Origin of the sequence: Symbiopectobacterium purcellii (assembly GCF_052050035.1) — a bacterium.
GTDB lineage: Bacteria > Pseudomonadota > Gammaproteobacteria > Enterobacterales > Enterobacteriaceae > Symbiopectobacterium > Symbiopectobacterium purcellii_A.
In genome coordinates this window covers 112,458-168,017 of record NZ_CP189882.1, presented here as the reverse complement: position 1 = coordinate 168,017, position 55,560 = coordinate 112,458, and the positions used below count along the sequence as shown (strand labels likewise).

General features: G+C 51.7%; 55 protein-coding genes and 17 pseudogenes (1 of these 72 cut by a window edge). 45 read left to right on the top strand and 27 right to left on the bottom strand.

Annotation, left to right across the window (positions count from 1 at the left end):
* A protein-coding gene (locus ACQGXV_RS02350; protein WP_440864745.1) for an IS30 family transposase crosses the window boundary here: on the top strand, positions 1–334 show its 3' portion. The gene continues 641 nt to the left of window position 1, outside the view; 334 of the gene's 975 nt are visible here — the last part of the coding sequence; its start codon lies beyond the left edge, outside the window; the stop codon is at positions 332–334.
* Between the two features lie 321 nt (positions 335–655).
* Here ACQGXV_RS02350 and ACQGXV_RS02345 read toward each other — a convergent pair whose 3' ends face one another.
* Together ACQGXV_RS02345 and ACQGXV_RS02340 are read right to left on the bottom strand one after the other, a co-directional pair.
* Positions 656–829 carry a hypothetical protein gene (locus ACQGXV_RS02345; protein ID WP_440864773.1) on the bottom strand — a complete coding sequence of 58 codons (174 nt, stop codon included), beginning with the start codon at positions 827–829 and terminating at the stop codon, positions 656–658.
* A gap of 53 nt (positions 830–882) precedes the next feature.
* Complete coding sequence (locus ACQGXV_RS02340; RefSeq protein WP_440862939.1) at positions 883–1,782, bottom strand: transposase family protein; 900 nt, start codon at positions 1,780–1,782, stop codon at positions 883–885.
* A 121-nt stretch (positions 1,783–1,903) separates the two neighbouring features.
* Between ACQGXV_RS02340 and ACQGXV_RS02335 the strand changes: the two genes are divergently transcribed.
* The 5 genes and pseudogenes from ACQGXV_RS02335 to ACQGXV_RS02315 all read left to right on the top strand — a co-directional run.
* Complete coding sequence (locus ACQGXV_RS02335) at positions 1,904–3,052, top strand: 3-phenylpropionate MFS transporter (protein ID WP_440867171.1); 1,149 nt, start codon at positions 1,904–1,906, stop codon at positions 3,050–3,052.
* Positions 3,053–3,133: 81 nt separating this feature from the next.
* On the top strand, positions 3,134–3,808 hold the full coding sequence (locus tag ACQGXV_RS02330; protein WP_440864772.1) for a DUF1007 family protein: 675 nt from the start codon (positions 3,134–3,136) through the stop codon (positions 3,806–3,808).
* On the top strand, positions 3,799–4,902 hold the full coding sequence (locus ACQGXV_RS02325) for a nickel/cobalt transporter (RefSeq protein WP_440864771.1): 1,104 nt from the start codon (positions 3,799–3,801) through the stop codon (positions 4,900–4,902). Before ACQGXV_RS02330 ends, ACQGXV_RS02325 begins: the two co-directional genes overlap by 10 nt.
* Before the next feature lie 35 nt (positions 4,903–4,937).
* Positions 4,938–5,912, top strand: a complete 975-nt coding sequence (locus ACQGXV_RS02320; protein ID WP_440863132.1) for an IS30 family transposase — start codon at positions 4,938–4,940, stop codon at positions 5,910–5,912.
* 36 nt (positions 5,913–5,948) lie between these two features.
* A pseudogene (locus ACQGXV_RS02315) lies at positions 5,949–6,362 on the top strand (ABC transporter substrate-binding protein); the annotation flags it as partial.
* A 39-nt stretch (positions 6,363–6,401) separates the two neighbouring features.
* Here ACQGXV_RS02315 and ACQGXV_RS02310 read toward each other — a convergent pair.
* The 4 genes and pseudogenes from ACQGXV_RS02310 to suhB form a co-directional block, all read right to left on the bottom strand.
* Positions 6,402–7,376: an IS30 family transposase gene (locus tag ACQGXV_RS02310; protein WP_440864745.1), complete on the bottom strand. Its 975-nt coding sequence runs from the start codon at positions 7,374–7,376 to the stop codon at positions 6,402–6,404.
* An 86-nt stretch (positions 7,377–7,462) separates the two neighbouring features.
* Positions 7,463–7,636 (bottom strand): annotated as a pseudogene (locus ACQGXV_RS02305) (iron ABC transporter permease); the annotation flags it as partial.
* Between the two features lie 3 nt (positions 7,637–7,639).
* A complete protein-coding gene (locus ACQGXV_RS02300) occupies positions 7,640–8,764 on the bottom strand; it encodes an ABC transporter substrate-binding protein (RefSeq protein ID WP_440864770.1) in 1,125 nt (374 codons plus the stop codon).
* Between the two features lie 183 nt (positions 8,765–8,947).
* On the bottom strand, positions 8,948–9,751 hold the full coding sequence (suhB, locus tag ACQGXV_RS02295; protein WP_440864769.1) for an inositol-1-monophosphatase: 804 nt from the start codon (positions 9,749–9,751) through the stop codon (positions 8,948–8,950).
* Positions 9,752–9,883: 132 nt separating this feature from the next.
* Here suhB and trmJ point away from each other — a divergent pair, with 132 nt between their 5' ends.
* The 11 genes from trmJ to sseB all read left to right on the top strand — a co-directional run bounded on the left by trmJ (position 9,884) and on the right by sseB (position 18,727).
* Positions 9,884–10,618, top strand: coding sequence for a tRNA (cytosine(32)/uridine(32)-2'-O)-methyltransferase TrmJ (gene trmJ / locus ACQGXV_RS02290; protein WP_440864768.1), 735 nt, complete (start codon positions 9,884–9,886; stop codon positions 10,616–10,618).
* Positions 10,619–10,783: 165 nt separating this feature from the next.
* Positions 10,784–11,278, top strand: a complete 495-nt coding sequence (iscR, locus tag ACQGXV_RS02285) for a Fe-S cluster assembly transcriptional regulator IscR (RefSeq protein ID WP_222157767.1) — start codon at positions 10,784–10,786, stop codon at positions 11,276–11,278.
* A gap of 74 nt (positions 11,279–11,352) precedes the next feature.
* Entirely contained in the window at positions 11,353–12,567 is a 1,215-nt protein-coding gene (locus ACQGXV_RS02280) for an IscS subfamily cysteine desulfurase (RefSeq protein WP_440864767.1), read from the top strand.
* A gap of 24 nt (positions 12,568–12,591) precedes the next feature.
* Positions 12,592–12,978 carry a Fe-S cluster assembly scaffold IscU gene (gene iscU, locus ACQGXV_RS02275; protein WP_440864766.1) on the top strand — a complete coding sequence of 129 codons (387 nt, stop codon included), beginning with the start codon at positions 12,592–12,594 and terminating at the stop codon, positions 12,976–12,978.
* A gap of 73 nt (positions 12,979–13,051) precedes the next feature.
* Complete coding sequence (iscA, locus tag ACQGXV_RS02270) at positions 13,052–13,375, top strand: iron-sulfur cluster assembly protein IscA (RefSeq protein WP_222157764.1); 324 nt, start codon at positions 13,052–13,054, stop codon at positions 13,373–13,375.
* Positions 13,376–13,462: 87 nt separating this feature from the next.
* A complete protein-coding gene (gene hscB / locus ACQGXV_RS02265) occupies positions 13,463–13,981 on the top strand; it encodes a co-chaperone HscB (RefSeq protein ID WP_440867170.1) in 519 nt (172 codons plus the stop codon).
* An 88-nt stretch (positions 13,982–14,069) separates the two neighbouring features.
* Positions 14,070–15,920, top strand: coding sequence for a Fe-S protein assembly chaperone HscA (gene hscA, locus ACQGXV_RS02260; protein ID WP_440864765.1), 1,851 nt, complete (start codon positions 14,070–14,072; stop codon positions 15,918–15,920).
* Positions 15,921–15,922: 2 nt separating this feature from the next.
* Complete coding sequence (fdx, locus tag ACQGXV_RS02255) at positions 15,923–16,258, top strand: ISC system 2Fe-2S type ferredoxin (protein WP_440864764.1); 336 nt, start codon at positions 15,923–15,925, stop codon at positions 16,256–16,258.
* A gap of 12 nt (positions 16,259–16,270) precedes the next feature.
* Complete coding sequence (iscX, locus tag ACQGXV_RS02250) at positions 16,271–16,471, top strand: Fe-S cluster assembly protein IscX (RefSeq protein ID WP_196905568.1); 201 nt, start codon at positions 16,271–16,273, stop codon at positions 16,469–16,471.
* 126 nt (positions 16,472–16,597) lie between these two features.
* The gene (pepB, locus tag ACQGXV_RS02245) at positions 16,598–17,896 is read left to right on the top strand and encodes an aminopeptidase PepB (protein ID WP_440864763.1); all 1,299 of its coding nucleotides are present in this window, start codon (positions 16,598–16,600) and stop codon (positions 17,894–17,896) included.
* A 30-nt stretch (positions 17,897–17,926) separates the two neighbouring features.
* Positions 17,927–18,727, top strand: a complete 801-nt coding sequence (gene sseB / locus ACQGXV_RS02240) for an enhanced serine sensitivity protein SseB (RefSeq protein ID WP_440867169.1) — start codon at positions 17,927–17,929, stop codon at positions 18,725–18,727.
* 35 nt (positions 18,728–18,762) lie between these two features.
* Here the strand turns inward: sseB and ACQGXV_RS02235 are convergent, their stop codons facing one another.
* From ACQGXV_RS02235 to ACQGXV_RS02225, 3 genes are all read right to left on the bottom strand, one after another.
* Entirely contained in the window at positions 18,763–19,554 is a 792-nt protein-coding gene (locus tag ACQGXV_RS02235; protein WP_440864762.1) for a MurR/RpiR family transcriptional regulator, read from the bottom strand.
* Positions 19,555–19,575: 21 nt separating this feature from the next.
* Positions 19,576–20,427, bottom strand: coding sequence for a 3-mercaptopyruvate sulfurtransferase (sseA, locus tag ACQGXV_RS02230; RefSeq protein WP_440867168.1), 852 nt, complete (start codon positions 20,425–20,427; stop codon positions 19,576–19,578).
* A 140-nt stretch (positions 20,428–20,567) separates the two neighbouring features.
* Positions 20,568–20,987: a hypothetical protein gene (locus ACQGXV_RS02225; RefSeq protein WP_440867167.1), complete on the bottom strand. Its 420-nt coding sequence runs from the start codon at positions 20,985–20,987 to the stop codon at positions 20,568–20,570.
* Between the two features lie 150 nt (positions 20,988–21,137).
* Here ACQGXV_RS02225 and ACQGXV_RS02220 point away from each other — a divergent pair, with 150 nt between their 5' ends.
* The gene (locus tag ACQGXV_RS02220) at positions 21,138–21,518 is read left to right on the top strand and encodes an IS630 transposase-related protein (RefSeq protein ID WP_440867166.1); all 381 of its coding nucleotides are present in this window, start codon (positions 21,138–21,140) and stop codon (positions 21,516–21,518) included.
* Positions 21,442–21,975 carry an IS630 family transposase gene (locus tag ACQGXV_RS02215; protein ID WP_440862665.1) on the top strand — a complete coding sequence of 178 codons (534 nt, stop codon included), beginning with the start codon at positions 21,442–21,444 and terminating at the stop codon, positions 21,973–21,975. Before ACQGXV_RS02220 ends, ACQGXV_RS02215 begins: the two co-directional genes overlap by 77 nt.
* Positions 21,976–21,999: 24 nt before the next feature.
* On the opposite strand, the pseudogene ACQGXV_RS02210 reads toward ACQGXV_RS02215, so the two are convergent.
* From ACQGXV_RS02210 to ACQGXV_RS02195, 4 genes and pseudogenes are all read right to left on the bottom strand, one after another.
* A pseudogene (locus ACQGXV_RS02210) lies at positions 22,000–22,527 on the bottom strand (PTS transporter subunit EIIC); the annotation flags it as partial.
* Positions 22,528–22,541: 14 nt separating this feature from the next.
* On the bottom strand, positions 22,542–23,075 hold the full coding sequence (locus ACQGXV_RS02205; protein ID WP_440862665.1) for an IS630 family transposase: 534 nt from the start codon (positions 23,073–23,075) through the stop codon (positions 22,542–22,544).
* A complete protein-coding gene (locus ACQGXV_RS02200) occupies positions 22,999–23,364 on the bottom strand; it encodes an IS630 transposase-related protein (RefSeq protein ID WP_440862584.1) in 366 nt (121 codons plus the stop codon). Before ACQGXV_RS02200 ends, ACQGXV_RS02205 begins: the two co-directional genes overlap by 77 nt.
* Positions 23,365–23,400: 36 nt before the next feature.
* Positions 23,401–23,865, bottom strand: a pseudogene (locus tag ACQGXV_RS02195) (PTS transporter subunit EIIC); the annotation flags it as partial.
* 195 nt (positions 23,866–24,060) lie between these two features.
* Here ACQGXV_RS02195 and ACQGXV_RS02190 point away from each other — a divergent pair.
* The 3 genes and pseudogenes from ACQGXV_RS02190 to ACQGXV_RS02180 all read left to right on the top strand — a co-directional run.
* Positions 24,061–24,324: pseudogene (locus tag ACQGXV_RS02190) on the top strand (transposase); the annotation flags it as partial.
* Between the two features lie 94 nt (positions 24,325–24,418).
* The gene (locus ACQGXV_RS02185) at positions 24,419–25,630 is read left to right on the top strand and encodes an IS256 family transposase (RefSeq protein WP_440862551.1); all 1,212 of its coding nucleotides are present in this window, start codon (positions 24,419–24,421) and stop codon (positions 25,628–25,630) included.
* Positions 25,631–25,738: 108 nt separating this feature from the next.
* Positions 25,739–26,777: pseudogene (locus ACQGXV_RS02180) on the top strand (IS256 family transposase); the annotation flags it as partial.
* A 27-nt stretch (positions 26,778–26,804) separates the two neighbouring features.
* On the opposite strand, the gene ACQGXV_RS02175 reads toward ACQGXV_RS02180, so the two are convergent.
* Positions 26,805–27,587, bottom strand: coding sequence for a transposase family protein (locus ACQGXV_RS02175; protein WP_440864761.1), 783 nt, complete (start codon positions 27,585–27,587; stop codon positions 26,805–26,807).
* A gap of 85 nt (positions 27,588–27,672) precedes the next feature.
* Positions 27,673–27,966: pseudogene (locus tag ACQGXV_RS02170) on the bottom strand (PTS transporter subunit EIIC); the annotation flags it as partial.
* Positions 27,967–28,346: 380 nt separating this feature from the next.
* Here ACQGXV_RS02170 and ndk point away from each other — a divergent pair.
* From ndk to ACQGXV_RS02115, 11 genes and pseudogenes are all read left to right on the top strand, one after another.
* Positions 28,347–28,778 (top strand): nucleoside-diphosphate kinase, encoded by a 432-nt coding sequence (ndk, locus tag ACQGXV_RS02165; protein ID WP_222157754.1) that lies wholly within the window; start codon positions 28,347–28,349, stop codon positions 28,776–28,778.
* Between the two features lie 316 nt (positions 28,779–29,094).
* Positions 29,095–30,300, top strand: coding sequence for a bifunctional tRNA (adenosine(37)-C2)-methyltransferase TrmG/ribosomal RNA large subunit methyltransferase RlmN (locus ACQGXV_RS02160; RefSeq protein ID WP_440864760.1), 1,206 nt, complete (start codon positions 29,095–29,097; stop codon positions 30,298–30,300).
* A gap of 293 nt (positions 30,301–30,593) precedes the next feature.
* Positions 30,594–31,253 (top strand): annotated as a pseudogene (pilW, locus tag ACQGXV_RS02155) (type IV pilus biogenesis/stability protein PilW); the annotation flags it as partial.
* Complete coding sequence (rodZ, locus tag ACQGXV_RS02150; RefSeq protein WP_440864759.1) at positions 31,243–32,217, top strand: cytoskeleton protein RodZ; 975 nt, start codon at positions 31,243–31,245, stop codon at positions 32,215–32,217. The pseudogene pilW and the gene rodZ, both read left to right, overlap by 11 nt.
* A 40-nt stretch (positions 32,218–32,257) precedes the next feature.
* Positions 32,258–33,379, top strand: a complete 1,122-nt coding sequence (gene ispG, locus ACQGXV_RS02145) for a flavodoxin-dependent (E)-4-hydroxy-3-methylbut-2-enyl-diphosphate synthase (RefSeq protein ID WP_440864758.1) — start codon at positions 32,258–32,260, stop codon at positions 33,377–33,379.
* A 124-nt stretch (positions 33,380–33,503) separates the two neighbouring features.
* Positions 33,504–34,778 (top strand): histidine--tRNA ligase, encoded by a 1,275-nt coding sequence (hisS, locus tag ACQGXV_RS02140; RefSeq protein ID WP_440864757.1) that lies wholly within the window; start codon positions 33,504–33,506, stop codon positions 34,776–34,778.
* A 13-nt stretch (positions 34,779–34,791) separates the two neighbouring features.
* Entirely contained in the window at positions 34,792–35,412 is a 621-nt protein-coding gene (locus ACQGXV_RS02135; protein WP_440867165.1) for a YfgM family protein, read from the top strand.
* A gap of 10 nt (positions 35,413–35,422) precedes the next feature.
* Positions 35,423–36,604, top strand: a complete 1,182-nt coding sequence (gene bamB, locus ACQGXV_RS02130; protein ID WP_440864756.1) for an outer membrane protein assembly factor BamB — start codon at positions 35,423–35,425, stop codon at positions 36,602–36,604.
* A 144-nt stretch (positions 36,605–36,748) separates the two neighbouring features.
* Positions 36,749–38,233 carry a ribosome biogenesis GTPase Der gene (gene der, locus ACQGXV_RS02125; protein WP_440864755.1) on the top strand — a complete coding sequence of 495 codons (1,485 nt, stop codon included), beginning with the start codon at positions 36,749–36,751 and terminating at the stop codon, positions 38,231–38,233.
* A 90-nt stretch (positions 38,234–38,323) separates the two neighbouring features.
* Positions 38,324–38,503 (top strand): annotated as a pseudogene (locus ACQGXV_RS02120) (AEC family transporter); the annotation flags it as partial.
* A gap of 91 nt (positions 38,504–38,594) precedes the next feature.
* Positions 38,595–38,927 (top strand): helix-turn-helix domain-containing protein, encoded by a 333-nt coding sequence (locus ACQGXV_RS02115; protein ID WP_440864754.1) that lies wholly within the window; start codon positions 38,595–38,597, stop codon positions 38,925–38,927.
* Between the two features lie 9 nt (positions 38,928–38,936).
* On the opposite strand, the gene ACQGXV_RS02110 is transcribed toward ACQGXV_RS02115, so the two are convergent.
* Positions 38,937–39,071: a hypothetical protein gene (locus ACQGXV_RS02110; RefSeq protein ID WP_440864753.1), complete on the bottom strand. Its 135-nt coding sequence runs from the start codon at positions 39,069–39,071 to the stop codon at positions 38,937–38,939.
* Between ACQGXV_RS02110 and ACQGXV_RS02105 the strand changes: the two genes are divergently transcribed.
* Both ACQGXV_RS02105 and ACQGXV_RS02100 read left to right on the top strand, forming a co-directional pair.
* Complete coding sequence (locus tag ACQGXV_RS02105; protein ID WP_440864752.1) at positions 39,052–39,705, top strand: IS30 family transposase; 654 nt, start codon at positions 39,052–39,054, stop codon at positions 39,703–39,705. The genes ACQGXV_RS02110 and ACQGXV_RS02105 overlap by 20 nt on opposite strands.
* A 43-nt stretch (positions 39,706–39,748) precedes the next feature.
* Positions 39,749–40,168 (top strand): annotated as a pseudogene (locus ACQGXV_RS02100) (AEC family transporter); the annotation flags it as partial.
* Positions 40,169–40,189: 21 nt separating this feature from the next.
* Here ACQGXV_RS02100 and ACQGXV_RS02095 read toward each other — a convergent pair.
* On the bottom strand, positions 40,190–40,723 hold the full coding sequence (locus ACQGXV_RS02095) for an IS630 family transposase (RefSeq protein ID WP_440867164.1): 534 nt from the start codon (positions 40,721–40,723) through the stop codon (positions 40,190–40,192).
* Positions 40,647–41,012 (bottom strand): IS630 transposase-related protein, encoded by a 366-nt coding sequence (locus ACQGXV_RS02090; RefSeq protein ID WP_440862584.1) that lies wholly within the window; start codon positions 41,010–41,012, stop codon positions 40,647–40,649. The genes ACQGXV_RS02095 and ACQGXV_RS02090 overlap by 77 nt, the downstream gene beginning before the upstream one ends.
* Before the next feature lie 35 nt (positions 41,013–41,047).
* Between ACQGXV_RS02090 and ACQGXV_RS02085 the strand changes: the two are divergent.
* Both ACQGXV_RS02085 and ACQGXV_RS02080 read left to right on the top strand, forming a co-directional pair.
* Positions 41,048–41,176: pseudogene (locus ACQGXV_RS02085) on the top strand (AEC family transporter); the annotation flags it as partial.
* Positions 41,177–41,195: 19 nt separating this feature from the next.
* Positions 41,196–41,426 carry a zinc ribbon domain-containing protein gene (locus ACQGXV_RS02080; RefSeq protein WP_440864751.1) on the top strand — a complete coding sequence of 77 codons (231 nt, stop codon included), beginning with the start codon at positions 41,196–41,198 and terminating at the stop codon, positions 41,424–41,426.
* On the opposite strand, the gene xseA is transcribed toward ACQGXV_RS02080, so the two are convergent.
* Positions 41,427–42,803, bottom strand: coding sequence for an exodeoxyribonuclease VII large subunit (gene xseA, locus ACQGXV_RS02075; RefSeq protein WP_440864750.1), 1,377 nt, complete (start codon positions 42,801–42,803; stop codon positions 41,427–41,429).
* Between the two features lie 179 nt (positions 42,804–42,982).
* On the opposite strand from xseA, the gene guaB reads away from it, so the two are divergent.
* Positions 42,983–44,446, top strand: a complete 1,464-nt coding sequence (gene guaB / locus ACQGXV_RS02070) for an IMP dehydrogenase (RefSeq protein ID WP_440864749.1) — start codon at positions 42,983–42,985, stop codon at positions 44,444–44,446.
* Positions 44,447–44,557: 111 nt separating this feature from the next.
* Entirely contained in the window at positions 44,558–46,135 is a 1,578-nt protein-coding gene (gene guaA / locus ACQGXV_RS02065; RefSeq protein WP_440864748.1) for a glutamine-hydrolyzing GMP synthase, read from the top strand.
* A gap of 305 nt (positions 46,136–46,440) precedes the next feature.
* Here guaA and ACQGXV_RS02060 read toward each other — a convergent pair whose 3' ends face one another.
* The gene (locus ACQGXV_RS02060) at positions 46,441–46,899 is read right to left on the bottom strand and encodes a hypothetical protein (RefSeq protein ID WP_440864747.1); all 459 of its coding nucleotides are present in this window, start codon (positions 46,897–46,899) and stop codon (positions 46,441–46,443) included.
* 138 nt (positions 46,900–47,037) lie between these two features.
* Between ACQGXV_RS02060 and ACQGXV_RS02055 the strand changes: the two are divergent.
* Positions 47,038–47,685 (top strand): annotated as a pseudogene (locus tag ACQGXV_RS02055) (IS3 family transposase); the annotation flags it as partial.
* A gap of 17 nt (positions 47,686–47,702) precedes the next feature.
* On the opposite strand, the pseudogene ACQGXV_RS02050 reads toward ACQGXV_RS02055, so the two are convergent.
* From ACQGXV_RS02050 to ACQGXV_RS02035, 4 genes and pseudogenes are all read right to left on the bottom strand, one after another.
* Positions 47,703–48,237: pseudogene (locus tag ACQGXV_RS02050) on the bottom strand (ATP-binding protein); the annotation flags it as partial.
* A pseudogene (istA, locus tag ACQGXV_RS02045) lies at positions 48,237–49,058 on the bottom strand (IS21 family transposase); the annotation flags it as partial. The pseudogenes ACQGXV_RS02050 and istA, both read right to left, overlap by 1 nt.
* Positions 49,059–49,068: 10 nt before the next feature.
* A pseudogene (locus ACQGXV_RS02040) lies at positions 49,069–49,924 on the bottom strand (IS3 family transposase); the annotation flags it as partial.
* Between the two features lie 787 nt (positions 49,925–50,711).
* Positions 50,712–51,488 carry an IS30 family transposase gene (locus tag ACQGXV_RS02035; RefSeq protein WP_440864746.1) on the bottom strand — a complete coding sequence of 259 codons (777 nt, stop codon included), beginning with the start codon at positions 51,486–51,488 and terminating at the stop codon, positions 50,712–50,714.
* Positions 51,489–51,550: 62 nt separating this feature from the next.
* Here ACQGXV_RS02035 and ACQGXV_RS02030 point away from each other — a divergent pair, with 62 nt between their 5' ends.
* A complete protein-coding gene (locus ACQGXV_RS02030; protein WP_440864745.1) occupies positions 51,551–52,525 on the top strand; it encodes an IS30 family transposase in 975 nt (324 codons plus the stop codon).
* Between the two features lie 4 nt (positions 52,526–52,529).
* On the opposite strand, the gene ACQGXV_RS02025 is transcribed toward ACQGXV_RS02030, so the two are convergent.
* The gene (locus tag ACQGXV_RS02025; RefSeq protein WP_440867849.1) at positions 52,530–52,712 is read right to left on the bottom strand and encodes a hypothetical protein; all 183 of its coding nucleotides are present in this window, start codon (positions 52,710–52,712) and stop codon (positions 52,530–52,532) included.
* Between ACQGXV_RS02025 and ACQGXV_RS02020 the strand changes: the two are divergent.
* Positions 52,680–52,808 (top strand): annotated as a pseudogene (locus ACQGXV_RS02020) (EamA/RhaT family transporter); the annotation flags it as partial. The gene ACQGXV_RS02025 and the pseudogene ACQGXV_RS02020 sit on opposite strands and share 33 nt — an antisense overlap.
* Here the strand turns inward: ACQGXV_RS02020 and ACQGXV_RS02015 are convergent.
* Positions 52,804–52,926: a hypothetical protein gene (locus tag ACQGXV_RS02015; protein ID WP_440867848.1), complete on the bottom strand. Its 123-nt coding sequence runs from the start codon at positions 52,924–52,926 to the stop codon at positions 52,804–52,806. The pseudogene ACQGXV_RS02020 and the gene ACQGXV_RS02015 overlap by 5 nt on opposite strands.
* A 44-nt stretch (positions 52,927–52,970) precedes the next feature.
* Here ACQGXV_RS02015 and ACQGXV_RS02010 point away from each other — a divergent pair, with 44 nt between their 5' ends.
* From ACQGXV_RS02010 to ACQGXV_RS02000, 3 genes and pseudogenes are all read left to right on the top strand, one after another.
* On the top strand, positions 52,971–53,336 hold the full coding sequence (locus ACQGXV_RS02010) for an IS630 transposase-related protein (protein ID WP_440862584.1): 366 nt from the start codon (positions 52,971–52,973) through the stop codon (positions 53,334–53,336).
* Positions 53,260–53,793 (top strand): IS630 family transposase, encoded by a 534-nt coding sequence (locus ACQGXV_RS02005; protein WP_440862665.1) that lies wholly within the window; start codon positions 53,260–53,262, stop codon positions 53,791–53,793. Before ACQGXV_RS02010 ends, ACQGXV_RS02005 begins: the two co-directional genes overlap by 77 nt.
* Before the next feature lie 447 nt (positions 53,794–54,240).
* Positions 54,241–54,639 (top strand): annotated as a pseudogene (locus ACQGXV_RS02000) (VOC family protein).
* A gap of 257 nt (positions 54,640–54,896) precedes the next feature.
* On the opposite strand, the gene ACQGXV_RS01995 reads toward ACQGXV_RS02000, so the two are convergent.
* A complete protein-coding gene (locus ACQGXV_RS01995; RefSeq protein ID WP_440864744.1) occupies positions 54,897–55,295 on the bottom strand; it encodes an H-NS family histone-like protein in 399 nt (132 codons plus the stop codon).
* Positions 55,296–55,560: the final 265 nt, after the last annotated feature.

The following is a 55,560-nucleotide window of genomic DNA, read 5'->3' as shown; positions in this document are numbered from 1 at the left end:
GGTAGCGGCCTTCAGGGACATCGTTGCCAATACCTTCTGCGAGTTTAAAACCCTGACTGCTGACAACGGTTCTGAATTTTCCCAGCACGGGGAAATTACAAAAGTCACGGGGGCACCGGTCTACTTTGCCCGGCCATATCATTCCTGGGAACGCGGGTTGAATGAGCATACCAACGGGCTGATACGGCGTTTTTACCCGAAGGGAACGGACTTCAATTATGTCACCCATCGCAAGGTTGCAGCACTCGAACACCTGCTCAATACGCGAGGCAGAAAATCGCTGGGTTATCGTTCTCCAAATGAGGTATTTTTAACGCACTTACAGGCGGCATAATGCCCTACCGTTTTGTTGCGTTTCGACTGGGAATGGGGCAAACATGTTGTTTTCAGGAAGGTTTCTTCTAATTAATAACGGTAAATCATTTTTATTCATCGTTATTAATTAAAAGGCTATCGATATCAGATGATTTATTAAATATCAATTAGTTATATTATTTTGGGGGAAGTACCGGATGAGGTCTTCGTCATTCAAAGTCAAACCGTTGGTGGTGGCAGTAAGTGCCGTACTAGGTGTCCTTTTTACTTACCCATCATCCGCTGCATAGATCGATGTTTCCACGAATATCAGCGGCCTGAGCATCACAACTGCGCAGGATTATCTGAGCATAACCAATACCGGTACGATCACCGGAACCGATTTCGGCGTCACCAACTCCTCGACCATTGGCTCAATCAGCAATGCCGGTATCATTACGGGCAATGATGGGCTGTATAACACCGGTTCGATCGGTTCGATAACCAACTCCGGTTTAATTTCTGCCAGCGACAATAAGCGTGTTGCTTAATAGTGAAATAAGGGTGTTTCGGTGATTGAAGTAAATTTTACGCTGTTCTGAGATGGAAATTCCAAAGACCGGCGCTAAGGAGTAAGAAGGTATCATCAATAAAGGGTCTACGATTCCGTAAAATTTGGGTCATGCAACCGAGGCGCTTGATACCCGCGATGGCGTGTTCAACTGTAATACGGATGCCCGAGATTATTTTATTTTCTTGTTTTTGTTCAGGCGATAAAGGTCTTTTTCGAGTTCCTTTTTTTGGGATTTGTGTATTAGGATGCTGTTTATCTATACCTTGAAAACCGGTATCTGCCCAGATGGTTACCTCAGGAGGAATATGGCGAATTATATCGACTTTATCGAGTAAGCGTTTATCGTGACGGCGCCCATTTTTGCTCATGGGGATAAATCCAATTTGCCTTGTTTCGTCAGTCATAATAAGCCCTTTTCGAGTGGTCTGTCTTTTCTTTCCCGAATACATTTTTTTTCGCCGACGCAGATTCTTAGGCTTTTGGACAGGTCGCTCTGTCCCATCAATAAAGACGTCTTTAACTCCAGGAAAGGCGCGAAAAAATTCCTCAGCAGAGCGAATTTGACGAGCGGGCAAAACACATTCTCGCCCCAAGGTCATCTCTAAAACCGGCAATAATATTTTTACCCAGCGACATACCCGTGTTCTATCTAAACCAAAAAGAAGTCCTTGCAAATCATAGGTCGGATAACATTTTAAATACAATAAAATAAAAAGCAGTTTATCTAATGGGGTTGGGATAAATCCTTTCTGCCCTGCACCCATCTGCCGCTCGTGATCTTTTCGATTCTTTTTCCGATAAATCAAATAACAAGCTGAAAATTCAGCGGCTAAATTTTTCAATTCTTCGACTGATAATCCAATGATTGCTTTACATAAACGATTATCTCGTAACAACCGCTCTTTGTTGATCATTTCAAACCTTTATTCTCTAAGTTAAACCTCTTTTTATTCTCAATAGCCTGACAAAAAATGCAAGTCTCTATTCAGCAACTAGTTTATAGTGCTGCGCCAGTTACAGGAAGAAGGAGAGACGATGTTTTTGCAATCCACCTACTGGCTGGCGCTCAGTTATTTTACCTACTTTTTTTGCTACGGCATTTTCCTGCCGTTCTGGAGCGGCTGGCTAAAAGAGGAAGGTCTTAGCGCGGAAGAGATCGGTTTGCTGCTCGGTGCCGGGCTAGTCGCACGTTGTATCGGAAGTCTCTTCATTACGCCTTGTGTAAAAAATCCCGCTCACCTGATTAATGCGATACGTCTTTTGGCGTTGCTGTCGCTGCTCCTCGCGCTGGGTTTCTGGATGGGCAATGCCTGGGTGTGGCTGCTGCTGGTGATTGTGGGCTTTAATTTGTTCTTTTCACCGCTGGTGCCGCTCAACGATGGGCTGGCCGCCACCTGGCAACGCCAGATCGCTATGGACTATGGCAAAGTGCGCGTCTGGGGATCGATAGCCTTTGTGATTGGCTCTGCCGTCACCGGTGAATTGGTGGCTGCTTGGGGGCACACGGCAATCCTGGCAACGCTGACCGTCGGGTTGGTGTGTATGCTGTTGGGCATGCAGCTGCAACCTTCTGTTATGCCACTGGCCAGCGCAGGCGGCGAGCATGCCGCACCGGTCACTCACTGGCCGACATTACTGCGTGAAACGGGCGTGTGGCGCTTTTTGCTCTGCGTGGCGTTGTTGCAAGGGGCGCACGCAGCCTATTATGGGTTTAGCGTTATCTACTGGCAGGATGCGGGGTTTTCGCCAGCGGTGATTGGCTATTTGTGGTCGCTGGGGGTGGTGGCCGAGGTCGTGGTATTTATGTTCAGCAAACGCTGGTTTGCGCGTTTTAGCGCCCGCGACTTGTTGCTGCTGTCAGCGGTGGCAGGCATTGTGCGCTGGGGGCTGATGGGGGCCACCGTAGCATTGCCCTGGTTGATTGTGATACAGATATTGCACTGCGGTACCTTTACCCTGTGCCATCTGGCCGCGATGCGCTTTATTTCTGCGCGTAGCGGTGGCGACGTTCTGCGCTTGCAGGCCGTCTACTCGGCACTGGCGATGGGCGGCAGCATTGCGGTGATGACGGTGGTATCGGGCTTTTTGTTTGAGCATCTGCAACACGCCACCTTTTGGGTAATGGCGGCGCTGGTGGTTCCCGCGCTGTTTTTGCGACCTGCCACGCCTGTTCAACACACATAAACCGGGCATCACGTTCATTTCGGAATAGGATGACACTTGGAACGTTCGGGTGTCATCGTCTGCGTCAAGAGACGATACATTATGTTACTTTATAACACTTTCGGTCGCTGTTGTGCTCGGTTAGGGTGGCGGTGGGGCGTGTTGTTCTCGCTGCTACCGCTTGCCTCGCCTTCGGTGTGGGCGCATCCCCACAGTTTCATCGATATCCAAACCACGGTTGAAGGTGAGAATGACACCATCACCGGGTTGCGTATGCACTGGACGATGGATCCCATCACCTCAGCCGATCTGCTCTACGATGCGGGCAAGGCGAAGAGTGACTCTGAAATCTGGAAAAAACTGGCGGCGGAAGTGATGGCGAACGTGTTGGGTCAGCACTATTTTACTGAGATCTACCGGGATAACGTGGCGGTGAAATTTCAACCGATGCCGACAGAATATCATTTGTCGCGGCAGGGCAATAAAGCCGTGCTGGAGTTTGTGCTGCCGCTGGCGCACCCGCAGCCTTTGAAAGGCGCGCCGCTACAGATTTCTACCTTTGACCAGACCTATTTTGTCGATATGTCCTATCAGGATAAAAACGCTGTGCGCCTTGCCCCTGTGCTGGCAGAACACTGTAAAACAGCGCTGTTTACCCCAAAACCCAGTGCTGATTTACGCTCTTATGCGCTGTCGCTGGATAAAGCCGATGCCCCCGATGAGGATCTGGCGTTGGGCAAACAGTTTGCACAACAGATTACGTTGGAATGCCACTGACCGTGTTTGAAAAACGAAAACGCAATCTCACCTTGAGACTGTGCTTTGGCCTGTGGCCGTTAGCGGCTTTTTTATTGCTGCTGGCGCTGGGGGCTCAGGTGGCGCTGCGCTATTGGCCGGATATTCTGCTGCAAAGCATTGCCTGGCAGAAGGTGATGCATCAGCAGATGTCAGCGCTGTTTGAGGCGGTGCACGAACAGCCGCATCAGGCGGGGCTGAGCCTGCTGGCGTTCAGTCTGGTCTACGGCATCTTGCATGCTGTGGGGCCGGGTCATGGTAAAGTGGTGATCACGACTTACCTTGCCACCCACCCGACGCAGCTCACAAACAGTCTGAAACTGACGCTGGCATCCTCGCTGCTGCAAGGCATGATGGCGATTGGCTTGGTGAGCGTGACGCTGGGGGTGTTGCAACTCTCCAGCCGGGCACTGCACGCCAGCAGTTTCTGGATGGAAAAGGCCAGTTTTATGCTGGTGGCGCTACTGGGATTGTGGCTCAGCGTGCGTGCCCTTAAACGTCTGTGGACGGCGGTTACCCATGCCCGACATGCCAGCAAACCAAGTATTCAGCGTATTCACGCGCTAACTGCAGAGGTGCGCCCACTGCCGTTAGCGCCGTTATCACCCGTGACGGATGATGGCGTATGCGGTTGCGGCCATCGTCATCTCCCTTCCCAGGAAGAATTGCAACGTGGTGATGGCTGGCGTACCCGCGTGGCAGTGGTATTTGCTATGGGGTTGCGTCCCTGCTCGGGGGCCATCCTGGTGCTGTTGTTCTCCAAAGTGATCGGCGTGTTTGCCTGGGGCGTTGCTTCTGCGCTCGCCATGGCGCTGGGCACGGCCATTACTCTCTCGGTGTTGGCGCTGCTGGTATTCTTTTGTCGCCGGGTGATTGAACGCATGGGGCGTTCGCGTGCGCCTGCGCTGTGGCAACAGACTGCCTGGAGCACGCTATCGCTGGCGGGGGGGATGGTGCTGTTTGGTGCGGGCATTCTGCTTTATCTCTCTGCGCAACCTGCCATTACCGGTGGTATCCGCCCGGCCCCATTCCCAGTCGAAATGCAACAAAGTGACCCACTGGCCAGACCCGGATAAAATCACCGTTCTGGCCCTACTGGAGATCCCGTTGCATGCAGGGAAAACATCTGACTCACAAAGAGCGGTTCTACATCGAAAAACGGCGTGGTGATGGGGTTAACCAGGCCACCATCGCCCGGGAACTGGAGCTTCCTCGTTCTACCATCAGCAGGGAACTCAGACGCAATACCGACGCCGCTTTCAACGGGGTCTATTCCTGCAGAAGGGCCGAAACGTTGGCCAGAGGGCGGCGGCAGAAAACACGGCCGGACAGCGTGATTAACCAGCTTGAACCGCACATTCAGGACTTTATCAGAACGGCGCTGTCTACCCACACCTCACCTGAGGTCATCAGTGGGCGCCTGGTCCTGGAATTTGGCCTGTCCGTCAGCAAGAACTCGCTCTATCGCTATATCCTGCAGGAGCGCCGGGCCGGCGGTGAGCTGTATCAGCAGCTCCCTCATCGGGGTAAACGGTATAACTATCAGACCGATGAGAACAAACGCGGTCCTATTCCCAACCGTGTTGGCATTGAGCAGCGGCCGGCCGTTGCTGACCTCAAGCAGGAACCCGGGCATTTCGAGATTGACACCATCTTTGGCAAAGATCAGAAATCATTCCTGCTGACTGTGGTCGATAAAGCCGTCAAGCTGGTCATCATTCGCAAACTGCCCAACAAGCGAGCAGAGACAGTGGTAGCGGCCTTCAGGGACATCGTTGCCAATACCTTCTGCGAGTTTAAAACCCTGACTGCTGACAACGGTTCTGAATTTTCCCAGCACGGGGAAATTACAAAAGTCACGGGGGCACCGGTCTACTTTGCCCGGCCATATCATTCCTGGGAACGCGGGTTGAATGAGCATACCAACGGGCTGATACGGCGTTTTTACCCGAAGGGAACGGACTTCAATTATGTCACCCATCGCAAGGTTGCAGCACTCGAACACCTGCTCAATACGCGAGGCAGAAAATCGCTGGGTTATCGTTCTCCAAATGAGGTATTTTTAACGCACTTACAGGCGGCATAATGCCCTACCGTTTTGTTGCGTTTCGACTGGGAATGGGGCCGTCCGAAAGTGATGATCGATCGTGCTGGCGGCTATGATGATGAGTGATGCATGTCCTTTGGTGATGAAAACTTTGGCAAAATGGTGGAAGTTGCCGGTGGGAGCAATATCGCCAAAACGGCGATCCCCGGTACCTTTGGCACCTTGAATCCGGAATTTATCATCAGCGCTCGTCCGGATGTGGTGATTGTCACGGGGGCTAACTGGAAAAACTACAACACGGCGAACAAGTGGGTTGGCGTGGGACCGGGGGCGGACACGGTGGAAGACACCAAGCGTTTGGCTGCGTTGATGCAGCGTTCTGCGTTCAAAACCTTGCCGGTGGCGACCAACGGCAATGCCCATGCCATTTGGCACCAGTTCTACGATAGTCAGTATCAGTTTGTTGCGATTCAGGCGATGGCGAAATGGGCCCCATTCCCAGTCGAAACGCAACAAAACGGTAGGGCATTATGCCGCCTGTAAGTGCGTTAAAAATACCTCATTTGGAGAACGGTAACCCAGCGATTTTCGGCCTCGCGTATTGAGCAGGTGTTCGAGTGCTGCAACCTTGCGATGGGTGACATAATTGAAGTCCGTTCCCTTCGGGTAAAAACGCCGTATCAGCCCGTTGGTATGCTCATTCAACCCGCGTTCCCAGGAATGATATGGCCGGGCAAAGTAGACCGGTGCCCCCGTGACTTTTGTAATTTCCCCGTGCTGGGAAAATTCAGAACCGTTGTCAGCAGTCAGGGTTTTAAACTCGCAGAAGGTATTGGCAACGATGTCCCTGAAGGCCGCTACCACTGTCTCTGCTCGCTTGTTGGGCAGTTTGCGAATGATGACCAGCTTGACGGCTTTATCGACCACCGTCAGCAGGAATGATTTCTGATCTTTGCCAAAGATGGTGTCAATCTCGAAATGCCCGGGTTCCTGCTTGAGGTCAGCAACGGCCGGCCGCTGCTCAATGCCAACACGGTTGGGAATAGGACCGCGTTTGTTCTCATCGGTCTGATAGTTATACCGTTTACCCCGATGAGGGAGCTGCTGATACAGCTCACCGCCGGCCCGGCGCTCCTGCTGGATATAGCGATAGAGCGAGTTCTTGCTGACGGACAGGCCAAATTCCAGGACCAGGCGCCCACTGATGACCTCAGGTGAGGTGTGGGTAGACAGCGCCGTTCTGATAAAGTCCTGAATGTGCGGTTCAAGCTGGTTAATCACGCTGTCCGGCCCTGTTTTCTGCCGCCGCCCTCTGGCCAACGTTTCGGCCCTTCTGCAGGAATAGACCCCGTTGAAAGCGGCGTCGGTATTGCGTCTGAGCTCCCTGCTGATGGTAGAACGAGGAAGCTCCAGTTCCCGGGCGATGGTGGCCTGGTTAACCCCATCACCACGCCGTTTTTCGATGTAGAACCGCTCTTTGTGAGTCAGATGTTTTCCCTGCATGCAACGGGATCTCCAGTAGGGCCAGAACGGTGATTTTATCCGGGTCTGGCCAGTGGGTCACTTTGTTGCATTTCGACTGGGAATGGGGCATCGAGCGAAAGCCCAGACGGCCCCATGGTGAAATCCAGCAGCAGGGAAGCCACGATGGCGGCGACCAGCAGCAGCATGATCAGCAACCGGTGGCGCAGAATATCTTGATAATGAAGGAGAATATCCGAGTCAGCCGCCTTTTGGCTACTGATGTCAGTGGTTGTACTCATCGACTACTTGGCCAACTTTTGACTGAAAATAAACGGTGTGTCCGGAAGCGTGGTAAAGCGACGCACGATATCGTGGTAGGTTTGATCCGGATTTAACGTTGCCAGCGCTTGCGGATAGGCAATTTTCGCCAGATATTCCATGCCGACAATGTTATACGGATGGTTATAGAAGTGGTGATACACCCCGTAAACCTGGCCTGCCTTGATGGCGGGGACCTGATCGATACCTGGACGGCTTAACAGCACATCGGCTTTAGCCTGAATATCTTCTGCGGTAGCGTTATAGCCGAACGACAGAATTTTGTTGGCGCTATTGCCGCGTTTGGAACCGGTCATGATATAGGCATCCGGTTTTTCCGCGATCACTTTTTCCAGTGAGATAAAACCAGTAGCACCCGGCAGCAGATCGGCGGCGATATTGGTCACCCCAACCGCTCTTAGCAAACCGCCCCAGCCGTTATCTTTATGGCTAAAGCAGCAGGCATCGCTGTTGCCCGCGATAGGTTCAATAAACACGCGCGGTTTCGGCGTAATGGCCGCGGTTTTTTGCTGGATGTCTGCGGCGTGCTGACGGTAGAAATCGGTATAGGCCTTGGCATTCTCTTCGCGGTTGAGCACCTTGCCGAGCAGGTCAATACTGTCTGCGGTGTTCTTGGCCGGATCGATTTCATAATCAACAAACAGCAACGGAATGTGCAGTTCGTTCAGTTTGTTAACCACGCCATTGCCTTCCAGAGACGCTTTGGCACGCAGTTGTGCTACCATCAAATCCGGTTTTTTCACCAGCACGCTTTCCAGCTCGATGTCGCCTTTGTCACCAAAGCCCATATCAAGGATAGTTTCTGCGTCCGGCCATTTGCCATTCAACAGGTTCCAGGTAGCGGTATCCTGTTTTTTCGGCAGATTGTTCCATGCCACTAAACGCTGGAAGGGATCGTCGCGAACCAGCAGCGCCAGCGCCATAATATCGCGCCCGTCTTGCAGCACCAGGTGCTTCGGCTCTTGTTGCAGTGTGACGGTATTGCCCGCCATATCGGTGACAGTTAAAGGATATTGTGTGGCGTGGCTGAAAAGCGGTGTGGCAAGAAGTGCTGTGAAAAACAGCGAGTTGATGGATTTCTTAAACATGGTGTCGTCCCGTTACCACCTGCCCTGATGAATTAGGCCTCTCCTAATACAAATCAGACAGATGTAATGCATTTGATAATCATTATCGTATTACCATACGCCAAAACTTAACAGGAACGCAATGTAAGGAAAAATATCAGATGTTGTCCCGCCCACCGCCGGTGAACGGGACAAAGGACAGCCTTAGCGTTTCAGGGCTTCGCTAAGTTGTTCACGAATAGTAGACAGAATGGACTTCACCACGCGCGGGTTGCCCGCCACCAGGTTACCAGAAGCGAGATAGTTGTGGCCGCCGACGAAGTCAGTCACGATACCGCCAGCTTCACGCACCAGCAGCTCACCACCGGCAAAATCCCAGGGTTTCAGACCAATTTCGAAGAAACCGTCTACGCGGCCCGCTGCCACATAGGCCAGATCCAGCGCGGCAGAGCCAGTGCGACGGAAATCAGCGCAGGCAGTAAACAGGGTTGACACCATATTGATGTAAGGGGTTGCGTGCTGTTTCTGCTTGAAAGGGAAGCCGGTCGCCAGAATGGTGCCTTCCAGATCGCGCGCGTTGCCGCTGCGTAGACGATAGCCGTTCAACTGTGCGCCTTGACCACGCGTGGCGGTAAACAGCTCATTGCGCATCGGATCGTAAACCACCGCGACTTCAGTGCGGCCTTTAATGCGCACCGCAATGGAAACAGCAAAATGGGGGAGACGTTTAACGAAGTTGGTGGTGCCATCCAGCGGATCGATAATCCATTGCACTGTGTCGTCTTCACCGACTACTTCGCCGCACTCTTCACCAATAATGTTGTGCTGGGGGTAGGATTTGCGGATCACCTCAATAATCAGGCGTTCGGCGTCGCGGTCAACGTTGGTAACAAAGTCGTTGGTGCCTTTTTGGCTCGCTTCAACGGCGTCGGGGGTTTCATAATTCTTGGCAATTAAATTACCGCCCTTGCGCGCAGCGCGCACAGCGATGTTAAGCATCGGATGCATGGTATCGTCCACTAGGATGTTAAAGAACAGAAAGCGAGGCGCAGTATAGCAGGGGAAAGAGTAAATAGCGAAGTCTGTGATACACTAATCTTGTTTTTCACTCTTTTTCTTCTTTCTTACTGCCGAGTCAACATGTTAGAGAATATTCGTATCATTCTGGTGGAAACCTCGCACACGGGCAACATGGGGTCCACCGCCAGAGCGATGAAAACCATGGGGTTAAAGAACCTCTATCTGGTGAAACCACTGATCAAACCGGATTCACAGGCAATCGCACTGGCCGCAGGTGCCAGCGATATTATTGGCAACGCTACGCTGGTCAATACGTTGGATGAAGCGCTGGTTGGTTGCAACCTGGTGGTTGGCACCAGTGCGCGTTCCCGTTCACTGCCCTGGCCGATGCTCGAACCGCGCGAGTGCGGCGTGCGCAGTGCGCACGAAGCGCAGCACGCACCGGTAGCGCTGGTGTTTGGCCGTGAACGCGTGGGGTTGACCAACGACGAACTGCAAAAATGCCACTATCACGTCTACATTCCTGCTAACCCCGAGTACAGTTCGTTGAATCTGGCGATGGCCGTTCAGTTGATCGCTTATGAAGTGCGCGTTGCGCATCTGGATTTGCAGGCGCAGGGTGCACCGCAAATCGTGGAAGAGCCCTATCCCTTGGTTGACGATCTGGAACGCTTCTATACCCATCTGGAAGAAACGCTGCACTACACCGGGTTTATTCGTAAGGCCCATCAGGGGCAGGTGATGCACAAACTGCGCCGTTTATTCACCCGCGCGCGCCCGGAAGAGCAGGAGTTGGCCATTCTGCGTGGCATTTTGAGCTCGGTACAAAAAAACCGACGTGACGGTCAGGAATAGAAAAGCGGCGAATAAATACTTGAGTGAATTACTCGGTTAAATAGTTGACTAAAACACTCGGGAATGTCAGACTCAAAGGGTGCTATGTAAGTACATGCATTCACAGTGCATGTTTATAATAATCGTGTTCGATAATAAGCTGTTTTATCTACAGGTACAACTATTATGAGACTGACATCAAAAGGCCGTTATGCCGTTACCGCCATGCTTGATGTGGCACTGCACTCCAAAGAAGGGCCGGTTCCTTTGGCGGATATTTCCGAGCGGCAGGGAATATCGCTGTCGTATCTGGAACAACTGTTCTCTCGCTTGCGCAAAAACGGGCTGGTGTCCAGCGTCCGTGGGCCGGGCGGTGGTTACCTGCTAGGCAAAAACGCCAATGAAATCGCCGTTGGTGCCGTGATCTCTGCCGTAGACGAATCCGTCGATGCGACCCGTTGCCAGGGGCGTGAAGGCTGCCAGGGTGGCGATCGCTGCCTGACGCACACGTTGTGGCGCGATCTCAGCGACCGTATCACCGATTTCTTGAACAATATCACGCTGGACGAACTGGTGAATAATCAGGAAGTGCTGGACGTGGCGGATCGCCAAGATGCCGACACGCGCCGCACCGCTAACGGACGTTTTCAAGAAACCATTAATGTTAATCTGCGCGCCTGATAGTTCATCCTCGCAGGAATAATAAAATCAAAACGCATTGTACGTTTTGAAGTGATGTACGGAGTTTATGAGCAATGAAGTTACCCATTTATCTAGACTATTCAGCCACGACGCCGGTTGACCCGCGCGTGGCTGAAAAAATGATGCAGTTTTTGACCCTGGACGGTACGTTTGGCAACCCGGCTTCCCGTTCTCACCGCTTTGGTTGGCAGGCGGAAGAGGCAGTGGATATCGCGCGTAACCAAATTGCCGAGCTGGTGGGTGCCGATCCGCGTGAAATTGTTTTCACGTCAGGCGCGACCGAAGCCGACAACCTGGCTATCAAAGGTGCCGCCAACTTCTATCAGAAGAAAGGCAAGCATATCATTACCAGCAAGAGCGAACATAAGGCCGTGCTGGATACCTGCCGTCAGTTAGAGCGTGAAGGTTTTGATGTCACGTACCTCGCGCCGCAGCGTAACGGCATTATCGACCTGAGCGAACTCGAAGCAGCAATGCGTGAAGACACCATTGTGGTTTCCATCATGCACGTGAACAACGAAATCGGTGTGGTACAGGACATTGCCGCTATCGGCGAGATGTGCCGCAGCCGTGGTATCGTGTTCCACGTTGATGCCACGCAGAGCGTGGGCAAACTGCCTATGGATCTCAGTAAGATCAAAGTCGATTTAATGTCTTTCTCCGGTCATAAAATCTATGGCCCGAAAGGCATTGGCGCACTGTATGTGTGTCGTAAACCCCGTATCCGTATTGAAGCGCAGATGCACGGTGGCGGGCATGAACGCGGTATGCGTTCTGGTACCTTGCCCGTGCACCAGATCGTCGGCATGGGTGAAGCATACCGTATCGCCAAAGAAGAGATGGTAGCGGAAGTCGCTCGCCTGAGCGCGCTGCGTCACCGTTTGTGGAACGGTATCAAGGATATTGAAGAGGTGTACCTCAACGGTGACCTGGAACAGGGCGCGCCGAATATCCTGAACGTCAGCTTTAACTATGTTGAGGGTGAATCCCTGATCATGGCACTGAAAGACCTGGCTGTCTCCTCCGGTTCTGCCTGTACTTCTGCGAGCCTGGAGCCATCCTATGTGCTGCGTGCGCTGGGTATGAATGATGAATTGGCGCACAGCTCGATCCGCTTCTCTCTCGGTCGTTTTACTACCGAGGAAGAGATCGACTACACCATCGATTTGGTCCAGAAATCCATCGGACGTTTGCGTGACCTTTCCCCGCTGTGGGAGATGTTCAAGCAGGGCGTGGATCTGACCACCATCGAATGGGCTCATCATTAATTCGCAGCACGGAGAACGTTAATCATGGCATACAGCGAAAAAGTTATCGATCATTACGAAAATCCGCGCAACGTCGGCTCCTTTGACAACGTCGATCCTTCGATTGGCAGCGGCATGGTGGGTGCACCGGCGTGTGGCGACGTAATGAAATTACAGATCAAAGTCAGCGACAACGGCATTATTGAAGAAGCGCGTTTCAAAACCTACGGTTGTGGCTCTGCCATTGCTTCGAGTTCGCTGATCACTGAATGGGTGAAAGGCAAGTCTCTGGACGAAGCCGAGGCTATCAAGAACACTCAGATCGCCGAGGAACTGGAACTGCCACCAGTGAAAATTCACTGTTCTATTCTGGCGGAAGATGCGATCAAAGCAGCGATCGCGGATTACAAAAGCAAACGCACAGCGAAATAATCTGTCGGCGAACCGTGCTGCCCGGCGTGCACACGTTGGGCAGAAGGCGTGCTAACGATACCGAGGTTGTTGTATGTCTATTTCTCTTAGCGATAGCGCAGCACAACGTGTCAGCGCTTTTATGGCAAATCGAGGCAAAGGCGTCGGCCTGCGCTTGGGTGTGCGGACGTCAGGTTGTTCTGGCATGGCTTATGTGCTTGAGTTTGTTGACGACCTTAACGACGACGATGTGGTGTTTGAAGATAAAGGGGTCAGGGTCATCATTGATGGCAAAAGCCTGGTTTATCTCGACGGCACGCAGTTGGATTTCGTCAAAGAAGGGTTGAACGAAGGATTCAAGTTCAATAATCCCAACGTTAACGGCGAATGCGGCTGCGGCGAAAGCTTTACGGTCTGATTCGTTTTGCCCGTGTTAACGGGAGCATGCTCGTGACGCATTGGCGCAGGGCGGCTACCCGTTAGCGCCACAATGTCCGAGCGCACTATGGATTACTTTACATTATTCGGGCTGCCGGTTCACTACGATGTGGATGGCAGCCTGCTCCTTTCTCGTTATCAGGAACTGCAACGCCAGTTGCACCCCGATCGTTTTGCCACGTACCCCGAGCGGGAGCGTCTGCTGGCCGTACAGCAGGCGGCGACGGTTAATGATGCTTACCAGTCGCTGAAACATCCGCTGAAACGCGCAGAATATATGTTATCGTTGCACGGTTTTGAGCTGGGTAACGAGCAACATACGATGCGCGATACGGCCTTTCTGATGGAGCAACTGGAACTGCGTGAGCAGTTGGATGCGATTTCACATCAAACAGATGCTGAAGCCGCGCTGGCCGATTTTGCCAACCAGTTAACCGCTATGATACGGCAGCGTACCACGCAGATGCAGTCCGAACTGGCGCAGGCATCGTGGTCGGCGGCGGCCGATACGGTGCGTAAACTCCGCTTTTTGGATAAGCTGCAACAGCAGGTGGAACAACTCGAAGAACAACTGCTGGATCGCTAATCTGCGCAGTGATGCACATAATCGAATAATGTCTTTTTATTTCGTCGGCGCAACGGTGGCGCTGACAGCCAATTGATGGAAGCTCAATATGGCCCTATTACAAATTAGTGAACCCGGCCTCAGCGCAGCACCACATCAGCGCCATCTTGCCGTGGGTATTGATCTCGGCACCACCAATTCGCTGGTGGCAACGGTGCGCAGCGGAGAAGCACAACCGCTGGCGGATGCCGAAGGCCGTGAACTGCTACCGTCGGTGGTGCGCTATCATGCAGAAAGTATCGATGTTGGCTGGGCGGCGCAGGTGCAGGCGGTAAACGATCCTGCCAACACCGTCAGTTCCGTCAAACGATTGATGGGCCGCTCACTGGCCGATATTCAGCAGCGCTATCCCCATTTGCCGTACCATTTTCAGGCCAGCGACAACGGCTTACCCGTGTTGCAAACGGCGGCGGGTAACAAAAATCCGATCCAGGTTTCTGCCGATATCCTCTCTGCGCTCGCGGCGCGGGCCGAAGCCGCGCTCGGCGGCGTGCCGGATGGTGTAGTGATCACCGTTCCTGCCTATTTCGACGACGCCCAGCGTCAAGGCACCAAAGATGCGGCGCGTTTGGCCGGGCTGCATGTGCTGCGTTTGCTCAATGAGCCGACGGCGGCAGCTATTGCTTACGGGCTGGATTCGGGTAAGGAAGGGGTGATTGCCGTCTACGATCTGGGTGGTGGCACCTTCGATATCTCTATCCTGCGTTTAAGTCGCGGGGTGTTTGAAGTGCTGGCGACCGGCGGTGATTCTGCGCTTGGCGGCGACGATTTCGACAACCTGTTGGTGGAGTGGCTGCGCGAGCAGGCCGGCGTTAACGATCGTTCTGATGCGCGCGTGCAGCGTGAATTGATTGAAACGGCCTTGCATGCCAAGGTTGCGCTCAGCGCCGCACCGTCAGTGACGGTAGAGGTTGGCGCCTGGCAGGGCGAACTGAGCCGCGAGCAGTTTGATGCGCTTATCGAGCAGCTGGTGAAACGTACGCTGCTTTGCTGCCGTCGGGCATTGAAAGACGCCGTTGTTCAGGCCGATGAGGTACAGGAAGTGGTGATGGTGGGGGGCTCGACGCGCGTGCCCGTGGTGCGCACCCGCGTCGGCGATTTCTTTGGCCGCACGCCGTTGACCGCCATCGACCCGGATAAAGTGGTGGCGCTGGGCGCTGCCATTCAGGCGGATATTCTGGTGGGTAACAAGCCAGACAGCGAGATGCTGCTGCTGGATGTGATCCCGCTGTCGCTCGGTCTGGAAACCATGGGCGGCCTGGTCGAGAAGGTGATTCCACGTAACACCACCATTCCGGCGGCGCGTGCGCAGGAGTTCACCACGTTTAAAGACGGCCAGACCGCCATGATGATCCATGTGCTGCAAGGTGAACGCGAACTGGTACAGGATTGTCGTTCGCTGGCGCGATTCTCACTGCGCGGCATCCCGCCGCTGCCCGCCGGTGGCGCGCATATTCGTGTAACCTTCCAGGTGGATGCGGATGGCCTGCTGAGCGTCACTGCAATGGAGAAATCCACGGGCGTGGAAGCTGCGATTCAGGTCAAACCGTCGTATGGGCTGAGCGATGATGAAATTGCCGCGATGATCACCGACTCGATGCAGAATGCGCAGAGTGACGTCGCGGCGCGCATGTTGGCGGAGCAGAAAGTCGAAGCTGCGCGGGTGCTGGAAAGCGTGCAAAGCGCGCTGGCCGCCGATGCGGATTTGCTAAGCGCCGAAGAACAGGCGGCTATCGTTCAGGCAGTGTCGGCGCTGCAACAGGTGAGTGCAGGCGATGACGTTGCGCTGATTGAAGCCGCAATAAAAACAGTAGATCAACAAACTCAGGGGTTCGCTGAGCGTCGTATGGATGCTTCCATTCGTCGGGCGCTGGCAGGACACTCTGTGGACGAGGTGTGAGCATGCCTAAGATAGTTTTTTTACCGGATCAGGATCTGTGTCCTGAAGGCGCGGTATTGGAAGCCAAAGCGGGTGAAACGATTCTGGACGTCGCCCTGCGCAATGGTATCGAAGTTGAACACGCCTGTGAGAAATCCTGCGCGTGTACTACCTGCCATTGCATCGTGCGCGAAGGGTTTGATTCTCTCGCGGAAAGCACAGAAGATGAAGATGACATGCTGGACAAAGCGTGGGGGCTGGAGCCCGAAAGCCGTCTGGGCTGTCAGGCGCGTGTCGCGGGCGATGATCTGGTGGTTGAGATCCCGCGTTACACCATTAACCATGCCCGCGAACATTAACAGGAGCTGAACATGGGATTGACCTGGACAGACAGTCGGGCCATTGGTGAAGCGCTGTATGACGCGTTTCCCGATACAGACCCGAAAACGGTGCGTTTTACTGACCTGCATCGCTGGATTTGCGAGCTGGATGAGTTTGATGACGCGCCAGACGCTTCCAACGAAAAAATTCTGGAAGCGATATTGCTGGTGTGGTTAGACGAAGCGGAATGACAATTCTGGGCTGCCTGACGGGCGGCCCTTTTTTTTCAGCGCGATACCGTAAATATACTCTACATAATTCGAGTTGAAATATAACGGGTATAGGCTGCTGTTAAGTACATTATCCACGGAGCTGATATGACAAGCGAAGCTATGCAGGTTTCACTCTCCACCCAGCCTGCCGATGCGCGTTGGGGAGAAAAAGCGGCGTTGAGCGCTAACGAACAGGGGTTCACCATTCATCTGCCTGAAACGGCCGCGTTGGGCACTATTCAGCGCGCGGCGCGCAAAATTGACGGGCAAGGCATTAAGCACGTCAAACTGGTGGGTGAGGGCTGGAATCTGGAAACCAGCTGGGCGTTCTGGCAAGGTTACCGCGCCCCGAAAGGTAAACGTACCGTCGAATGGGCACCGTTGGAAGAGGTGCAGCGCAAGGCATTGGATTTGCGCCTGAAAGTTGTTGATTGGGTACGCGACACCATTAACCTGCCCGCCGAAGATTTAGGGCCAGAACAACTGGCAACGCGTGCGTTGGATTTGCTGCATGATGTGGGCGGTAACGCCGTCAACTATCGCATCACCAAGGGTGAAGATCTGCGCGATCAAAACTATATCGGGCTGCATACGGTAGGGCGTGGTTCTGAACGTCAACCGGTGCTGCTGGCGCTGGATTTTAACCCGACGGGCAACTCGGATGCGCCGGTGTTTGCTTGTCTGGTGGGCAAGGGCATCACCTTTGACAGCGGCGGCTATAGCCTGAAGCCGAGTGGCTTTATGGATTCGATGAAATCCGATATGGGCGGCGCGGCACTGGTCACAGGTGCGCTGGCGCTGGCGATTGCTCAAGGGCTAACCCGTCGCGTAAAACTCTACCTATGCTGCGCCGACAATATGGTGAGCGGTAACGCATTCCGTCTCGGTGACATTTTGCGCTATCGCAACTGTAAAACCGTCGAAGTGATGAACACCGACGCGGAAGGGCGTCTGGTGCTGGCGGATGGCCTAATCGATGCCAGCGCGCAAGCGCCACAGTGGATTATCGATTGTGCTACGCTGACCGGTGCGGCGAAAACGGCGCTGGGTAACGACTATCACGCGCTATTCAGCTTTGATGATGCCTTTGCTGAACGCCTGCTCACCAGCGCAAAACAGGAAAACGAACCGTTCTGGCGTTTGCCGCTGGAGGAATTTCACCGTTCGCAACTGCCGTCCAGTTTTGCCGAGCTGAATAACGTTGCAGGCGCGGCGCACAGCGCGGGCGCCAGCACGGCGGCGGCTTTTTTGTCGCATTTTGTCTCGTCCTATCAGAAAGGGTGGTTGCATATCGACTGCTCGGCGACCTACCGCAAAGGGGCAGTGGAACAGTGGGCAGCCGGCGCGACCGGTTTGGGCGTACGCACGCTCGCCAATTTGCTGCTGAGCGAAGACCAGCATTGAGTGCTATCAGGCTTGAGTGATAATCAACGTATGACATTTACACCGCAAAACAAGCTGGAAGAGGTGCTGATGAAGGCGGCGACCGAGCCTGCCCATCGGCCTGAGTTTTTCACTGAACTGATGGACGCCACCGTCTATATCATCGGTAACAGCGATGACGCGAGCGAACAGGGCGCCAGCACGCTGCCTGTTGGCATACAGGTTGAGATTCAGCACTGGGAAAAACCCGATGGCAGTACCGTTATCCCGTTTTTCTCGTCGCTGGAAGCCTTGCAGATGGCTATCTCAACGGAAGCCGCTTTTCTGGCGCTGCCAGCCCGCTCAATGTTTGAATTAACGCAGGGGCAGACGTTGTTCCTTAACCCTAAACTCCCCTACGGCAAAGAGTTCCTGCCGCAAGAGGTGGAGCATATGCTGGCAGGTGAGGGCAATGGCTTTGTGCAAAGCCGTGTGGTTGACGAGCCAGTAGAGGTGCATCTCAGCCTGCCGGAACCGTCGCCGGATCAGATGATCGATTCGCTGACGCAACTGCTTGCCAAGCATCGCCCGGTGCGCCGTGCATGGGTGGCGCAGATTCAGGAGGGTGACGCGGAGCCGAATCTGCTGATCGGTCTGGAACTGGTCGATTTGGATGAGGTGGAGACGGTTATCCAGGCGGTGGGCACGGTTGCCAGCGATACAGTGGTCGGCGATCAGCCGGTGGATATTTGCATCGTCGATAAAGAAGAAAAGGGCGGTGTAAGCCACTATTTTCTGCATCACACCACGCCGTTTTATGAGCATAAGTGGGGCAGTTTCCTGCGCGAGTTCAAACAGACGGGCAAAGCGTAATTTACCTCGTGCATCCCCTGTTCAGGGGATGCCATCTAGACCGGGTTACCCGTGGTCGCCCGCAGCAGCAATAAATCAATCAGTAACACTAAATTAGATTCGAACGAGCTAACCTCTCCCGCCTCAGCCGCAAAATGAATGGCGTCATCATGTAAGCGAAAGTGTAAATCCGCCACGTTGGCTAACGGATTAAACGACGCACGGGTGAAGGCGACCACGGTCATACCGATGTTTCTGGCGATCTGCGCTTTTTCGATCACCTGTTCGGTTTCTCCGCTGCGCGAGATAGCGATAAAGATGCGGTATTTCGGAGCATTGCTAAGAAAAATCCCTTTGCTGTCCCCCAGACCGGAGACGAACGCATCTTTACCCAGTATTTGCAGCTTTTTGGCGAAATACTCAGTGAACAGGTGAGACAACCCAGCACCGTAAAGAAAAAAATGGCTCTCGTGACGCAGGATATGGCAGAAGGCGTCCATCAGCGCAGGCGTTACGTAGGTGAAGGTTTTTTCGTAATTGGCGACAAAATGGCGATAGTCTTCGGGGATGCCGTCACTGGCAACCGATGCGTGGTTTGCCGGAAATGAACGCGGCGCATCGGTGAGCAACTGCTTGCAGTGATAGATAAATTCGCTGTAGCCGCTAAACCCCATTTTTTGACACTGGCGCATAATGGTTGCGGTCGAGACGTAGGTTTGCTGCGCCAACTCACGCACGGTGATCTTGCAGACCAGCGACGCGTGCTCGGCAATAAACACCAGCACGCGGTGCTCCGCGCGCGTCAACTCTCTGCCGTGGTGAACCAGTGATGTCAACCGGCTATCCATGGTGCTGCTCCTGCGTGGCAATCAGCCTACTGTGATAGGGGTATCATCACGGCTGCCCCATTCGCTCCAGGCACCGTCATACAGAGTGACATCGGATACGCCCAACTGCGCAAGCGCCAGGATCACCACCACGGCGGTTACGCCAGAACCGCAGCTGGCAACAATCGGGCGGCTGAAATCCAGGCCCGCTTTGTGCAGAATCGTCGCCAACTCAGGGCTGGGTTTCAGGGTACCCTGTGTCACCAGATCGCCCCACGGTACGTTCAGGCTGCCGGGAATATGACCGCGATGCAGACCGGCGCGCGGTTCATCCACTTCACCGCGAAAACGCGGGGCAGGGCGTGCATCGACGATTTGTGCCGAGCCGTCGCGACTGATCGCCATTACCTGTTCCCGCGAGCGGATCGCGCCTTCGGTTAACACGGCAGTAAAATGCGCAGGGGTGGGGTGCACGTCTCCCTGCTCAATCGGATAACCTCGCACTTTCCACTCTGCCAGCCCACCGGAAAGAATCACCACCTGACGAGCACCGAAGTGAGTGAGCATCCACCAGGCTCGCGGGGCTGAAAAAAGGTTACCTTCATCGTAAATCACCAGCGGTTTCTGATCGCTGATGCCCAATTCACCCATTGCGTTGGCGAACGCTTCTGCGCTGGGCATCATGTGCGGCAATGGGGTGTTGGGATCGGACAGGGTCTCAATATCAAAAAAAACCGCACCGGGCAGATGCACCGCGCGGTATTCGGCATGGATATCCCGGCTGGTTTCACCCGGAGGTAACATGCGCGCATCGATCAGTGTGATGTCATCGGAAGCCAGATGCTCCACGAGCCAGTCGGCAGAAACAAACAAACGGGAAGAAGAAGCTGACATATAAACCCCACGCATGGGCAGTGCATGCCGCCCTGAGTGAAACAGTGATAAATATTGTCAGCCATTTTTCCTTTTCCGACAAGCATCTATTCGGACTTGCCTGCACTCACCACAACACCGTCACGGTAGGCCTGTTTCAACTACGGCCAATATTCCTGGTTTGCTGCGATCATCTCATCGAGGATCGCTTTGGCGTGCTGCATGGTGGGCACGGTGCGATTAAGCGTAAACGCCTGCAATGCTTTCTCGTAGCTGCCTTCAAGGGTCGCTTCCACCAATAACTGTTCGGATGCCAACTGCTGTTCCAGCAGCGCGTGATGGAACGTCGGCACATTACCCATGCGAACCGGTTCCGGTCCGTTTGCGGTGATATACGCGGGCACCTCCACCATCGCATCATAGGGCAGATTAGCAATTGCCCCTTTGTTCTCAACGATCACCAGATGGCGCTGGCGCAGGTCGAATGCCAGTGAGCAGGCTACGTCGACAATATAGCTAAACGACTTAATTTTGATTACATTATTTAAATGAGCTATTGGCTTTGTTGAATAATTTAAGATACTGATTTATATAAGCATTATAAAATTTCAACGACTAATTTTTCCTCTCGGAATGCTTTTTATTGTGCTAACTATTTGATTTGTCGTTCTAACAAAATACATTCTCTGTAAATGCATTCTAACTAAAGAAGATGTAAATCAAACGGTTAAATTATTCAACAAAGCCTGAGCTATTCAATTGATTTTAGACGTAAAGTGATATCTACACGGAAAAACGAAGGGTTGAGTATCCGAGAAACAGCGAAGCAATTTCGGATTGGCCCTGCCTCTGTATCGCGTTGGATTAATCAAATAGAGTCAAAAGCATCGACCACGCGTCAGCGAAAGAGCGATAAATCCGAGTTGATAAAAGATGTTGAACAATATCCAGATGCTTACCAAAAAGAACGTGCAGAGCGTTTTGGCGTTTGTCAGAAGGCCATTTGGCAAGCGCTTAAAAAGCTGGGATTGACCTATAAAAAAAACTCTACGTCATCCGAAAGCCGACGAAAACGCCCGGCAGGGATTTCAACAAAAAAAACAACAGTATGAAAAAGAAGGTAAACCTATTGTTTTTATTGATGAAAGTGGTTTTTCACACGATGCCCCACGGACTCACGGCTATTCCCCAAAAGGTCAACGGTGTTTTGGCCTGAAGAACTGGGGAGCTAGGGGAAGAACAAATGTTATCGGCGCTTTATTAGGCACAACGCTGTTTGCTATCGGATTATTTGATATCAATATTAACAGCGATGTTTTCTATGCCTGGGTCACACAAGTCCTTATCCCAGTACTCCCTAAAAACAGTGTAATCATGATGGACAATGCCACTTTTCACAAAAAACATAATATTCAACAAGTCATCATCGATGCAGGGTATATGGTGGAGTATTTGCCTACATATTCGCCAGATCTTAACCCAATTGAGCATAAATGGGCACAAGCAAAAAGCAAAAAAAGAGAGATGGGTTGCGATACAGAGAGTTTGTTCTCAGTCCATATGGTGTAATCAAAATTAAGTCGCTTGGCTATACAAGATCAGGGTGCGGAACACAAAGAAGTAGATAACCGACATGGTCAGGCCGACCTCGATGTACATCGGCCAGTTGGATTTGGCGATGCCCGGAGGCAGGTTATACAGCAGGAAATCAATCACGCCGTTAGCGCCAATGGCGAGCACGCCAAGCAGTGAGAACAACATCATCCCCAGCCCGGTTAACACCGCGTGCACCACAAACAGTAACGGTGCGACGAACAGGAAGGAGAACTCCAGCGGCTCGGTGACACCGAGCAGGAAAGAGGTAAAGGCAGCGGGAATCAGGATGGCCTTGGCGGCAATGCGTTTTTCGGGCTTGGCGGTGACGTACATCGCCAGGGCCGCCACAGTCAGGCCAAACATTTTACTGATACCGCGTGCATCCCACGCGACAGTCGGGCTCAGCTGTGTGACGCTGGGGCAGGCCATTTCTGCGAAATAAATATTGCGCGCACCCTGATACAGCTTGCCGCACACATCGGCGGTTCCTCCGAGTTCGGTATACAGGAACGGAGTATAGCCAAGCGACTTAATTTTGATTACACCATATGGACTGAGAACAAACTCTCTGTATCGCAACCCATCTCTCTTTTTTTGCTTTTTGCTTGTGCCCATTTATGCTCAATTGGGTTAAGATCTGGCGAATATGTAGGCAAATACTCCACCATATACCCTGCATCGATGATGACTTGTTGAATATTATGTTTTTTGTGAAAAGTGGCATTGTCCATCATGATTACACTGTTTTTAGGGAGTACTGGGATAAGGACTTGTGTGACCCAGGCATAGAAAACATCGCTGTTAATATTGATATCAAATAATCCGATAGCAAACAGCGTTGTGCCTAATAAAGCGCCGATAACATTTGTTCTTCCCCTAGCTCCCCAGTTCTTCAGGCCAAAACACCGTTGACCTTTTGGGGAATAGCCGTGAGTCCGTGGGGCATCGTGTGAAAAACCACTTTCATCAATAAAAACAATAGGTTTACCTTCTTTTTCATACTGTTGTTTTTTTTGTTGAAATCCCTGCCGGGCGTTTTCGTCGGCTTTCGGATGACGTAGAGTTTTTTTTATAGGTCAATCCCAGCTTTTTAAGCGCTTGCCAAATGGCCTTCTGACAAACGCCAAAACGCTCTGCACGTTCTTTTTGGTAAGCATCTGGATATTGTTCAACATCTTTTATCAACTCGGATTTATCGATCTTTCGCTGACGCGTGGTCGATGCTTTTGACTCTATTTGATTAATCCAACGCGATACAGAGGCAGGGCCAATCCGAAATTGCTTCGCTGTTTCTCGGATACTCAACCCTTCGTTTTTCCGTGTAGATATCACTTTACGTCTAAAATCAATTGAATAGCTCATTTAAATAATGTAATCAAAATTAAGTCGTTTAGCTATATAAACAAGGTGATGTAACCCGGTCGGGATCAGAATACGTTCAAGGAAGCCGTAAATCGCTACCCCAAACGGTCCTGCCCCTTTAATCGCAAAGGCCAGTGCGCTAATGCCGTGTTGGGCATAGGGCCAGACGGCGCTCATGACAAAGCCGAGCAGTATCGCGCTGGGGATCGCCAGAATGGTGACAAAACAGTGGCCTGAGTAGATAGCCATCACGCCGTTAAACTGTTTGCTGGAATAACGGTTAAACAGATAACCGGCAAAGGCACCGATGAGGATACCGGCGAACACGCCCATTTCCAGCACTTGCACCCCCAGCACCATGCCTTGTCCGGCAGGACGCATCTCTGCGGCAGGCACTAGTTTGCCCTGAAGTTGTAGAGTAATATTCATTGCTTTGATGAAAATGATAAAAAGCGTGTTGCTTAATAGTGAAATAAGGGTGTTTCGGTGATTGAAGTAAATTTTACGCTGTTCTGAGATGGAAATTCCAAAGACCGGCGCTAAGGAGTAAGAAGGTATCATCAATAAAGGGTCTACGATTCCGTAAAATTTGGGTCATGCAACCGAGGCGCTTGATACCCGCGATGGCGTGTTCAACGAGAGTGTAAAAAGATCTGTGTAAATGGCATTTTGAGGAAAACCTTCAGAGGACAAAAAATGCCTATCAGCAACGAACTTATTGACCAACTGCTTCAGGATTGCCACTCCCCTCAGGAGCTTCTGGGTGAATCAGGCCTACTCAAGGAACTGACTAAAAGACTGGCGGAACGGGTTCTTGAAGCTGAGATGGAGATACACCTTGGGTATGCTAAGCATGACCCGGCTGGTAATAATTCAGGCAACTCCCGCAATGGCAAGACATCCAAGAGCGTACGTAGCCAAAATGGGGCGCTCGAGCTCGATATTCCGCGCGACCGCAACAGTATAGCCAAGCGACATTATTTTGATAACAGCCGAGACTGTAAAATAATCTGTGTAAATGGCATTTTGAGGAAAACCTTCAAAGGATAACAAAATGCCTATCAGCAACGAACTTATTGACCAACTGCTTCAAGATTGTCACTCCCCTCAGGATCTGCTGGGTGAATCAGGCCTACTCAAGGTGCTGACTAAAAGACTGGCGGAACGGGTTCTTGAAGCTGAGATGGAGATGCACCTTGGGTATGCTAAGCATGACCCGGCTGGTAATCATTCAGGCAACTCACGCAATGGCAAGACATCCAAGAGCGTACGTAGCCAAAATGGGGAGATCGAGCTCGATATTCCGCGCGACCGCAACAGTACCTTCGAGCCGACACTGATCGGTAAGCACGAAAAACAGCTTAACGGCTTCGATGACCGCATTATTTCTCTCTATTCCAGAGGGTTATCAACCCGTGATATTCAGGCACACTTTAAAGAAGTCTACGGGGTCGATGTTTCCGCTGGCTTCATTTCTCAAGTGACCAATGCTGTGATGGATGAAGTTAAGCGCTGGCAGCAACGGCCGCTGGATGCGCTTTATCCCATTGTTTACCTTGACTGTATTGTTGTCAAAAGCCAGGACGGCGGAGCCGTGGCCAACAAGTCTGTTTATCTGGCCCTCGGCGTCAACGGCCAGGGCGAAAAAGAGCTGCTGGGGCTATGGATAGCCAAAACTGAGGGGGCCAAGTTCTGGTTATCTGTGATGACAGAACTGAAAAATCGTGGGCTAAAGGACATCTTCGTCGCCTGCTGCGATGGCCTGAAAGGCTTTCCTGATGCCATTGAAGCTGTTTACCCGCATACGCGGGTACAGCTCTGCATTGTGCATCAGGTGCGGAACTCGCTGCGCTACGTCGGCTGGAAAGAGCGTAAGGCCGTTGCTGCTGACCTGCGCACCATCTATAGTTCCGCAACGCTAGAGGGCGCTGAAGAGGCCCTGGATGCCTTCGCGGCCAAATGGGATGAACAGTTCCCGACGATCAGCCCGTCGTGGAGAAATAATTGGGAACGTCTCATCGTCATTTTTGACTTTCCGCCGGAGATCCGCAAGGTTATCTACACCACCAACGCGATAGAGTCGTTAAATGCTTCATTGCGCAAGATAACGAAAACGCGACGAATATTTCCAACGGATGACTCGGTGATAAAATTACTCTATCTAGCCTTGCATAATATCTCTGCTAAATGGACCTTGCCAATCAGAGACTGGAAACCTGCTATGAGCCAATTCATGTTGATGTATGGAGAACGAATCTCCGGTTAAGCAATGGAGCCATTTACACAAAATTCTTTACAGACTCTAACAGCCAGCTATGCTTCTTTGCCGCATATCAGGGCATAGGATGTAATCATTTTTAAGTCGGTTGGCTATACCTTCGAGCCGACACTGATCGGTAAGCACGAAAAGCAGCTTAACGGCTTCGATGACCGCATTATTTCTCTCTATTCCAGAGGGCTATCAACCCGTGATATTCAGGCTCACTTTAAAGAAGTCTACGGGGTCGATGTTTCCGCTGGCTTCATTTCTCAAGTGACCAATGCCGTGATGGATGACGTTAAGCGCTGGCAGCAACGGCCGCTGGATGCGTTTTATCCCATTGTTTACCTTGACTGTATTGTGGTCAAAAGCCAGGACGGCGGAGCCGTGGCCAACAAGTCTGTTTACTTGGCTCTAGGCATCAACGGCCAGGGCGAAAAAGAGCTGCTGGGGCTATGGATAGCCAAAACCGAGGGGGCCAAGTTCTGGTTATCTGTAATGACAGAACTGAAAAATCGTGGGCTACAGGACATCTTCATCGCCTGCTGCGATGGCCTGAAGGGCTTTCCTGATGCCATTGAAGCTGTTTACCCGCATACGCGGGTACAGCTCTGCATCGTGCATCAGGTGCGGAACTCGCTGCGCTACGTCGGCTGGAAAGAACGTAAAGCCGTTGCTGCTGACCTCCGCGCTATCTATAGCCAACCGACTTAAAAATGATTACATCCTATGCCCTGATATGCGGCAAAGAAGCATAGCTGGCTGTTATCAAAATAATGTCGCTTGGCTATATAGTTCCGCAACGCTAGAGGGCGCTGAAGAGGCCCTGGATGCCTTCGCGGCCAAATGGGATGAGCAGTTCCCGACGATCAGCCCATCGTGGAGAAATAATTGGGAACGTCTCATCGTCATTTTTGATTTTCCGCCGGAGATTCGCAAGGTTATCTACACAACCAACGCGATAGAGTCGTTAAATGCTTCATTGCGCAAGATAACGAAAACGCGACGAATATTTCCAACGGATGACTCGGTGCTAAAATTATTCTATCTAGCCTTGCATAATATCTCGGCTAAATGGACCCTACCAATCAGAGACTGGAAACCGGCTATGAGCCAATTCATGTTGATGTATGGAGATCGGATTTCCGGTTAAGCGATGGAGCCATTTACACGAAATTCTTTACAGACTCTGTTCAACTGTAATACGGATGCCCGAGATTATTTTATTTTCTTGTTTTTGTTCAGGCGATAAAGGTCTTTTTCGAGTTCCTTTTTTTGGGATTTGTGTATTAGGATGCTGTTTCTCTATACCTTGAAAACCGGTATCTGCCCAGATGGTTACCTCAGGAGGAATATGGCGAATTATATCGACTTTATCGAGTAAGCGTTTATCGTGACCGCGCCCATTTTTGCTCATGGGGATAAATCCAATTTGCCTTGTTTCGTCAGTCATAATAAGCCCTTTTCGAGTGGTCTGTCTTTTCTTTCCCGAATACATTTTTTTTCGCCGACGCAGATTCTTAGGCTTTTGGACAGGTCGCTCTGTCCCATCAATAAAGACGTCTTTAACTCCAGGAAAGGCGCGAAAAAATTCCTCAGCAGAGCGAATTTGACGAGCGGGCAAAACACATTCTCGCCCCAAGGTCATCTCTAAAACCGGCAATAATATTTTTACCCAGCGACATACCCGTGTTCTATCTAAACCAAAAAGAAGTCCTTGCAAATCATAGGTCGGATAACATTTTAAATACAATAAAATAAAAAGCAGTTTATCTAATGGGGTTGGGATAAATCCTTTCTGCCCTGCACCCATCTGCCGCTCGTGATCTTTTCGATTCTTTTTCCGATAAATCAAATAACAAGCTGAAAATTCAGCGGCTAAATTTTTCAATTCTTCGACTGATAATCCAATGATTGCTTTACATAAACGATTATCTCGTAACAACCGCTCTTTGTTGATCATTTCAAACCTTTATTCTCTAAGTTAAACCTCTTTTTATTCTCAATAGCCTGACAAAAAATGCAAGTCTCTATTCAGCAACTAGTTTAAAGGTCACCAACCCGATCAGGGCGGCATAACCTTTGTCACGCGTGGCAAGGCCAATGGGGATGCCGACGGCAAACACCAGCGCCAGGTTGGCCAGAATGGCAACGGCGGATTTGGCGATCAGCTGACCAAAACTCTGAATAATGGGGTGGTGCAGTAAAGGCAGGTATTCGGCCAGATTGCCATTACCGAACACATTACCAAACGCGATAAACAACCCGACGATTGGCAGGATCAGCACCGGACCGTACAGCGATTTGCCGAAATTCTGCAACGCATTGACGGCTCTTTTCATGTTTTGCCCTCTTCGTGGCTATTGTTAAGGGTAACGTCTGTCAGGTATCACCTGACAAGGTGTAGCGTACGGATAAATTCTAGCAGTGAATCCTACACTGATTCCATTTATCTTATTGTTTTAAAAACAAATTACTCAAAAGGTAACAAATTACTCTGGGAAGTATGATCGCACCGCGATTGCCGTGACACCGGTATTTACTCACCCGTGTGGCGATTTGCGCAATGACGAGACAAAAAGATACGATTTTTTTAAGAAAATGTTATATAAGCCGATAGGCAAGGCACTGCTGCCACCCTATAATCGGCGCCACTTTCACTGACTGGTATGATAATTCTTTTAATCCGGTCGTTAATAGCGTGTGACATAATGAGGTCAATATGACGGTAGAACGTACCTTTTCCATCGTAAAACCCAATGCCGTAGCCAAGAATGCCATCGGTGCCATTTACGCGCGTTTTGAAAGCGCCGGATTCACGCTGGTGGCCGCTAAAATGGTGCAATTAACCCGTGAGCAGGCGGAAGGTTTTTATGCCGAGCATCAAGGCAAGCCGTTTTTTGATGGTCTGGTGGGCTTCATGACATCAGGCCCGATCATGGTGCAGGTGTTGGAAGGGGAAAACGCCATTCAGCGCAACCGTGACATCATGGGCGCGACCAATCCTGCGAATGCGCTGGCAGGTACACTGCGCGCTGACTACGCAGACAGTTTTACCGAAAATGCGGTACACGGCTCTGATTCTCCGGAATCTGCGGCACGTGAGATCGCTTATTTCTTCAGTGCTGAAGAGATCTGTCCGCGCCTGCGTTAATCCGGTGCGGCGGTTTTTCTCGTATCAAGCGTAAAAAAACGCGACGGCGGTAGCATCGCTGTTTTAAACTTTGTACAATGCCGCGCCCCGGATGAGCACGTACTGTTTGTCCGGGGCGTTTCTTATCGATACCCGTCATACTTCAAGTTGCCTGTGCGTTGGCTGCGCTCGTTCACCCGAATCACTTACCTGAGTAAGCTCATCGAGATTCACTCGCTTGCCGCCTTCATGTAACTCGAATTATTTAGGGTATATATTATTGTCATCTGTCGCGCCACAACGTGTAATAACGAGGCCAAGAGTTACCATTATGAGCATGCCCCAATCTCCGTCTTTAGCGGAAAGCACCACCCTGTCTGCTTCCACCTGTTCCTCCACTGATGCTGCTGAACCTGTCGTGAAAACCGACGGTGAAAAGATCAATCTGTTGGATTTGAATCGTCAGCAAATGCGCGCCTTTTTTGCTTCTATTGGCGAGAAGCCGTTCCGCGCCGATCAGGTGATGAAGTGGATGTATCACTACTGTAGCGATGATTTCGCCGACATGACGGACATCAACAAGGTGTTGCGTCAGAAGCTTGAGCAGATAGCCGAAATCCGTGCGCCGGAGGTGGTCGCTGAACAGCGTTCTTCGGATGGCACCATCAAATGGGCGATTCTGGTCGGTGGGCAACGCGTCGAAACCGTGTACATCCCAGAAGAAGATCGTGCCACGCTCTGCGTTTCCTCGCAGGTGGGTTGCGCCCTTGAATGCAAGTTTTGTTCGACCGCGCAGCAGGGGTTTAACCGTAACCTGCGCGTATCGGAAATTATTGGTCAGGTGTGGCGTGCTGCGAAAATTATCGGTGCTCAGAAAGTCACCGGCCAGCGCCCCATCACCAACGTGGTAATGATGGGCATGGGCGAGCCGTTGCTGAATCTGAACAACGTGGTGCCCGCCATGGAGATCATGCTGGATGATTTCGGTTTTGGTTTATCCAAACGCCGCGTGACGCTTTCTACCTCTGGTGTGGTACCGGCGCTGGATAAATTGGGTGATATGATCGATGTCGCTTTGGCGATATCGCTGCACGCGCCGACGGATGCTATCCGCAATGAAATCATGCCAATCAACAAAAAGTATGACATTGCGACCTTTTTAGCTGCGGTGCGTCGCTATCTGGAGAAATCCAATGCCAATCAGGGGCGCGTTACGGTGGAATACGTGCTGCTGGATCACATCAATGATGGCACCGAACATGCACATCAGCTTGCCGAGTGTTTAAAAGATACCCCTTGCAAGATTAACCTGATTCCCTGGAACCCGTTCCCGGGCGCGCCCTATGGTCGCAGCTCCAACAGCCGGGTAGATCGTTTCTCCAAGGTACTGATGGAGTATGGTTTCACCACTATCGTGCGCAAGACGCGCGGTGATGATATTGATGCGGCATGCGGTCAGCTGGCGGGTGAAGTGGTCGATCGTACCAAGCGAACGCTGCGCACCAAACGCGCGGGTGAACCAATTCAGGTTAAAGCAGTCTAATGCTTTATTGTGCTTGGTGAAATGGTATTGGGTATCGAATCAGGGTGCCAAACACCTTTCATCGGCATATGATGGCGTCCGCGTAGCTAGCGTATATTGGCTGAATACCCGCTGGTGCTTGCCGCGTTAACACTGCGTGGGATGCGGACAGGGAATCCGTTTTTCAGCGGAGGGTCAGGATGACACATCGTATTCAGCAAGCGTATGTACAGCGTCGTGTTTTATTTGCGCTCGGCATCGTAGTGCCACTGTTGAGTGGGTGTGCCAAGGTGCAGCGCCCGTCGGCGACCTAGGCGTTGGTCACCACGCGGTTGCAATTGGGTATGGCATACCTGAAACGCAACGACCTTGACGCGGCGCGGCGCAACTTATCGAGCGCTGTTGAAGCCGCTCCGGACGATTATCGCACCCAACTGGGTATGGCGTTGTACGAACAGCGCATTGGCGAATACAGTGCGGCAGAATGACGTTATCAAACCGCATTGCGTCAGGCACCGGAAAATGCCAGCGTAATGAATAATTACGGTGCGTTTCTCTTTAGTTTAGGGCAGTATGTAGCGGCGCAGAAACAGTTCAGCGCTGCGGCGCAACATCCTGATTATCGGGAAGTTGCGCAGGCTTTGGAAAACGCGGGATACTGCCATTTCAAAGCGGGAAACTGTGATGAGGCACGCACATTGTTAGTTCGGGCGCTACACTATGACCCGACAAAAGGCGACAGGGTGCTCAGTGAAGTGAGTCAGCGACTAACTGCCCAACACTTTAACGAAGCCAGGCACCTTTTGGACATTTATCACCATAGCCTTCCAGCCAGCGCTGAGAGTTTATGGTTAGAGATTCGTTTCGCCGCGTTGGCGGGCCGTGATGATGAGCGTAACTATCATGGCGACAGGCTGGCGCGAAGTTTTCCACACTCTAAACAGTACCAGCAGTTCTTAGCTAATGAATACTGAAGCCACTCTAGAAAATACCACCCCTGCCACTCCTGGCGAGCGTCTGCGTCAGGCGCGTGAGCATATGGGATTGACACAGCAAACTGTCGCTGAACGTTTATGCCTCAAAGTGACCACCGTGAGAGAGATCGAAGAGGGCAGCACTTCTCCCGATTTAGCACCTACCTTTTTGCGCGGTTATATCCGCTCTTACGCCAAGCTGGTGCATTTGCCGGAAAGCGAACTGCTGCCAGCATTGGATAAACACGTGGTGCCGAGAATCGCCAACGTGGCGTCAATGCAAGGCTTTGCCTTGGGAAAAAGCCGTAAGAAACGCGATGGCTGGTTGATGACCTTTACCTGGCTGGTAGTGCTTATCGTGCTCGGGTTAACCGGTGCCTGGTGCTGGCAGAATTATCAGGTGCAGCAGCAAGAGATCAGTTCTATGGTCGATCACGCTGCGGCTAACTCGCCGGAAGAGGCTGAGGGGCAAACGGCGGTGCCACTTGCCAATACCGGTTCGCAGACTATCGATCTGACGCAGATTGCGCCGGCTGCGCCGGAAGGGGCCAATACCACCGCGAATTCGCCTGCGGCAAATGCGGCAACCAGCGCGGATGCACCAGTGGTGTCTGCGCAGGCAAACAATGGGCATCAGCCTGTAGCGCCGGTTACCACGCCCCCTTCTGCGGTTACAGAGCCTGTGGCTTCACCGAGCGTAACGCCTGTCAGTGACAATGGCAATACCATTGCCATGAACTTTAGCGCCGATTGCTGGCTGGAAGTGATAGATGCAGCAGGCAAAAAACTCTACAGCGGCGTGCAGCTCAGTGGCAGTGCGTTAAACCTGAGCGGTCAGGCGCCTTATCGCTTGAAGATCGGCGCACCGGCAGCCATACAAATTCAGTATCAAGGTAAACCGGTGGATTTGAGCCGGTTTGTAAGAAGCAACCAGATTGCTCGTCTGACGCTGGCAGCGGAATAATTTCCCGTGCCGGTGATGCTGTAAATGTGGAGAAGAAGTAATGCATAACCCTGCACCCATCGTCCGTCGCAAATCAACGCGCATTTACGTCGGCAAGGTGCCTGTTGGTGACGGCGCACCGATTGCTGTGCAGTCGATGACTAACACCCGAACCACCGATGTGAACGCCACGGTAAGACAGATCAAGTCACTTGAACGCGTTGGTGTGGATATTGTTCGCGTCTCCGTGCCCACCATGGACGCGGCGGAAGCGTTTAAACTGATCAAACAACAGGTTAACGTTCCGCTGGTGGCCGATATCCACTTTGACTACCGTATCGCGCTGAAAGTGGCGGAATACGGCGTGGACTGCCTGCGTATCAATCCCGGTAATATCGGCAACGAAGAGCGTATTCGCTCGGTGGTCGATTGCGCGCGTGATAAAAACATCCCGATTCGCATCGGGGTCAATGGCGGTTCGCTGGAAAAGGATCTTCAGGAAAAATACGGTGAACCCACGCCGGAAGCACTGTTGGAATCCGCAATGCGTCACGTGGACATCCTCGATCGCCTGAATTTCGATCAGTTCAAGGTGAGCGTAAAAGCCTCGGATGTGTTTCTGGCGGTGCAGTCTTATCGCTTACTAGCAGCGCGTATCGATCAGCCGCTGCATCTGGGGATCACGGAGGCCGGTGGCGCCCGCAGCGGTGCGGTCAAGTCGGCTATCGGTCTGGGGTTGTTGCTGTCGGAAGGCATTGGCGACACGCTGCGTATTTCGCTGGCGGCCGATCCGGTTGAAGAAGTTAAAGTCGGTTTTGATATCCTCAAATCGCTGCGTATTCGCGCGCGCGGTATCAATTTCATTGCGTGCCCTACCTGCTCTCGTCAGGAATTTGATGTGATCGGCACGGTCAACGCGCTGGAACAGCGTCTGGAAGATATCATCACGCCGATGGATGTCTCCATTATTGGTTGTGTGGTCAACGGGCCGGGCGAAGCGCTGGTCTCAACGCTGGGAGTGACCGGCGGCAGCAAAAAAAGCGGCTTTTATGAAGATGGCGTGCGCCAGAGAGAGCGCTTTGACAACGACGACATGATTGACCAGTTGGAAGCGAAAATTCGCGCCAAAGCCGCGATGCTGGATGAAAACAAACGCATCACGATCAATGTGGTGGACAAGTAATCAGTCCTCGCATCGTCACTGACTGTCAAACTCAGCGGTGGCTTTAACATTGAACAGAGCGCATTGAACCCCCTATAATCGGGTTCTATGGAACAAACGATTTTACAACGCATAGAGAACTGACGTGGCAAAAAATATCCAAGCCATACGCGGCATGAATGATTATCTGCCTGCCGAAACGGCCTTATGGCAGCGTATTGAAGATAGCCTGAAAAAAGTACTCCGCAGTTACGGTTACAACGAAATCCGCACGCCGATCATGGAGCAAACGCCGTTGTTTAAGAGGGCGATTGGCGAAGTGACCGACGTGGTCGAAAAAGAGATGTACAGTTTCGATGATCGTAACGGTGATAACCTGTCGCTGCGCCCGGAAGGGACCGCAGGGTGCGTTCGTGCCGGTATTGAACACGGCATTTTCTATAATCAGGAACAGCGCCTGTGGTATATGGGGCCGATGTTTCGCCACGAACGTCCGCAAAAAGGGCGCTACCGCCAATTCCATCAGTTGGGCTGTGAAGTGTTTGGTCTGCAAGGACCGGATATCGATGCCGAACTGATTCTGCTCAGTGCGCGCTGGTGGCGTGAACTGGGTATTGCTGAACACGTTACGCTGGAACTGAACTCCATCGGTTCGCTGGAAGCGAGAGCGCGTTACCGCGAGGCGTTGATTGCGTTTCTGGAACAACACAAAGAACATTTGGATGAAGACTGTTTGCGTCGCATGTATACCAACCCGCTGCGCGTACTGGATTCCAAAAATGCGCAGGTGCAGGCACTTCTCAATGACGCACCGGTGCTGACGGACTATCTGGATGAGGAATCTCGCCAACACTTTGAGCAACTGTGTGAACTTTTAAGGCAAGCGGGTATCCCATTTACGGTGAATCCGCGATTAGTGCGTGGCTTGGATTATTACAACCGCACTGTGTTCGAGTGGGTCACCAGCAGTCTGGGTTCGCAGGGCACGGTATGTGCGGGCGGCCGTTATGACGGCATGGTGGAGCAGCTCGGTGGGCATGCCACGCCGGCTGTCGGTTTTGCCATGGGGTTGGAGCGTTTGGTGCTGTTAGTGCAGTCGGTTAATCCGGATTTCACCGCACAGCCTGGCGTTGAAGTGTATCTGATTTCCTCCGGCGTTGGCACGCAGTCAGCAGCCATGCAACTGGCTGAAAAACTGCGTGATGCGCTGCCTGAGCTGAAATTGATGACCAACTATGGCGGCGGAAATTTCAAGAAACAGTTTGCTCGCGCGGATAAATGGGGCGCTCGTATTGCGCTGGTGCTGGGCGAGAACGAAGTGGCTTCCGGTCAGGTGGTGGTGAAAAATCTGAGCAGCGGCGAGCAGGATACATTGGCGCAGGCGGACGTTGCCGCGCGTCTGGCAACGTTACTGGATTGAGGAGAGAGACACCGTGGAAGTCTATACCACTGAGAATGAGCAAGTTGATGCGTTGCGCCGCTTTTTGATCGAAAACGGTAAAGCGCTGTTGGTGGGGATTGTGCTGGGTATCGGTGCCCTGGTCGGGTGGCGTTACTGGCAGAATCATCAGTCTGAAGGGGCCATGTCTTCCTCGTTGGCTTACCAGCAGGCCAGTGAAGCATTGGCGAAAGGTGATGCGGCGGGCGTTTCGGCGGCGGAAACATTCTCAGCCGAGAATAAAAACAGCTATGGCGTGTTGTCTTCCTTGCAACTGGCGCGCTATCACGCCGATAAAGGGGAGTTCGCTCAGGCGGAAACCCAATTGCGCACGGCGTTGACACAAACCAAAGATGTCGATCTGCTAGCATTGACCGCACTGCGTTTGGCGCGCGTTCAGGTGCAGCAGGGTAAGGCTGATGACGCGTTTAAAACGTTGGATACCATCACACAGGCGGGATGGGCTGCCATGGTGGCGGATGTACGCGGCGATGCGTTGGTGAGCAAAGGCGATAACGCGGCTGCGCGCGCGGCTTACGATAAAGGCGTGGCGGCGAATCCGCCACAGGCATTGCAGGCGTTGCTGCGTATGAAATTAAATAATCTGCCGGGCTAAGAGGAACGTCATGCAATTGCGTAAAACACTTGTGGTTGGGATGCTTTCTCTGGCTTTTTTAAGCGGATGTTCGCTGTTCAGCGGCGAGGAAGACGTGGTAACCATGTCGCCGCTGCCCAAGGTTGAAAATCAATTTACGCCAACCAAAGTTTGGAGCAGTTCTGTGGGGAGCGGCCTTGATGGGCACTACTCCAATTTGCGTCCTGCCTGGCAGGGCGATCGCGTTTTTGCTGCTGACCGTAAAGGTCTGGTGAAGGCGATGGATTTGGCGAACGGCAAAGAGCTGTGGCGCGCCGATCTCTCTATCAAACGTGGCTTTCTCTCTTCGCGTGAATCCGCGCTGCTTTCCGGCGGTGTGACGGTTTCTGGCGATCGTGTCTATGTCGGTAGCGAGCGTGCAGAGGTCTTTGCGCTTAATGCAGCAGACGGCACCCTCGCATGGCAATCCACGGCGGCGGGTGAAGTGTTATCTCGCCCGGAAGTGAGTGATCGCGTGGTGCTGGTTCACACCAGCAACGGCACTCTGCAAGCGCTGAACGAAAGTGACGGTGCCATCAAGTGGACCGTAAACCTGGACATCCCGACGCTGTCGCTACGCGGTGAATCCGCGCCTGCCACCGCGTTTGGTGCTGCCATTGTCGGCGGTGACAACGGTCGTGTGAATGCGGTGCTGATCAACCAAGGGCAACTGATTTGGCAGCAGCGCATCTCTCAACCGAGCGGCGCAACCGAAATCGATCGTCTGAACGATGTGGATACAACGCCGGTGATTGTCGGTGAGCTGGTGTATGCACTCGGCTATAACGGCAACATGACTGCGCTCGATCTGCGCTCCGGCCAGATCGTTTGGAAACGCGAGCTGGGCAGCGTGCAGGATTTTGTCATCGATGGCGATCGCATCTACGTTGTGGATCAAAACGATCGCGTGGTCGCTCTTAGCACCAATGGCGGTGTGAACCTGTGGCGACAAAGCGATCTGCTGCACCGTAACTTGACAGGGCCGGCGCTGTATAATGGCTATCTGGTGGTGGGTGATTCCGAAGGTTATTTACACTGGATCAATACTGCGGATGGTCGTTTCGTGGCACAGCATAAAGTGGACAGTTCCGGTTTCCTGAGCGATCCGGTGGTAGCCAGCGACAAGCTGTTGATTCAGGCCAAGAACGGCGACGTATACGCATTTACTCGCTAGAGCACATAAGGTCTCTGGGCTGCACCGCGCAGGCGGTGTGAGCCTTGAAACGGCTCCTGAACGTATCAGGGGCCGTTTCGTCTTTTTGATGTCAGCGAGTCGATTTGCTGTAACATATTGAAATATAATAAATGAGGTTGTGAAATGATACCTGTCGTCGCGCTCGTTGGGCGCCCGAATGTGGGAAAATCTACCCTGTTTAACCGCCTGACGCGTACCCGTGACGCCCTGGTGGCGGATTTTCCTGGGCTGACGCGTGACCGTAAATACGGCCGGGCTGAAGTGGAAGGGCAGGAGTTCATTATTATTGATACCGGTGGTATCGACGGTTCGGAAGAAGGTGTGGAAACCCGTATGGCGGGGCAGTCGCTGCTCGCCATCGAAGAAGCGGATATTGTGCTGTTTATGGTGGATGCGCGCGCCGGGCTGATGACTGCCGATCTGGGCATTGCACAGCATTTGCGCAGCCGTGAGAAATCCACCTTCCTGGTCGCCAACAAGATCGATGGTGTGGATGCGGATATCGCGATGGCGGATTTCTATTCGCTGGGGCTGGGTGAGGTTTATCCCATGGCGGCTTCCCACGGGCGCGGTGTTACCTCGTTGCTGGAAAACGTATTGCTGCCTTACGCCAAACAGGAAGATGAACCGGTTGAACTGACGGAAGAAGAGGCTAACGCGGCTTATTGGGCTGAACAGCTCGGCGAAAATAGCGATGTGCCAGAGGACGTTGAAGATAACTTCGATCCGGAAAGTATGCCGATCAAACTGGCGATCGTCGGTCGCCCCAATGTGGGCAAATCTACCCTGACCAACCGTATTCTGGGCGAAGATCGTGTGGTGGTGTACGACATGCCGGGCACCACTCGTGACAGCATTTACATTCCAATGGAGCGAGATGGCCGCGAGTATGTGCTGATCGATACCGCTGGGGTGCGAAAACGTGGCAAGGTCACGGAAACCGTCGAAAAATTCTCGGTGATCAAAACGCTGCAAGCGATTGAAGATGCCAACGTGGTATTGCTGGTTATCGATGCGCGCGACGGTATTTCCGATCAGGATCTCTCGCTGCTGGGCTTTATTCTTAATGCGGGGCGTTCGCTGGTTATCGCGGTGAACAAATGGGATGGGCTGTCGCAAGAGATCAAAGAGCAGGTGAAAGACATGCTCGACTTGCGTCTCGGGTTCATTGATTTCGCGCGCGTGCACTTTATCTCTGCGCTGCATGGCAGCGGCGTTGGTAACTTGTTTGAGTCGGTACACGAAGCCTATACCTGCGCGACCAAGCGTGTGAACACCTCGCTGTTGACGCGTATCATGCAAATGGCCGTTGACGATCACCAGCCGCCGCTGGTTCAGGGCCGTCGCGTGAAGCTGAAATACGCTCACGCCGGGGGCTACAACCCACCGATTGTGGTGATCCACGGCAATCAGGTCAAAGATCTGCCGGATTCCTACAAACGCTACCTGATGAACTACTACCGCCGTTCGCTGAACGTGATGGGTACGCCGATTCGCATCCAGTTCAAAGAGGGAGAAAACCCCTTTGCCGAGAAGCGTAATACCCTTACGCCCAATCAGTTGCGTAAGCGTAAGCGCTTGATGCAGCACATCAAGAAAGGCAAATAACCGGAATGGGGCGTAATCGATGATTCGCCCCATTTTTATGGTCGCCTGTGAATCCGCAATGATCGTCAACCCTGTGTGAAAGCGTACGTTATGTCTTGGGAAACCTGGAGTTTTGCCTTTAATGTCACCATGCCTAACCTGTTAATCCTGTTGATTGGCATGGGGTTGCGCCGTTTGGGGCAGCAGGATGACGCCTTTTGCGATTCGGCGATGAAGCTGGTGTTTAATTTGGCGCTGCCCTTCCTGCTGTTTTTCAGCGTGGCGACCAGCCAGCCCCATTCCCACTCGAAACGCAACAAAGTGACCCACTTGCCAGAGTCGGATAAAATCACCGTTCTGGCCATACTGGAGAGCCTGTTGCATGCAGGGAAAACATCTGACTCAGAAAGAACGGTTCTACATCGAAAAGCGGCGTGGTGAAGGTGTCAACCAAGCTACCATCGCCAGAGAGCTTGCTCTGCCTCGCTCGACCATCAGCAGGGAACTCAGACGCAATACCGACCCTACTTTCAATGGTGTCTACTGCTGTAGAAGGGCGGACACTCTGGCCCGGGGACGCCGTCATAAGCCTTTGCCAAACAATGCTTTTTACCCGTTGGAGCCACACATTCAGAACTTCATCAGGCAGGCGCTTTCCACTCACTCTTCACCTGAAATCATCAGTGGCCGTTTGCACCTGGAATTCGGTATATAGCCAACCGACTTAAAAATGATTACATCCTATGCCCTGATATGCGGCAAAGAAGCATAGCTGGCTGTTATCAAAATAATGTCGCTTGGCTATATCAGGGCATAGGATGTAATCATTTTTAAGTCGGTTGGCTATATCTGTCAGCAAGAATACGCTATATCGCTATATCCTGCAGGAGAGACAGGCTGGCGGGGAGCTATATCAGCAACTTCCTCATCGGGGAAAACGTTACAGGTACAATGCCGAAAACCTCAAATCAGGCCCTATTCCCAACCGTGTTGGTATTGAGTATCGCCCAGCTCAAGCCGAGCTTAAACAGGAGCCTGGCCACTTCGAAATTGACACTATTTTTGGCAAAGACCAGAAGTCATTCTTGTTAACCATCGTAGATAACGCATTGAAAACCGTCATCATTCGCAAACTGCCTAATAAGCGTGCGGAGACTGTGGTTGCTGCTTTCAGGGACATTGAAGCTAATACCTTTTGCAAGTTTAAGACCCTAACAGCTGATAACGGCCCTGAATTCGCTCTGCACGAGCAAATTACTCAAATCACAGGGGCGCAGGTCTACTTTGCCCATCCTTATCATTCCTGGGAGAGGGGCTTGAATGAGCACACCAACGGGCTGATACGACGTTTTTACCCAAAGGGAACAGACTTCAGTCAGGTCAGTCATCGTAAGATTGCCGAACTCGAACACATACTCAATACAAGGGGCAGAAAATCGCTGGGCTATCGTTCCCCCAATGAGGTATTTTTAACGAACTTACTGGTGGCATAAGCCTCTACCGTTTTGTTGCGTTTCGAGTGGGAATGGGGCACCCGTTATCTTGTTCAATTTGCTGTCAGTGATCACCCTAACGCGCAGTTTACGGCGAGGGCAGGATGGCGGTCGCGTCAGTAAGAAAGCGCTGTTGACCAGCATTGCGACCAATCCGCTGATTATTGGGCTATTGCTGGGGGTGGGCTATTCTCAGTCTGGCTTGGCGCTGCCTGATGTGGTGCGGCAAACGGGTCAGCAAATCTTTGGCTTGGCGCTGCCATTGGCATTGCTGTGTGCCGGGGCAAGTCTGGATTTCAAAACCATGCTGCGCACCAGCAATGTTGCGGCGCTCTCTACCGTCGCCAAACTGGTGGTGGTGCCAGGCTTGCTAACGCTCGGCGGCTGGCTAGTCGGTTTTCGGGGCGTGCAGTTGGGGATCATCTTTCTCTTTGCCTCGACCCCGACGGCGGCGGGCAGCTATAGCCAAGCGACTTAACTTTGATTACACCATATGGACTGAGAACAAACTCTCTGTATCGCAACCCATCTCTCTTTTTTTGCTTTTTGCTTGTGCCCATTTATGCTCAATTGGGTTAAGATCTGGCGAATATGTAGGCAAATACTCCACCATATACCCTGCATCGATGATGACTTGTTGAATATTATGTTTTTTGTGAAAAGTGGCATTGTCCATCATGATTACACTGTTTTTAGGGAGTACTGGGATAAGGACTTGTGTGACCCAGGCATAGAAAACATCGCTGTTAATATTGATATCAAATAATCCGATAGCAAACAGCGTTGTGCCTAATAAAGCGCCGATAACATTTGTTCTTCCCCTAGCTCCGCAGTTCTTCAGGCCAAAACACCGTTGACCTTTTGGGGAATAGCCGTGAGTCCGTGGGGCATCGTGTGAAAAACCACTTTCATCAATAAAAACAATAGGTTTACCTTCTTTTTCATACTGTTGTTTTTTTTGTTGAAATCCCTGCCGGGCGTTTTCGTCGGCTTTCGGATGACGTAGAGTTTTTTTTATAGGTCAATCCCAGCTTTTTAAGCGCTTGCCAAATGGCCTTCTGACAAACGCCAAAACGCTCTGCACGTTCTTTTTGGTAAGCATCTGGATATTGTTCAACATCTTTTATCAACTCGGATTTATCGATCTTTCGCTGACGCGTGGTCGATGCTTTTGACTCTATTTGATTAATCCAACGCGATACAGAGGCAGGGCCAATCCGAAATTGCTTCGCTGTTTCTCGGATACTCAACCCTTCGTTTTTCCGTGTAGATATCACTTTACGTCTAAAATCAATTGAATAGCTCATTTAAATAATGTAATCAAAATTAAGTCGTTTAGCTATATGCCATGACTCGGGCCATGGGGGGGAACGCTACCCTGGCGGCCAACATTATCGCCATGACCACGGTAGGATCGTTTTTTGCCACGGCGCTCGGCGTTTATGTGTTACGCGCCTGGGGCATCGCTTAAGCCTGAAACGGAGGAGCTAATGGAATTCCCGTGCCCGCATTGCCAACATGCCCTGAACTGGCTGAACGACAGCCGGTTTCAGTGGCCGCAGTGTCATCACTACTATCAGCAACAAGCGCATTGCCCGGAATGCCAACACCTTCTGCAAACGTTATCTGCTTGTGGTTCGGTCAGTTATTTTTGCCAACATGGCCACGGTTTGATTTCACGCCAACGCGTGTTGTTCAGTTATCTGCCGGTGCAGGAATAGCTAGGTTGATTTGCGCCGTGCGCGCTTTTTGGCATCCGGCGTTACCTGTGTAACCTGGCTTTCTACCCAGCCGTCCTGTAACCGGGTTTTTAGCGTGTCCCCCGGTGCTGCTTGAGCCGTGGCGCGTAAAACCTGTCCGGAAGGAGTGGTGGTCACGTTATAGCCGCGCGCCAGTGTTTTTAACGGGCTGACCCCTTCCAGATGGGAACAAACCTCACCCAAGCGCTGTTTATTCTCACTCAGTTGCCTAGTGATAAGCCGCTGCAATTGGTACTGCATATGTTGCAGGTGTTGCTGTGCGCGATGAATACGTGAAAGCGGCTGTTGCTGTGTCAGTCGCTGCTGCAACCGTTCACTGCGCACGGTCGCGCGACGCAGTTGCTGCTGCAGACTTTCATCGAGCCTGCGACGCAGGGTGATTAATTGATTGAGTTGGCGCGCCAAGCGTAACTGCGGATGCTGTTGTTGCAAACGATGGTAACGCTGGGCGAAATCGCGCTGGCGCTGGGCCAGCGAATAGTCGATCGCCATCTCCAGCCGCTGACGCTGTGCGTGTAGCTGGCGCAGCAGTTCATTGCGATCGCGACTGACCAACTCAGCTGCCGCCGACGGGGTGGGGGCGCGTAAATCCGCCACGAAGTCAGCAATAGTGACGTCGGTTTCATGGCCGACCGCGCTCACAATAGGAATTCGACTGGCGAAGATGGCGCGAGCCACGCGTTCATCGTTAAAACTCCATAGATCTTCCAGCGAACCGCCGCCGCGCCCGACGATCAGCACATCACACTCTTGTCGCTGATTGGCAAGCTGAATGGCGCGAATAATTTGCATTGGCGCCTCTTCGCCCTGCACCTGACTCGGATAAATCACCACCGGCAGTGCGGGATCGCGCCGCTGTAGCACCTGCAAGATATCGTGCAGCGCCGCACCGCTGGGTGAAGTAATGACGCCGACACTGCTGGCTGGGCGGGGGAGTGCCTGTTTGAACGACTGATCGAACAAGCCTTCTGACGCTAACCGCTGCTTAAGCTGTTCGAACTGCTGTTGCAGCAGGCCATCGCCTGCGGGTTGCATGCTCTCTGCCAGCAGTTGGTAATCACCGCGTGGTTCATACAGGGTGATCGTGGCGCGCAGCAGCACCTGCTGTCCGTTTTGCGGGCGAAACGTCACACGCCGATTGCTGGTGCGAAACATGGCGCAGCGTACCTGGGCGCGTTCATCTTTCAGGGTGAAGTACCAGTGGCCGGAGGCGGGCTGGTACAAGTTGGATATCTCGCCGCACAGCCAGATTTGCCCCATTTCCATTTCCAACAGTTGCCGGACGGTTTGGTTGAGGCGGCTGACGGTAAAAATAGCGGATGAAGGCGTTTGGGACATGGCGTTGTCTAACCCGATTTAGTGAGCGAGATCAAATTTTAAAACAGAGGGTTAACTAATAGATACTACCTTGCCTGAAAGGTTAATCAAGTTTTTTTAAAAAAAGCTGGAGGCAACCGATTACGCTCTGTATAATGCCACGGCAATATTTTATCGCATCCCCACATGAGATATTGCCCATGCTACGTATTGCCAAAGAAGCACTGACGTTTGATGACGTACTCCTGATCCCAGCTCACTCGACCGCTCTGCCGAACACTGCCGATCTCACCACCCAGCTCACAAAAACGATTCGCCTGAATATTCCTATGCTCTCTGCTGCCATGGATACCGTGACGGAATCCGGTTTGGCCATCGCACTCGCGCAGGAAGGCGGCATCGGTTTCATCCATAAAAACATGTCGATTGAACGCCAGGCGGAAGAAGTCAGCCGCGTGAAGCGTCACGAAAGCGGCGTTGTTGTCGATCCGCAAACTGTAACGCCAACCACCACGCTGCGTGAGGTCAAAGCGCTGACCGAGCGTAACGGCTTTGCTGGTTACCCGGTAGTGACCGACGATAACGAATTGGTTGGTATTATCACCGGTCGTGACGTGCGTTTTGTGACTGATTTGGAACGCCCGGTAAGCGCCGTTATGACGCCGAAAGAGCGTTTGGTGACGGTGCGTGAAGGTGAAGCGCGTGACGTGGTGCTGCAAAAAATGCACGAGAAACGCGTTGAGAAAGCGCTGGTCGTGGATGACAGTTTCCATCTGCTCGGCATGATCACCGTCAAAGACTTCCAGAAAGCAGAGCGTAAACCTAACGCCTGTAAAGACGAACACGGTCGCCTGCGCGTCGGTGCGGCGGTTGGTGCGGGTGCGGGCAATGAAGAGCGCGTCGATGCGCTGGTTGCAGCCGGTGTTGACGTGCTGCTGATCGACTCCTCGCACGGTCACTCTGAGGGCGTGTTGCAGCGCATTCGTGAAACACGTGCCAAATACCCCGATCTGCAAATTATCGGCGGCAACGTTGCCACTGGTGCTGGTGCCAAAGCGCTGGCTGAAGCGGGCGTGAGCGCTGTGAAAGTGGGGATTGGCCCCGGCTCTATTTGTACTACCCGTATCGTTACCGGCGTAGGTGTACCGCAGATCACTGCGATCTCCGACGCGGTAGAAGCGATTGAAGGGACTGGCATTCCGGTTATCGCCGATGGTGGCATCCGTTTCTCCGGTGATATCGCCAAAGCCATCGCTGCCGGTGCAGCCTGTGTCATGGTAGGTTCTATGCTGGCGGGGACGGAAGAGTCTCCGGGCGAGATCGAGCTGTATCAAGGCCGTTCCTTTAAATCTTACCGTGGTATGGGCTCGCTGGGCGCCATGTCCAAAGGTTCTTCTGACCGTTATTTCCAAAGCGATAATGCGGCAGATAAGCTGGTGCCGGAAGGGATCGAAGGGCGTGTGGCTTACAAGGGCCGCCTGAAAGAGATCGTGCATCAACAGATGGGTGGCCTGCGTTCCTGCATGGGCTTGACCGGTTGCGGTACCATTGACGCATTGCGCACTCAGGCCGAGTTTGTTCGCATCAGCGGTGCGGGCATTCAGGAAAGCCACGTGCACGATGTGGCCATCACCAAGGAATCTCCGAACTATCGGATGGGTTGATTTGGCCCACAGGCCAATCTGCCGATGTGATGGCTGATTTGACAGAAACCCGGTAAACTTCGCCGGGTTCTCTTATTTTTTGCTTCTTACGTATTTTGGAATACGCCTCTCATGACAGAAAATATTCATCAACACCGCATACTCATTCTGGATTTTGGTTCGCAGTACACGCAGCTGGCCGCGCGCCGCGTACGTGAACTGGGCGTTTATTGCGAACTCTGGGCATGGGACGTTACCGAAGCACAGATTCGCGAATTTAACCCGAACGGCATTATCCTGTCCGGTGGTCCGGAAAGCACCACCGAGCACAACAGCCCACGCGCGCCGGAATATGTGTTCCAGGCCGGTGTGCCAGTGCTGGGTGTGTGCTACGGCATGCAGACCATGGCAATGCAACTGGGTGGCCGTGTGGAAAGCTCTAGCGAGCGTGAGTTTGGTTATGCTCAGGTCGAAGTCAAAACGGAAAGCGCGCTGCTGCGTGATATTCAAGATGCGCTGAGTGAAAGCGGTGCGCCGCTGCTGGACGTCTGGATGAGCCACGGCGATAAAGTGACGGCCATTCCGTCCGGTTTCGCTACCGTTGCCAGCACCGATACCTGCCCGTTTGCCATTATGGCTAACGAAGAGAAACGCTTTTACGGCGTACAGTTCCACCCGGAAGTCACCCACACCCGTCAGGGACAGCGCATGCTGGAACGCTTTGTGCGTGACATCTGTCACTGTGATGCGCTGTGGACGCCGGCAAAAATTATCGATGACGCGATAGTGCGCCTGCGTGAACAGATTGGTAACGACCGCGTTATTCTGGGCCTGTCCGGTGGTGTCGATTCTTCTGTTACAGCGATGCTGCTGCACCGTGCCATTGGCGATCGTTTGACCTGCGTGTTCGTGGATAACGGCCTGCTGCGTTTGAACGAAGCGGATCAGGTGTTGGAAATGTTCGGCGATCACTTTGGTCTGAATATCGTGCACGTGGCTGCGGAAGATCGTTTCCTGTCTGAATTGGCGGGTGAAAACGATCCTGAAGGCAAACGCAAAATCATTGGTCGCGTGTTCGTCGAAGTGTTCGATGAAGAAGCGAGCAAGCAGACCGAGGTGAAATGGCTGGCGCAGGGCACCATTTATCCTGATGTGATTGAATCTGCGGCGTCCAAAACGGGCAAAGCGCACGTCATCAAGTCTCACCACAACGTGGGTGGCTTGCCGAAAGAGATGAAACTGGGTCTGGTTGAGCCGCTGAAAGAGCTGTTCAAAGACGAAGTGCGTAAAATTGGTCTCGAACTGGGCTTGCCGTACAACATGCTGTATCGCCATCCGTTCCCCGGTCCAGGTCTTGGGGTGCGCGTGCTGGGCGAAGTGAAGAAAGAGTACTGCGATTTGCTGCGCCGTGCCGATGCCATCTTCATCGAAGAACTGCACAATGCGGACCTGTACCACAAGGTAAGCCAAGCCTTTACCGTGTTCTTGCCAGTGCGTTCCGTTGGCGTGATGGGCGACGGTCGTAAATATGACTGGGTGGTCTCTCTGCGTGCGGTTGAAACGATCGACTTTATGACCGCGCACTGGGCACACCTGCCTTATGACTTCCTGGGGCGCGTTTCCAACCGCATCATCAACGAAGTCGACGGCATTTCCCGCGTGGTGTATGATGTGTCAGGCAAGCCGCCTGCAACGATCGAGTGGGAATAACCCCCTTAGTATATAGCGGAGTGCTCCGGTCAACGGCATTAAGCCCAGTGGCATAGGCGATATGATCTCAGCGGAGAATGTTCTGTGACATTCTCCGCGAGTTTTATACCCGCCATACTTCACGTTGCCGGTGCGTTGGCTGCACTCGTTCACCTGAATCACTGACTTGTGTAAGCCCATCGGGATGAATGAACCTCGTCCCTGAGGTTCACCCTACGGGCCCGCGCAAGCGCTGTTCAAAACGTAAACGTTTTGTCCTGCAACTCGAATTATTTAAGGATATAGCGCATTTCGCGACCCAAACCTTAGAGAAGCGGATTGATTTTACTGATCAAGATATTGCCATTAATGCCTTTTATCGTCCCGTGAGATGAATATTCCCAGAAACTCCAGTTTCCTTTTCCCCAGGGATATAAGGTATCAGGGGAGTCAGGCTGTGTTCTCCAGTGTTCGGGCCAGATTTTTATTTTCCGAAAGAAATCATCATGCAATTCCCATGCAACGCTGTTCTTCCAGGTATCAATATTGGTTTTGATGTACAAATTATTGGTGCAGATGGGAAGGTCTGAATCAATAATATGTTGTATCAGCTGATAAAGGTTATTCGCCATTTCATTTTTGGTGGCAGTCTTATTACTTCCGACCTTATTATTGACTTCAAAGGCAAAAGCATCTTTGTTAGTAAAACCCGCCTCTTTCAGCGTGTTTACGGCTTTGTTGAATAATTTAAGATACTGATTTATATAAGCATTATAAAATTTCAACGACTAATTTTTCCTCTCGGAATGCTTTTTATTGTGCTAACTATTTGATTTGTCGTTCTAACAAAATACATTCTCTGTAAATGCATTCTAACTAAAGAAGATGTAAATCAAACGGTTAAATTATTCAACAAAGCCGGAGAAGGCATCATAATCAGCCGCTGGCGGGTGAGGAAACTCATGCAGGAAGAGGGGCTGGTCTGCCGACAGCGCCGGACTTATAAGGTCACGACAAAACCCCGCCCGGGTGCAGAGGTGGCCCCAGACCTGCTGAACCAGAATTTTAACCCGCCGGGGCCAAATCAGGTGTGGGCGAGTGACATCACGTATCTGAAGACCGGTGAAGGCTGGCTGTATCTGGCGGCTATTATGGATTTGTACTCCCGGCAGATAGTGGGCTGGCAGGTGGACAGACGGATGACCTCATCGCTGGTCTGCGGGGCCCTGATGAAGGCATATAACCTGCGAGCTCCCCCGCCGGGCCTGGTGGTGCATACGGACAGGGGGGCGCAGTACACGGGACAACGCTTTCAGGCGCTGCTGAGCAGCTACAGGCTGAGGAGCAGTATGGGAGACGTGGGTGCCTGCTGGGATAATGCGGTGATGGAGCGCTTCTGGGGCAGTCTGAAACATGAATGGTTGCTGCTGGTACCCCAGCCAACACGGGCTTACATGGAGCAGGATGTGGCGACGTATATCCGCTACTACAACCTAGACAGGCATCATGCCGCTAACGGGGACCTGTCTCCGGTGCGTTATGAACAAATGGCTGAGAAAAAAGTGTCCTGATTTACTTGACCAGTGCAGTTTTCCTGTCGCGCCTTCATCAGGGTCGCTATCAGCCTGTCCAGCGGCATGAACATCACCCGATGCCCTGCATCCGCCGCTTTCACGCCCAGCGCCACCGCCAGATGCGTTTTGCCCACGCCCGGTGGACCCAGCAGGATCACGTTTTCGCTTCGTTCTACGAACGCCAGGCCGGCAAGCTCTCTCACCACCTTACGGTCGATGCCCGGCTGGAAGCTGAAGTCGAATTGCTCCAGCGTTTTCACCCAGGGGAGCCGGGCTTGCTTCAGCCGGGACTCCATACCGCGTTGATGGCGCCCGCTCCATTCCTGTTGCAGCGCTCGGCACAGGAACTCGCGGTATAGCCAAGCGACATTATTTTGATAACAGCCAGCTATGCTTCTTTGCCGCATATCAGGGCATAGGATGTAATCATTTTTAAGTCGGTTGGCTATAGTTGAGTTCTTCCTTCGCCGCCTGCTCCAGCAGGCTTTCTACCTGGTACCCCAGATGCTCCATTTTCAGACGGCCCAGCATCGTCTCCAGTTCATGCATCACAGCAGCTCCTCATAAGCACTCAGCGGACGGTGTTCTACCATGCTCACCTGTTGCCACAGCGGTGCATGGTGCTCCGGAACGGTCTGCCACCCGGTACCGCGGTTGTTCAGGCGATAAGTGGCCACAAGCTGCTCATTGCCGTAGATCCTCAGCTCATCATCCAGCGTGATCCGGATTGAGACCGGGCGGCCACACCAGGCCTCCGGCACGGAGTAACGATTACCCCGCACCTCGATATAGCCGTCCCAGGCCACATGACGGATGTCGAAGTAGCTGGTATCGAAGTCCGTTGCTGGCAACGCCTGCAGGTGCCCTTTTTCTTCCTCGAAGCGGGTCGCCGGCGTTTGCCGGAACTGGCGCAGTTCGCGCTGGTCCGCGACCTCGGCAAGCCACTGCTCCAGCAACTGGTTAACGTGCGCGAAGCTGTCGAACTGCGTGTAACGGACAAAGAAGTTGTATTTGAGGTAGTCGACCATGCGTTCAACCTTGCCCTTGGTTCGCGCGCGGCGGGGGCGACACGCCCGGGGCTGGAAGTCATAGTGCTGCGCCAGTTGCAGGAAGCCTGCGTTGAACACCACATTGCCGTTGTGATTTTTCAGCACGGCCGCTTTCTGATTATCGACCAGCACGGTTTTCACGCCGCCACCGAAGTAACGGAAGGCCCGCACCAGGGACTCATAGGTGTGCTCCGCATCCTGGCTCGGTGCCGCAAAGACGTGGAGGCGACGCGAGTAACCCAGCGTGTTCACGGCGAAGTTGATTTTGCAGCGTTCACCAGACACCTCCGCCTCGATTTCTCCCCAGTCATGCTGTAACTGGTTGTAGTGGTCAACTAAATTTGGCCACCCTACCTGACTGTTGATGGAACAGCCGTTCTGATTCATTTGGTGTTAACCCACCGTTATACCAGTGAGGTCTGACATCGCTATAATAATGGGTTATGTAGCGAATAATGGATGATTGAGCAGTACTAAAGCTTTGGTAGCCAGTCGTTGGCACCCATTCAGTATTCAGACTACGGAAGAATCGCTCCATCGGACTATTATCCCAACAATTTCCTCTGCGACTCATACTTTGGGTCATCTGATAACGCCACAATGCCTGCCTATACTGACGACTGGTGTAATGGCTTCCTTGGTCACTATGAAACATGAATTGTTTGGGATGCCCACGCAGTTCCCAAGCCATTTGTAGTGCTTTGGCTGTTAATTCTGAATCTGGCGAAAACGACATTGCCCAACCCACGGGTTTTCGGGCAAATAAATCTAATACCACCGCCAGATACGCCCATCGGTCGCCTGTCCAAATATAGGTTACATCGCCGCACCAAACCTGGTCAGGCTTGGTAACAGCGAACTGCCTATTGAGCAGATTTGGAATATCAATACGTTCATTTCCACCGCGGTTGTATAGCCAAGCGACATTATTTTGATAACAGCCAGCTATGCTTCTTTGCCGCATATCAGGGCATAGGATGTAATCATTTTTAAGTCGGTTGGCTATATTGATGTTTTCTTGTTTGGCAACTAACGAGGGTTAATTCTTTCATCAACTTACCCGCTAACCACCGCCCAAGTTTCACGTCGTGTGTATTGGTAACCATCGTGGCGATAGTCCTTGCGCCCGCAGACCCGCCACTAACGTTCCACGCTTCGCTGACCAGGCTACGTTTTATCGTCCGCTGGCTTTGTTGAATAATTTAAAATACTGATTTAAATGGGTATTATAAAATTTTAACGACTAAATTTTACTACCGTAATGCTTTTTATTGTGCTAACTATTTGATTTATCGCTCTAACAAAATACATTTTCTGTACATGCATCCCACCTAAAGAAGTTGTAAATCAAAACGTTAAATTATTCAACAAAGCCTCGTCCGCTCAATATCTGGCTCCTTAGGTCGACACCAATAGCGATAACTGCTTCGGTGAGCATTAAAAATACGACACAACGCTTTCACTGGATAAAGCGCTCTTAGCTTTTCAACTACCGAGAATTTTTCAGTGAGTCGGACATTAAGAGCGCAGTAGCCTTTTTTAAGATGGCATTTTCCATTTCCAGTCGGTGGATTTTTTTCTTCATTTCTCTGAACTCAATTTGTTCAGGTGTTAATGGCAGACCAGGGCCCCATTCCCACTCGAAACGCAACAAAACGGTAGAGGCTTATGCCACCAGTAAGTGCGTTAAAAATACCTCATTGGGGGAACGATAGACCAGCGATTTTCTGCCCCTTGTATTGAGTATGTGTTCGAGTTCGGCAATCTTACGATGACTGACCTGACTGAAGTCTGTTCCCTTTGGGTAAAAACGGGCTTTGTTGAATAATTTAACCGTTTGATTTACATCTTCTTTAGTTAGAATGCATTTACAGAGAATGTATTTTGTTAGAACGACAAATCAAATAGTTAGCACAATAAAAAGCATTCCGAGAGGAAAAATTAGTCGTTGAAATTTTATAATGCTTATATAAATCAGTATCTTAAATTATTCAACAAAGCCTCGTGCAGAGCGAATTCAGGGCCGTTATCAGCTGTTAGGGTCTTAAACTTGCAAAAGGTATTAGCTTCAATGTCCCTGAAAGCAGCAACCACAGTCTCCGCACGCTTATTAGGCAGTTTGCGAATGATGACGGTTTTCAATGCTTTATCTACGATGGTTAACAAGAATGACTTCTGGTCTTTGCCAAAAATAGTGTCAATTTCGAAGTGGCCAGGCTCCTGTTTAAGCTCGGCTTGAGCTGGGCGATACTCAATACCAACACGGTTGGGAATAGGGCCTGATTTGAGGTTTTCGGCATTGTACCTGTAACGTTTTCCCCGATGAGGAAGTTGCTGATATAGCTCCCCGCCAGCCTGTCTCTCCTGCCGGATATAGCGATATAGCGTATTCTTGCTGACAGATATACCGAATTCCAGGTGCAAACGGCCACTGATGATTTCAGGTAAAGAGTGAGTGGAAAGCGCCTGCCTGATGAAGTTCTGAATGTGTGGCTCCAACGGGTAAAAAGCATTGTTTGGCAGAGGCTTATGACGGCGTTCCCGGGCCAGAGTGTCCGCCCTTCTACAGCAGTAGACACCATTGAAAGTAGGGTCGGTATTGCGTCTGAGTTCCCTGCTGATGGTCGAGCGAGGCAGAGCAAGCTCTCTGGCGATGGTAGCTTGGTTGACACCTTCACCACGCCGTTTTTCGATGTAGAACCGTTCTTTCTGAGTCAGATGTTTGCCCCATTCCCAGTCGAAATGCAACAAAGTGACCCACTGGCCAGACCCGGATAAAATCACCGTTCTGGCCCTACTGGAGATCCCGTTGCATGCAGGGAAAACATCTGACTCACAAAGAGCGGTTCTACATCGAAAAACGGCGTGGTGATGGGGTTAACCAGGCCACCATCGCCCGGGAACTGGAGCTTCCTCGTTCTACCATCAGCAGGGAGCTCAGACGCAATACCGACGCCGCTTTCAACGGGGTCTATTCCTGCAGAAGGGCCGAAACGTTGGCCAGAGGGCGGCGGCAGAAAACAGGGCCGGACAGCGTGATTAACCAGCTTGAACCGCACATTCAGGACTTTATCAGAACGGCGCTGTCTACCCACACCTCACCTGAGGTCATCAGTGGGCGCCTGGTCCTGGAATTTGGCCTGTCCGTCAGCAAGAACTCGCTCTATCGCTATATCCAGCAGGAGCGCCGGGCCGGCGGTGAGCTGTATCAGCAGCTCCCTCATCGGGGTAAACGGTATAACTATCAGACCGATGAGAACAAACGCGGTCCTATTCCCAACCGTGTTGGCATTGAGCAGCGGCCGGCCGTTGCTGACCTCAAGCAGGAACCCGGGCATTTCGAGATTGACACCATCTTTGGCAAAGATCAGAAATCATTCCTGCTGACGGTGGTCGATAAAGCCGTCAAGCTGGTCATCATTCGCAAACTGCCCAACAAGCGAGCAGAGACAGTGGTAGCGGCCTTCAGGGACATCGTTGCCAATACCTTCTGCGAGTTTAAAACCCTGACTGCTGACAACGGTTCTGAATTTTCCCAGCACGGGGAAATTACAAAAGTCACGGGGGCACCGGTCTACTTTGCCCGGCCATATCATTCCTGGGAACGCGGGTTGAATGAGCATACCAACGGGCTGATACGGCGTTTTTACCCGAAGGGAACGGACTTCAATTATGTCACCCATCGCAAGGTTGCAGCACTCGAACACCTGCTCAATACGCGAGGCCGAAAATCGCTGGGTTATCGTTCTCCAAATGAGGTATTTTTAACGCACTTACAGGCGGCATAATGCACTACCGTTTTGTTGCGTTTCGACTGGGAATGGGGCTTTTCCCTGCATGCAACAGGCTCTCCAGTATGGCCAGAACGGTGATTTTATCCGACTCTGGCAAGTGGGTCACTTTGTTGCGTTTCGAGTGGGAATGGGGCCTGTCAGCTACGTTTGGGAACTGCTGATAGTGATTGGCTTTGTTCATACTGGCCTGATGTCTGCGCTGCTTTACAGCGCGGTACAAAAAATTCCGACAATATTGGTCGCTGGGCTGGCTTTTATCTACCCCGTCGTAGCTATAGCCAAGCGACATTATTTTGATAACAGCCAGCTATGCTTCTTTGCCGCATATCAGGGCATAGGATGTAATCATTTTTAAGTCGGTTGGCTATATTTTGGTCGATGCCTGGGTGTTGCATCGGCCATTATAGCTAAACGACTTAATTTTGATTACATTATTTAAATGAGCTATTCAATTGATTTTAGACGTAAAGTGATATCTACACGGAAAAACGAAGGGTTGAGTATCCGAGAAACAGCGAAGCAATTTCGGATTGGCCCTGCCTCTGTATCGCGTTGGATTAATCAAATAGAGTCAAAAGCATCGACCACGCGTCAGCGAAAGATCGATAAATCCGAGTTGATAAAAGATGTTGAACAATATCCAGATGCTTACCAAAAAGAACGTGCAGAGCGTTTTGGCGTTTGTCAGAAGGCCATTTGGCAAGCGCTTAAAAAGCTGGGATTGACCTATAAAAAAAACTCTACGTCATCCGAAAGCCGACGAAAACGCCCGGCAGGGATTTCAACAAAAAAAACAACAGTATGAAAAAGAAGGTAAACCTATTGTTTTTATTGATGAAAGTGGTTTTTCACACGATGCCCCACGGACTCACGGCTATTCCCCAAAAGGTCAACGGTGTTTTGGCCTGAAGAACTGGGGAGCTAGGGGAAGAACAAATGTTATCGGCGCTTTATTAGGCACAACGCTGTTTGCTATCGGATTATTTGATATCAATATTAACAGCGATGTTTTCTATGCCTGGGTCACACAAGTCCTTATCCCAGTACTCCCTAAAAACAGTGTAATCATGATGGACAATGCCACTTTTCACAAAAAACATAATATTCAACAAGTCATCATCGATGCAGGGTATATGGTGGAGTATTTGCCTACATATTCGCCAGATCTTAACCCAATTGAGCATAAATGGGCACAAGCAAAAAGCAAAAAAAGAGAGATGGGTTGCGATACAGAGAGTTTGTTCTCAGTCCATATGGTGTAATCAAAATTAAGTCGCTTGGCTATAAATGGGGAGCAGTTGACAGGAGCGCTGATCGTTCTGGCAGCGGTTGCTGGCATTAATCTCCGGTGGCGTTTTTCCCCCAAAAGCAACCGCGCTAATCCCCCTCATTAACGCGTTATGCTGGCCTGCATGAATGTTGACCAGGGTCAGCATTCATTAGGGCGGGTTCAGGCTACGATGCGGTTCCGTTCCGATATTTTTTCGCTATGCCCGTCATACTTCAAGTTGCAGGTGTGTTGGCTGCACTCGTTATTTGGTCCATCCCTGGACCTCACCGCGAACGAGGCTGCCGCAAGCGCTGTTCAAAACGTAAACGCGTTGTCCTGCAACGCGAATTATCTAGGGTATAAAGGATCGGTTTTCAGGATGAAAACAGGGTGCAACAATACGTAGGCGGTTTCGTGTTTATAACAGGGGGGACGTTCAATGCTAGATCATTTAAGTGTTCCGGTGACAGATATTGATCGCAGTCGGCAGTTTTATTAAAGCGCGCTGGCACCGTTAGGTTATCGTCTGATTAAAAATTTTGATCATGCGATAAGTTTTGGCGTGTTGGAAGGATATGGAAAGTCCAGCGATCCTGGCGGTGAATTTTGGATCTATCAGGGAAAAGCATTACCTTGTCCGGCGACGCATTTTGCATTTAGTGCTGAGACGCGCGATGTGGTTGATGCATTTTATCATGCGGCAATCGAGGCTGGCGCACAGGATAATGGCAAGCCGGGAATTCGAGCGCTGTATCATGCCCATTATTATGCGGCATTCGTCCGCTATCCTGATGGATATAACATCGAAGCCGTCTTTCATCGTGCTATTGCGTCTTAGGGATATCACTTCTTTTGTTGGCTGCAAACGATCAAAGAAAGTCGGATACTGATTGATACGCATGCTAATACACCAGCGGTATTAATTTTTCCGCCATTTTAATCGAGTCTTTGGCGGATAAAAACTTTTCGTCAAGGAAGGTGAAACGCCGAGGGTGATAACGATTGCAGATTAGAAAAGATATGCATGGAGTACAACGTTGCTCCATGCATAACAAGACAAGTGATGCGCGCTAATACGGCAATGAAGAGAACAAATTAAATCTCGAAATCTTCCAGCGTTTTGCTTCCGCCATCAATGGCTTCACGGATCGCTTTAGGCGTGCGGCCTTGGCCGGTCCAGGTTTGCTCGGTGCCATTCTCATCAATATATTTATATTTCGCCGGACGAGGATCGCGTTTGGCCTTAGCCGGTTTGGATTTCACGCTCTCCAGCAGTTCAGACGGATCAATACCGTCTTCAAGAAGCTGAGCACGAATGGCATCCAGTTTTGCCAAACGTTCTGCCTGCTCTTTCTGAATTTTGCTGTCTTCTTCGCGGCGCTCTTCCACAATTGCAGTGAATTTGCTTAACAGCTCTTCCAGGGTTTCAAGATCGGTATCTCGGGCCTGAGTGCGAAGAGAACGAATATTACTTAGCACGTCAAAACTCATCATGGTGTTCCTTTAAAAAGAAGAGACATTATTAGCTTACAAGATATTTTTTGATTTTCCAATATACACCAGATACGCTGACATGAAATATTTTTTTATAGCGCCTTATGTAAAAAAATGCGTAACACGAGACGCAGGTAAAGCACGAGCGTTAATCGTTAGCTGGTTAATAACACAACGCCTTGCGGTTGCCTCTCTTTATTAATTCATCACTCAACCATACCTACTTAAGCTGGGTTGTCTGTTCACGGCATTGGCATCCCTAATC

Excerpts from the sequence above, each read along its gene's own strand:
- ACQGXV_RS02335 (WP_440867171.1), top strand. The coding sequence starts at position 1,904 with ATGTTTTTGCAATCCACCTACTGGCTGGCGCTCAGTTATTTTACCTAC.
- bamB (WP_440864756.1), top strand. The coding sequence starts at position 35,423 with ATGCAATTGCGTAAAACACTTGTGGTTGGGATGCTTTCTCTGGCTTTT.
- ACQGXV_RS02330 (WP_440864772.1), top strand. The coding sequence starts at position 3,134 with ATGTTACTTTATAACACTTTCGGTCGCTGTTGTGCTCGGTTAGGGTGG.
- iscA (WP_222157764.1), top strand. The coding sequence starts at position 13,052 with ATGTCTATTTCTCTTAGCGATAGCGCAGCACAACGTGTCAGCGCTTTT.
- pepB (WP_440864763.1), top strand. The coding sequence starts at position 16,598 with ATGACAAGCGAAGCTATGCAGGTTTCACTCTCCACCCAGCCTGCCGAT.
- ACQGXV_RS01995 (WP_440864744.1), bottom strand. The coding sequence starts at position 55,295 with ATGATGAGTTTTGACGTGCTAAGTAATATTCGTTCTCTTCGCACTCAG.
- iscX (WP_196905568.1), top strand. The coding sequence starts at position 16,271 with ATGGGATTGACCTGGACAGACAGTCGGGCCATTGGTGAAGCGCTGTAT.
- ACQGXV_RS02280 (WP_440864767.1), top strand. The coding sequence starts at position 11,353 with ATGAAGTTACCCATTTATCTAGACTATTCAGCCACGACGCCGGTTGAC.
- ndk (WP_222157754.1), top strand. The coding sequence starts at position 28,347 with ATGACGGTAGAACGTACCTTTTCCATCGTAAAACCCAATGCCGTAGCC.
- sseA (WP_440867168.1), bottom strand. The coding sequence starts at position 20,427 with ATGTCAGCTTCTTCTTCCCGTTTGTTTGTTTCTGCCGACTGGCTCGTG.
- ACQGXV_RS02015 (WP_440867848.1), bottom strand. The coding sequence starts at position 52,926 with ATGCAACACCCAGGCATCGACCAAAATATAGCCAACCGACTTAAAAAT.
- trmJ (WP_440864768.1), top strand. The coding sequence starts at position 9,884 with ATGTTAGAGAATATTCGTATCATTCTGGTGGAAACCTCGCACACGGGC.
- der (WP_440864755.1), top strand. The coding sequence starts at position 36,749 with ATGATACCTGTCGTCGCGCTCGTTGGGCGCCCGAATGTGGGAAAATCT.
- iscU (WP_440864766.1), top strand. The coding sequence starts at position 12,592 with ATGGCATACAGCGAAAAAGTTATCGATCATTACGAAAATCCGCGCAAC.
- ispG (WP_440864758.1), top strand. The coding sequence starts at position 32,258 with ATGCATAACCCTGCACCCATCGTCCGTCGCAAATCAACGCGCATTTAC.
- ACQGXV_RS02320 (WP_440863132.1), top strand. The coding sequence starts at position 4,938 with ATGCAGGGAAAACATCTGACTCACAAAGAGCGGTTCTACATCGAAAAA.
- ACQGXV_RS02025 (WP_440867849.1), bottom strand. The coding sequence starts at position 52,712 with ATGAACAAAGCCAATCACTATCAGCAGTTCCCAAACGTAGCTGACAGG.
- hscA (WP_440864765.1), top strand. The coding sequence starts at position 14,070 with ATGGCCCTATTACAAATTAGTGAACCCGGCCTCAGCGCAGCACCACAT.
- ACQGXV_RS02080 (WP_440864751.1), top strand. The coding sequence starts at position 41,196 with ATGGAATTCCCGTGCCCGCATTGCCAACATGCCCTGAACTGGCTGAAC.
- ACQGXV_RS02235 (WP_440864762.1), bottom strand. The coding sequence starts at position 19,554 with ATGGATAGCCGGTTGACATCACTGGTTCACCACGGCAGAGAGTTGACG.
- ACQGXV_RS02010 (WP_440862584.1), top strand. The coding sequence starts at position 52,971 with ATGAGCTATTCAATTGATTTTAGACGTAAAGTGATATCTACACGGAAA.
- xseA (WP_440864750.1), bottom strand. The coding sequence starts at position 42,803 with ATGTCCCAAACGCCTTCATCCGCTATTTTTACCGTCAGCCGCCTCAAC.
- sseB (WP_440867169.1), top strand. The coding sequence starts at position 17,927 with ATGACATTTACACCGCAAAACAAGCTGGAAGAGGTGCTGATGAAGGCG.
- guaA (WP_440864748.1), top strand. The coding sequence starts at position 44,558 with ATGACAGAAAATATTCATCAACACCGCATACTCATTCTGGATTTTGGT.
- iscR (WP_222157767.1), top strand. The coding sequence starts at position 10,784 with ATGAGACTGACATCAAAAGGCCGTTATGCCGTTACCGCCATGCTTGAT.
- ACQGXV_RS02090 (WP_440862584.1), bottom strand. The coding sequence starts at position 41,012 with ATGAGCTATTCAATTGATTTTAGACGTAAAGTGATATCTACACGGAAA.
- rodZ (WP_440864759.1), top strand. The coding sequence starts at position 31,243 with ATGAATACTGAAGCCACTCTAGAAAATACCACCCCTGCCACTCCTGGC.
- ACQGXV_RS02175 (WP_440864761.1), bottom strand. The coding sequence starts at position 27,587 with ATGATCAACAAAGAGCGGTTGTTACGAGATAATCGTTTATGTAAAGCA.
- suhB (WP_440864769.1), bottom strand. The coding sequence starts at position 9,751 with ATGCATCCGATGCTTAACATCGCTGTGCGCGCTGCGCGCAAGGGCGGT.
- fdx (WP_440864764.1), top strand. The coding sequence starts at position 15,923 with ATGCCTAAGATAGTTTTTTTACCGGATCAGGATCTGTGTCCTGAAGGC.
- guaB (WP_440864749.1), top strand. The coding sequence starts at position 42,983 with ATGCTACGTATTGCCAAAGAAGCACTGACGTTTGATGACGTACTCCTG.
- hscB (WP_440867170.1), top strand. The coding sequence starts at position 13,463 with ATGGATTACTTTACATTATTCGGGCTGCCGGTTCACTACGATGTGGAT.
- ACQGXV_RS02160 (WP_440864760.1), top strand. The coding sequence starts at position 29,095 with ATGCCCCAATCTCCGTCTTTAGCGGAAAGCACCACCCTGTCTGCTTCC.
- ACQGXV_RS02325 (WP_440864771.1), top strand. The coding sequence starts at position 3,799 with ATGCCACTGACCGTGTTTGAAAAACGAAAACGCAATCTCACCTTGAGA.
- ACQGXV_RS02200 (WP_440862584.1), bottom strand. The coding sequence starts at position 23,364 with ATGAGCTATTCAATTGATTTTAGACGTAAAGTGATATCTACACGGAAA.
- ACQGXV_RS02310 (WP_440864745.1), bottom strand. The coding sequence starts at position 7,376 with ATGCAGGGAAAACATCTGACTCACAAAGAGCGGTTCTACATCGAAAAA.
- ACQGXV_RS02185 (WP_440862551.1), top strand. The coding sequence starts at position 24,419 with ATGCCTATCAGCAACGAACTTATTGACCAACTGCTTCAAGATTGTCAC.
- ACQGXV_RS02030 (WP_440864745.1), top strand. The coding sequence starts at position 51,551 with ATGCAGGGAAAACATCTGACTCACAAAGAGCGGTTCTACATCGAAAAA.
- ACQGXV_RS02340 (WP_440862939.1), bottom strand. The coding sequence starts at position 1,782 with ATGATCAACAAAGAGCGGTTGTTACGAGATAATCGTTTATGTAAAGCA.
- ACQGXV_RS02300 (WP_440864770.1), bottom strand. The coding sequence starts at position 8,764 with ATGTTTAAGAAATCCATCAACTCGCTGTTTTTCACAGCACTTCTTGCC.
- ACQGXV_RS02115 (WP_440864754.1), top strand. The coding sequence starts at position 38,595 with ATGCAGGGAAAACATCTGACTCAGAAAGAACGGTTCTACATCGAAAAG.